Source organism: Janthinobacterium sp. EB271-G4-3-2, from assembly GCF_020858035.1.
Lineage (GTDB): Bacteria > Pseudomonadota > Gammaproteobacteria > Burkholderiales > Burkholderiaceae_D > Janthinobacterium > Janthinobacterium aestuarii.
In genome coordinates this window covers 113,071-169,301 of sequence record NZ_JACYMG010000015.1, presented here as the reverse complement: position 1 = coordinate 169,301, position 56,231 = coordinate 113,071, and the positions used below count along the sequence as shown (strand labels likewise).

At 63.4% G+C, this 56,231-nt stretch carries 55 protein-coding genes and 1 riboswitch (2 of these 56 only partly in view); of the genes, 20 read left to right on the top strand and 35 right to left on the bottom strand.

The window, feature by feature from the left end:
- The 8 genes from IGS55_RS25325 to IGS55_RS25290 form a co-directional block, all read right to left on the bottom strand.
- Positions 1-213, bottom strand: partial view of a hypothetical protein gene (locus IGS55_RS25325; RefSeq protein WP_230518285.1) — the 5' portion only. It extends 534 nt beyond the left edge of the window; 213 of the gene's 747 nt are visible here — the first part of the coding sequence; it begins with the start codon at positions 211-213; the stop codon falls past the left edge of the window.
- 16 nt (positions 214-229) lie between these two features.
- Positions 230-1,432, bottom strand: coding sequence for a hypothetical protein (locus IGS55_RS25320; protein ID WP_230518286.1), 1,203 nt, complete (start codon positions 1,430-1,432; stop codon positions 230-232).
- A gap of 33 nt (positions 1,433-1,465) precedes the next feature.
- The gene (locus tag IGS55_RS25315; RefSeq protein ID WP_230518287.1) at positions 1,466-5,164 is read right to left on the bottom strand and encodes a tubulin-like doman-containing protein; all 3,699 of its coding nucleotides are present in this window, start codon (positions 5,162-5,164) and stop codon (positions 1,466-1,468) included.
- Between the two features lie 34 nt (positions 5,165-5,198).
- Positions 5,199-5,639, bottom strand: coding sequence for a hypothetical protein (locus IGS55_RS25310; RefSeq protein WP_070305732.1), 441 nt, complete (start codon positions 5,637-5,639; stop codon positions 5,199-5,201).
- Between the two features lie 45 nt (positions 5,640-5,684).
- Positions 5,685-7,154, bottom strand: coding sequence for a hypothetical protein (locus IGS55_RS25305; protein WP_230518288.1), 1,470 nt, complete (start codon positions 7,152-7,154; stop codon positions 5,685-5,687).
- The gene (locus IGS55_RS25300; RefSeq protein ID WP_230518289.1) at positions 7,151-8,635 is read right to left on the bottom strand and encodes a hypothetical protein; all 1,485 of its coding nucleotides are present in this window, start codon (positions 8,633-8,635) and stop codon (positions 7,151-7,153) included. The genes IGS55_RS25305 and IGS55_RS25300 overlap by 4 nt, the downstream gene beginning before the upstream one ends.
- 127 nt (positions 8,636-8,762) lie before the next feature.
- Entirely contained in the window at positions 8,763-9,245 is a 483-nt protein-coding gene (rfaE2, locus tag IGS55_RS25295) for a D-glycero-beta-D-manno-heptose 1-phosphate adenylyltransferase (protein WP_230518290.1), read from the bottom strand.
- 78 nt (positions 9,246-9,323) lie between these two features.
- A complete protein-coding gene (locus IGS55_RS25290) occupies positions 9,324-9,563 on the bottom strand; it encodes a DUF3717 domain-containing protein (protein ID WP_230518291.1) in 240 nt (79 codons plus the stop codon).
- A gap of 134 nt (positions 9,564-9,697) precedes the next feature.
- On the opposite strand from IGS55_RS25290, the gene IGS55_RS25285 reads away from it, so the two are divergent.
- The 8 genes from IGS55_RS25285 to IGS55_RS25250 all read left to right on the top strand — a co-directional run bounded on the left by IGS55_RS25285 (position 9,698) and on the right by IGS55_RS25250 (position 14,813).
- Positions 9,698-10,636 carry a hydrogen peroxide-inducible genes activator gene (locus tag IGS55_RS25285; RefSeq protein ID WP_128141311.1) on the top strand — a complete coding sequence of 313 codons (939 nt, stop codon included), beginning with the start codon at positions 9,698-9,700 and terminating at the stop codon, positions 10,634-10,636.
- Positions 10,637-10,695: 59 nt separating this feature from the next.
- Positions 10,696-11,550 carry a 4-hydroxybenzoate octaprenyltransferase gene (ubiA, locus tag IGS55_RS25280; RefSeq protein ID WP_070305742.1) on the top strand — a complete coding sequence of 285 codons (855 nt, stop codon included), beginning with the start codon at positions 10,696-10,698 and terminating at the stop codon, positions 11,548-11,550.
- 108 nt (positions 11,551-11,658) lie between these two features.
- Entirely contained in the window at positions 11,659-12,015 is a 357-nt protein-coding gene (locus IGS55_RS25275) for a DUF883 family protein (RefSeq protein ID WP_072456840.1), read from the top strand.
- Between the two features lie 65 nt (positions 12,016-12,080).
- On the top strand, positions 12,081-12,458 hold the full coding sequence (locus IGS55_RS25270; RefSeq protein WP_081368364.1) for a phage holin family protein: 378 nt from the start codon (positions 12,081-12,083) through the stop codon (positions 12,456-12,458).
- Positions 12,455-12,802 (top strand): hypothetical protein, encoded by a 348-nt coding sequence (locus IGS55_RS25265; RefSeq protein ID WP_230518292.1) that lies wholly within the window; start codon positions 12,455-12,457, stop codon positions 12,800-12,802. The genes IGS55_RS25270 and IGS55_RS25265 overlap by 4 nt, the downstream gene beginning before the upstream one ends.
- A gap of 90 nt (positions 12,803-12,892) precedes the next feature.
- Positions 12,893-13,450 carry a DUF3455 domain-containing protein gene (locus IGS55_RS25260; RefSeq protein WP_230518293.1) on the top strand — a complete coding sequence of 186 codons (558 nt, stop codon included), beginning with the start codon at positions 12,893-12,895 and terminating at the stop codon, positions 13,448-13,450.
- Positions 13,451-13,530: 80 nt separating this feature from the next.
- Positions 13,531-14,100 carry a sigma-70 family RNA polymerase sigma factor gene (locus IGS55_RS25255; RefSeq protein ID WP_374106884.1) on the top strand — a complete coding sequence of 190 codons (570 nt, stop codon included), beginning with the start codon at positions 13,531-13,533 and terminating at the stop codon, positions 14,098-14,100.
- Positions 14,097-14,813, top strand: a complete 717-nt coding sequence (locus IGS55_RS25250) for an anti-sigma factor (RefSeq protein ID WP_230518295.1) — start codon at positions 14,097-14,099, stop codon at positions 14,811-14,813. Before IGS55_RS25255 ends, IGS55_RS25250 begins: the two co-directional genes overlap by 4 nt.
- 3 nt (positions 14,814-14,816) lie before the next feature.
- Here IGS55_RS25250 and proC read toward each other — a convergent pair whose 3' ends face one another.
- Positions 14,817-15,647: a pyrroline-5-carboxylate reductase gene (gene proC / locus IGS55_RS25245; RefSeq protein ID WP_230518296.1), complete on the bottom strand. Its 831-nt coding sequence runs from the start codon at positions 15,645-15,647 to the stop codon at positions 14,817-14,819.
- A gap of 16 nt (positions 15,648-15,663) precedes the next feature.
- A complete protein-coding gene (locus IGS55_RS25240) occupies positions 15,664-16,365 on the bottom strand; it encodes a YggS family pyridoxal phosphate-dependent enzyme (protein WP_230518297.1) in 702 nt (233 codons plus the stop codon).
- Between the two features lie 70 nt (positions 16,366-16,435).
- Between IGS55_RS25240 and IGS55_RS25235 the strand changes: the two genes are divergently transcribed.
- The 4 genes from IGS55_RS25235 to IGS55_RS25220 all read left to right on the top strand — a co-directional run bounded on the left by IGS55_RS25235 (position 16,436) and on the right by IGS55_RS25220 (position 21,402).
- A complete protein-coding gene (locus IGS55_RS25235) occupies positions 16,436-17,479 on the top strand; it encodes a type IV pilus twitching motility protein PilT (protein WP_230518298.1) in 1,044 nt (347 codons plus the stop codon).
- 3 nt (positions 17,480-17,482) lie between these two features.
- Positions 17,483-18,622, top strand: a complete 1,140-nt coding sequence (locus IGS55_RS25230; RefSeq protein ID WP_329958152.1) for a PilT/PilU family type 4a pilus ATPase — start codon at positions 17,483-17,485, stop codon at positions 18,620-18,622.
- A 1-nt stretch (position 18,623) separates the two neighbouring features.
- On the top strand, positions 18,624-19,109 hold the full coding sequence (locus IGS55_RS25225; RefSeq protein WP_230518299.1) for a glutathione peroxidase: 486 nt from the start codon (positions 18,624-18,626) through the stop codon (positions 19,107-19,109).
- Between the two features lie 184 nt (positions 19,110-19,293).
- Positions 19,294-21,402, top strand: coding sequence for a putative bifunctional diguanylate cyclase/phosphodiesterase (locus tag IGS55_RS25220; protein ID WP_230518300.1), 2,109 nt, complete (start codon positions 19,294-19,296; stop codon positions 21,400-21,402).
- Here the strand turns inward: IGS55_RS25220 and glcF are convergent.
- From glcF to IGS55_RS25205, 3 genes are read right to left on the bottom strand one after another with little or no spacing between them, the layout of a single operon-like run.
- Complete coding sequence (glcF, locus tag IGS55_RS25215) at positions 21,395-22,621, bottom strand: glycolate oxidase subunit GlcF (protein ID WP_230518301.1); 1,227 nt, start codon at positions 22,619-22,621, stop codon at positions 21,395-21,397. The genes IGS55_RS25220 and glcF overlap by 8 nt on opposite strands.
- A 6-nt stretch (positions 22,622-22,627) precedes the next feature.
- Positions 22,628-23,698: a glycolate oxidase subunit GlcE gene (gene glcE, locus IGS55_RS25210; RefSeq protein ID WP_230518302.1), complete on the bottom strand. Its 1,071-nt coding sequence runs from the start codon at positions 23,696-23,698 to the stop codon at positions 22,628-22,630.
- A gap of 16 nt (positions 23,699-23,714) precedes the next feature.
- The gene (locus IGS55_RS25205) at positions 23,715-25,205 is read right to left on the bottom strand and encodes an FAD-linked oxidase C-terminal domain-containing protein (protein ID WP_230518391.1); all 1,491 of its coding nucleotides are present in this window, start codon (positions 25,203-25,205) and stop codon (positions 23,715-23,717) included.
- Positions 25,206-25,355: 150 nt separating this feature from the next.
- On the opposite strand from IGS55_RS25205, the gene IGS55_RS25200 reads away from it, so the two are divergent.
- Entirely contained in the window at positions 25,356-25,910 is a 555-nt protein-coding gene (locus IGS55_RS25200; protein ID WP_070222612.1) for a cob(I)yrinic acid a,c-diamide adenosyltransferase, read from the top strand.
- A 64-nt stretch (positions 25,911-25,974) separates the two neighbouring features.
- On the opposite strand, the gene IGS55_RS25195 is transcribed toward IGS55_RS25200, so the two are convergent.
- From IGS55_RS25195 to IGS55_RS25165, 7 genes are all read right to left on the bottom strand, one after another.
- Positions 25,975-26,163 (bottom strand): hypothetical protein, encoded by a 189-nt coding sequence (locus IGS55_RS25195; RefSeq protein ID WP_230518303.1) that lies wholly within the window; start codon positions 26,161-26,163, stop codon positions 25,975-25,977.
- Between the two features lie 86 nt (positions 26,164-26,249).
- Complete coding sequence (locus IGS55_RS25190) at positions 26,250-26,429, bottom strand: hypothetical protein (RefSeq protein ID WP_034749100.1); 180 nt, start codon at positions 26,427-26,429, stop codon at positions 26,250-26,252.
- Positions 26,430-26,460: 31 nt separating this feature from the next.
- Positions 26,461-26,841, bottom strand: a complete 381-nt coding sequence (locus tag IGS55_RS25185; RefSeq protein WP_230518304.1) for a glutaredoxin family protein — start codon at positions 26,839-26,841, stop codon at positions 26,461-26,463.
- Positions 26,842-27,211: 370 nt separating this feature from the next.
- Entirely contained in the window at positions 27,212-29,278 is a 2,067-nt protein-coding gene (locus IGS55_RS25180; protein WP_442908212.1) for an FUSC family protein, read from the bottom strand.
- A gap of 191 nt (positions 29,279-29,469) precedes the next feature.
- Entirely contained in the window at positions 29,470-31,338 is a 1,869-nt protein-coding gene (dxs, locus tag IGS55_RS25175; RefSeq protein WP_230518306.1) for a 1-deoxy-D-xylulose-5-phosphate synthase, read from the bottom strand.
- Complete coding sequence (locus tag IGS55_RS25170; protein WP_230518307.1) at positions 31,339-32,250, bottom strand: polyprenyl synthetase family protein; 912 nt, start codon at positions 32,248-32,250, stop codon at positions 31,339-31,341.
- The gene (locus IGS55_RS25165) at positions 32,247-32,498 is read right to left on the bottom strand and encodes an exodeoxyribonuclease VII small subunit (RefSeq protein WP_034784821.1); all 252 of its coding nucleotides are present in this window, start codon (positions 32,496-32,498) and stop codon (positions 32,247-32,249) included. The genes IGS55_RS25170 and IGS55_RS25165 overlap by 4 nt, the downstream gene beginning before the upstream one ends.
- 405 nt (positions 32,499-32,903) lie before the next feature.
- On the opposite strand from IGS55_RS25165, the gene IGS55_RS25160 reads away from it, so the two are divergent.
- Genes IGS55_RS25160 through IGS55_RS25150 form a run of 3 tightly spaced genes read left to right on the top strand, consistent with a single transcriptional unit; the run spans position 32,904 to position 35,847 of the window.
- Positions 32,904-34,004 carry an aromatic ring-hydroxylating oxygenase subunit alpha gene (locus IGS55_RS25160; protein WP_128141298.1) on the top strand — a complete coding sequence of 367 codons (1,101 nt, stop codon included), beginning with the start codon at positions 32,904-32,906 and terminating at the stop codon, positions 34,002-34,004.
- A gap of 54 nt (positions 34,005-34,058) precedes the next feature.
- A complete protein-coding gene (locus tag IGS55_RS25155; protein ID WP_230518308.1) occupies positions 34,059-34,982 on the top strand; it encodes a DMT family transporter in 924 nt (307 codons plus the stop codon).
- A gap of 13 nt (positions 34,983-34,995) precedes the next feature.
- Positions 34,996-35,847: a sulfurtransferase gene (locus tag IGS55_RS25150; protein ID WP_230518309.1), complete on the top strand. Its 852-nt coding sequence runs from the start codon at positions 34,996-34,998 to the stop codon at positions 35,845-35,847.
- 49 nt (positions 35,848-35,896) lie between these two features.
- On the opposite strand, the gene IGS55_RS25145 is transcribed toward IGS55_RS25150, so the two are convergent.
- From IGS55_RS25145 to polA, 4 genes are all read right to left on the bottom strand, one after another.
- Positions 35,897-37,636: an ABC-F family ATP-binding cassette domain-containing protein gene (locus tag IGS55_RS25145; RefSeq protein WP_230518310.1), complete on the bottom strand. Its 1,740-nt coding sequence runs from the start codon at positions 37,634-37,636 to the stop codon at positions 35,897-35,899.
- Positions 37,637-37,899: 263 nt separating this feature from the next.
- A complete protein-coding gene (locus IGS55_RS25140) occupies positions 37,900-38,658 on the bottom strand; it encodes a ZIP family metal transporter (protein WP_046683425.1) in 759 nt (252 codons plus the stop codon).
- Positions 38,659-38,904: 246 nt separating this feature from the next.
- The gene (locus IGS55_RS25135) at positions 38,905-39,789 is read right to left on the bottom strand and encodes a dienelactone hydrolase family protein (protein WP_230518311.1); all 885 of its coding nucleotides are present in this window, start codon (positions 39,787-39,789) and stop codon (positions 38,905-38,907) included.
- Positions 39,790-39,880: 91 nt separating this feature from the next.
- On the bottom strand, positions 39,881-42,643 hold the full coding sequence (polA, locus tag IGS55_RS25130) for a DNA polymerase I (protein WP_230518312.1): 2,763 nt from the start codon (positions 42,641-42,643) through the stop codon (positions 39,881-39,883).
- 292 nt (positions 42,644-42,935) lie between these two features.
- On the opposite strand from polA, the gene IGS55_RS25125 reads away from it, so the two are divergent.
- The 3 genes from IGS55_RS25125 to IGS55_RS25115 all read left to right on the top strand — a co-directional run bounded on the left by IGS55_RS25125 (position 42,936) and on the right by IGS55_RS25115 (position 45,165).
- A complete protein-coding gene (locus IGS55_RS25125; protein WP_046683428.1) occupies positions 42,936-43,331 on the top strand; it encodes a hypothetical protein in 396 nt (131 codons plus the stop codon).
- Between the two features lie 83 nt (positions 43,332-43,414).
- Positions 43,415-44,371 carry a homoserine kinase gene (locus IGS55_RS25120; protein WP_230518313.1) on the top strand — a complete coding sequence of 319 codons (957 nt, stop codon included), beginning with the start codon at positions 43,415-43,417 and terminating at the stop codon, positions 44,369-44,371.
- Positions 44,372-44,373: 2 nt separating this feature from the next.
- Positions 44,374-45,165, top strand: a complete 792-nt coding sequence (locus IGS55_RS25115; RefSeq protein WP_128141291.1) for a BPSS1780 family membrane protein — start codon at positions 44,374-44,376, stop codon at positions 45,163-45,165.
- Positions 45,166-45,434: 269 nt separating this feature from the next.
- Here IGS55_RS25115 and IGS55_RS25110 read toward each other — a convergent pair whose 3' ends face one another.
- A complete protein-coding gene (locus tag IGS55_RS25110; RefSeq protein WP_230518314.1) occupies positions 45,435-47,738 on the bottom strand; it encodes a UvrD-helicase domain-containing protein in 2,304 nt (767 codons plus the stop codon).
- Between the two features lie 108 nt (positions 47,739-47,846).
- Between IGS55_RS25110 and IGS55_RS25105 the strand changes: the two genes are divergently transcribed.
- Positions 47,847-48,122 (top strand): hypothetical protein, encoded by a 276-nt coding sequence (locus IGS55_RS25105; protein WP_230518315.1) that lies wholly within the window; start codon positions 47,847-47,849, stop codon positions 48,120-48,122.
- On the opposite strand, the gene IGS55_RS25100 is transcribed toward IGS55_RS25105, so the two are convergent.
- The 10 genes from IGS55_RS25100 to IGS55_RS25055 form a co-directional block, all read right to left on the bottom strand.
- A complete protein-coding gene (locus tag IGS55_RS25100; RefSeq protein WP_230518316.1) occupies positions 48,119-48,973 on the bottom strand; it encodes a hypothetical protein in 855 nt (284 codons plus the stop codon). The genes IGS55_RS25105 and IGS55_RS25100 overlap by 4 nt on opposite strands.
- Before the next feature lie 183 nt (positions 48,974-49,156).
- A complete protein-coding gene (locus tag IGS55_RS25095; RefSeq protein WP_230518317.1) occupies positions 49,157-50,263 on the bottom strand; it encodes an S-(hydroxymethyl)glutathione dehydrogenase/class III alcohol dehydrogenase in 1,107 nt (368 codons plus the stop codon).
- Between the two features lie 93 nt (positions 50,264-50,356).
- Entirely contained in the window at positions 50,357-50,989 is a 633-nt protein-coding gene (locus IGS55_RS25090) for an ANTAR domain-containing response regulator (protein WP_034749164.1), read from the bottom strand.
- Between the two features lie 78 nt (positions 50,990-51,067).
- Entirely contained in the window at positions 51,068-51,679 is a 612-nt protein-coding gene (gene thiE, locus IGS55_RS25085; protein WP_230518318.1) for a thiamine phosphate synthase, read from the bottom strand.
- 10 nt (positions 51,680-51,689) lie between these two features.
- Entirely contained in the window at positions 51,690-52,445 is a 756-nt protein-coding gene (locus IGS55_RS25080; RefSeq protein WP_230518319.1) for a hydroxymethylpyrimidine/phosphomethylpyrimidine kinase, read from the bottom strand.
- An 8-nt stretch (positions 52,446-52,453) separates the two neighbouring features.
- On the bottom strand, positions 52,454-53,245 hold the full coding sequence (locus tag IGS55_RS25075) for a thiazole synthase (protein ID WP_230518320.1): 792 nt from the start codon (positions 53,243-53,245) through the stop codon (positions 52,454-52,456).
- Between the two features lie 15 nt (positions 53,246-53,260).
- The gene (gene thiS, locus IGS55_RS25070; RefSeq protein WP_230518321.1) at positions 53,261-53,473 is read right to left on the bottom strand and encodes a sulfur carrier protein ThiS; all 213 of its coding nucleotides are present in this window, start codon (positions 53,471-53,473) and stop codon (positions 53,261-53,263) included.
- Positions 53,474-53,484: 11 nt separating this feature from the next.
- On the bottom strand, positions 53,485-55,398 hold the full coding sequence (thiC, locus tag IGS55_RS25065) for a phosphomethylpyrimidine synthase ThiC (RefSeq protein WP_230518322.1): 1,914 nt from the start codon (positions 55,396-55,398) through the stop codon (positions 53,485-53,487).
- Between the two features lie 79 nt (positions 55,399-55,477).
- A riboswitch (TPP riboswitch) is annotated at positions 55,478-55,593 on the bottom strand.
- Between the two features lie 83 nt (positions 55,594-55,676).
- Positions 55,677-55,931 carry a hypothetical protein gene (locus tag IGS55_RS25060; protein ID WP_034784794.1) on the bottom strand — a complete coding sequence of 85 codons (255 nt, stop codon included), beginning with the start codon at positions 55,929-55,931 and terminating at the stop codon, positions 55,677-55,679.
- A gap of 39 nt (positions 55,932-55,970) precedes the next feature.
- Positions 55,971-56,231, bottom strand: the final stretch of a protein-coding gene (locus tag IGS55_RS25055; protein ID WP_230518323.1) for a response regulator. Its footprint extends 546 nt past the window's final position; only the last 261 of its 807 coding nucleotides appear in the window; the start codon falls outside the window, past its right edge — the gene reads right to left on this strand; its stop codon occupies positions 55,971-55,973.

Below are 56,231 nucleotides of genomic sequence, written 5' to 3'. Positions count from 1 at the left end.
CAATGCCCCCAGCAGCGCGCCCACGGCCGCGCCGGCAGCGGCCGACGTGCCCACGCTGCACGGGTCCTCGTCCGTAGCCGCCTGGACACCGCCTTGCGGATAGGCACCGTCCTGGCGCACGCCGTTCGGGTTCATCGGTGCCGTGGCGCAGCCGGCCAGCATGGCCGCGATGGTCAGCGCGGCGGTGGCGCGCAAGGTGGTGTGATTCAGCATGGTGACTCCCGGATAGCTAATTGATCGTTGTTTCCGTCTGCAGCACTTGCCGTTCGCGCTCGCGGATGCGGCGCGACAGATTGTCGATGCGCGCATTGCCCGGATCGACGCGGCGCGCGCTTTCCAGATACGTCTTGGCCGCATCGAACTTACCTTCCAGCAAAGAACGCTCGGCATCGTGCAGGAACGATTGCGCCATTTCGTTGCGCATGGCCGCGCCGCTATCGACGGGCGACGTTTCCAGCGGACGGCGTTCGGCCACCGCTGAACGTTCGACCACGCGCGCGGGCGCCGGTTCCTGCTGTGCCGGCGCCGGCACAACAGCCGGGGTTGAAACGGGCGCAGGCGCGGGCGCCGCAGTTGCCGACAGCGCCTGCACGTCAGCCTTCAGCTGCGGCAATTCCACCGCTTCGCGGTCGATCGCTTCCAGCCTGGCGATGCTATTGCGTGCCGCCACCGCATCCTTGCCATCGAGCGCCTGGCGCACGCCCACCAGCACGGACGCGGCTGCCGCCTGCTGGCGCGCCAGCTGCTTGCGCAAGGAATCGACACTCGATGCGCCCGCGCAATCGATGTCGAGCGCGGCAATGCCCTTGGCCGCGCTTTGCAATTGATGGCCGTCGATCGCCCGCTCGATGGCGCGCACGCCGCGCTGGCAACCGCTGGATGCGGCACCGGCCTTGCCGATCGCCGCCTGCAAATCATCGGCCTTGGCACTGGACTTGCCCGTGCAAACATTCTTCGCCGTCGCCAGCTTCTGGCGGGCGCCGTCCAGGCTGCCATTCGCCACCAGCTTGAGGCCGCTGTCGATGGCGTCATTGCAGGCCGATTCATTCTTGCCGCCCGGCTTGCCATTCATGTAGACGATCACTGCCGCCAGCACGACGATGCCGCCCAGCCAGCGCAGCCACTTGCGTGGCGGTGATGGCTGCTCGGTTGATGCGGGTGGCGCTGCCGGCGCGGGCTTGGGCGCGGCTTGCGGCTGGACCGGCTTCGGCGGCGCTGGCGGTGGAACAACAGCCGGTTTCGGCACCGCTTTCGGTGCGGGCGCAGGCGCCACCGGCACAGGCGGCGGCTTGGGCGCGACTGGCGGAGACACAGGCAGCGGCGGCGGCACGGCCGCGGCTGGCTTGGCCGCGCCCGCCACCGCATGACCGCAGTACGGGCAATGGCTGACAACGGTCCACAGACCCGTCTTGCATTTGTTACAGATATCCAAAACTAATCCTTCATTCCAACGTCATTCCAGCGTTCACAATGGCGGCGGCATCAACGGTGGCGGCGCGCTGAGGAACAAGGGCGCCAGTTCGGGGAACTGGGCCAGGTCGGCCCAGGCCGGCAAGCCCGCGCGCCACACCTTGGTGGTGCCTGGTGCGACCTGCCCCGCCTGCACGTACTGCACGATCTGCTGGGCCGTGAACGGTCCCTGCTGCTGGCCGTTGATGCCCAGGAAATACTGGTATTCCACCAGCGGCGGCGGCATGCCGCCCAGCGGTGGCGGCGCCATGCCGAACACGGCTGCCGCCGGGGCAGCTGCCGCGCCAGCCGGGCGCAGCAATTGCTCGAGGCGCCCCGCTTCCAGCATTTCCGCCTTGATCGCATATTTCAGGCGCGGCTGGCCGTCCGCTTCCGGCTCGCGCACTTCCCAGTCGTAGGCGTCGCTGTCGGAGTCGCCGATGACGTTCGCCCATTCCTTCAGGCGGCCCAGCAGGGTTTGCACCGTGCGGTCGAGCTCATCGCTGGCCATGCCCTTGCGGCGCGCCGATTCGCGCAGGCGCGCGCCCACTTCGGCGGAAATGGCGCTGCCAAAGCCGACATACGGCAGCTGCGAGCCATCGGCCTGCGCCACCAGCTTGGGCGCATACACGGTGCGTTCATAGTATTTTGCCAGCGCCGCCAGGGCCGCCGTCTGCACGGCGTCAAGCGCCGTCAATTTTTCCTCGATGCGCAGGGCGATATTTTTCTCGTACGAGGCGGGCATGCCGTTCTGGCGGATGGCCCGTTCATTGCCGATGCGGCGCAAGTCGCCCGGCTCGACGGCAAACTGGTACTGGCCCGGCGGCACGACCCGGCCCGTGTGGCGCGTCAGCACGCCCAGCATGATCGCTTGCAGGAATTCGCCGAAGTCTTCCGCCAGGCGCTTCATCTCGTCCGTGTTCGGCGCGATCGGGTGCGTGAATTGCGTCGGATCGATGTGCGTGTGGGTCGGCGCCTTGTCGTTGTCGCCTTCCTTGCGGTAACTGGTGCGCCAGCCTTCCAGGCCCCGCAGCACCGTCATCGGCACGCCGGCCAGCTCGCAATAGCAGACGGCTCGGCCGCGGATGCCCGTCTCGACGATTTCAAGCTGGCTCACCGTGATGCCCACCTGGGTCGGCACGCATGACTCGAGCTCGGCGCCGAATTTGGCCTTGAAGGCGGCCGCGTTGGCCACGCCGATCACGCATTTGAACTGGTCCGACACAACCGTGAAGTCGCCCGCCATGTTGGCGTCGATCCACGGCATCGAGCAGGCCAGCAGCTTGCGGAAGCGGTCCAGGCGTTCGGACACATCCATCTGTTCCAGCGCTTCGAACAGCGGGTCGGGCGTGCTTGTCGCCCCTTCCACGAGGCCCGTCGTGGCGATCATGTTCTCGGCCATGCGCGTGACTTTGGCCAGGATCAAGCCCCGTTGCGCCGGTTCGCCCAGCATGGGGAACAGCGCTTTCGAACCGCCCATGTCCTTGAACGCTTCATCGGCCCACTGGCGCAAGGTGGCCGCCGATGGCAGCGCGATGTCTTTTTCCGTGACGGGAATGACGATCAGGGTCGCGTGTTCCTTGTCCAGGTCCTTCTGCAAAATCGTATTGGCCGTTTTGAGTTCCGCCAGCATGGCCAGCACGCCTTCGCGGCCCGTTTGCAGCTCGCCCACCAGGCCATTCCACTGCGCGCGGCCTTGCGCGTCGACGCCGACCCGGTTGCCCAGCCAGCGCGACAGTTCGCCCAGCAGGATGACGGACTCGTCCGCCGCCTTGGCGCGCAGATGGAATTTCAGGGCATTCGCCATTTCCGTGCGCAAGTGATCCATCACCACGCCGGCCTGCTTTTCGCCGTTGCTGAGGAAGCCGAAGGTGCCGCGCGTCTGCTCCAGGTTGTTCAGCAGGCGCTCGTATTCGCGCGAACGCACGGCTTCCTTGATTTCGCGGTAGCGCTCGGCATTGTTGCCGATCTGCGCCGTCAAGCCGCTGCCCGGCGCCTCGATGCGGTCCTTGATCTGTTCCACCAGCGACAGCACGTACTCGAGGCCGCCGAATTCCTTGTTGTCGAGGTAGCCATACAGCTGGTCGCGCACGACTTTCTTGACGTCTTCCAGCACTTCGCGGCGGCGCTTGCTGATGCGGTCTTCCGTCGTGTCGGCCGTGGAATCCTGATCGCGCACGGCGTCGCGTTCCAGATGTTTCATGGCGTCGCGCACTTGCGCCGGCCATTCGCTGCGGTCAAAGCCCGTGCGGATATCGTTGATGCGCGTATTGACGCGGTTTTCCACGCCGGCCAGCAAGTGGCCATGGCGGTCTTCCAGCAATTCGTCGACGACGCGGAAATCGATGAAGTCGCCGCTCGAACGCTTCAGTTCGATGCTCTTGTCGGAAAATTCGGGGAAGTCGCTGAACGGCGTGCCCTTCAGGAACATATTGGCGGCGAGGAAATTATCGCGCTGCGTATCCGTGGCCCGGTTGGCACCCGCATCCGTGCCGCCCACGCCGAAGAACGCTTGCAGCATGGCGCCGGCCCAGCGGTGGGCCCGCTCGTCGCGCGCCGCTTCCTGGCGCGTGTCGAGCACGGCCATGCCGAACGAGGAAAAGCGCTTCGAGAAATACAGGCGCATGTCGCCGAAGCGGTCTTGCGGCACGGGCGCGTTGTACAGCGAATTCTTGTGCTGCGCCTGGTTGACGGCGATCGAACGCTTGGCGCGCGCGAAGTCGGCCGAGGCGAAATCCTCGAACAGCGAGTCAGCCACCATGTGGTAGACGTCGCTGACATCCTTGGTGTGCTGCTGGGCAAGGTTGCCCGAATCGATCAGGTAGACCTCGCTGTACGGCTCGCGCGTCAGTTCCGGACGGTCATACGCATCCCAGCGGCCCACGTAGCCCTTGTTGCCCATCATGGCCGATTCCAGCTCCATCAGCGCCGCATAGCCGTTGGCCTCGACCCGGTCCTTGTTGGCCTTGGTGTAGCCGGTCGGCAAGAACAGCATCAGCTCCACGTCGGCCGCGCCCACTTCGCTGCGCGCCAGCCAGCGCGCCAGCAAGCCCATGTCGAGGAAGGAACCGGAACCCGTGCCGCCCGCCACGGAGCCGACGATGACGATGCGGAAACGGTTCGTTTCCATGCGCAAGCCCAGCTCGGCCAGCTGGCGCTCGTGCGACAGGCCCGCCTTCAGCGCTTTCAACTTCAAGCGGATCTTGTCGCGGATCTTCGCGTACTTGTCGAAGAAATACAGGCGCGAGACGGCGCGGATCTGGCCGGCACCGCTGCTCATATCGAAACGCAATTCGCGGATGCGCTGCGGCGTCAGGGGCAGCCATTCCTTGATGTGCGGATATTTCTCCAGGGAATCTTCATCGCGGCTGTACTTGTCCATGTCGAACGATTCGACCACCTTGTCGTCATCCGTGAACTTCACCTGGTCGAACTGCAAGTCCTTCGCCTGCGACTCGCCGCTTTCGATCACGGCGCCATTGTCAAGGTCGAAATGGATGAATTGCGCGATGGGAAAGTCGGCCAAGCCCTCGATGCGCGTGCGGTTGCCCGCGCCGCCCCACAGGGTGTTGAGGACGCGCCGGCGCACGCGCATCAGCACCTGCATGCCCGTGCCGCCGATACCGATGAACAGGGTCGGCCGCAGTTCGATGATCTTGTCCTGCTTGCGCTCGCTGGCGCCGCCGGTAATGGTTTGGTTCAGGTTCTCTGCCATGGTGATTCCTTGGATAAAGCGTGTTACGGCGTGCTTAACGGCGGCTCGAGGTAAATGTCAGCAACAGGGCGACCAGGCCCACCAGCACCAGCGGTCCCATGAACAGTGGCGCGAGGAATTTATGCGCGTTCACGGCGGCCAGCACAACGCCGGTCGCCAGGCTGGCCAGGAAGATGAACAGCCACCAGCCCGAGGCATTGGCCTTGTTCGGCGGCACGCGCTTGGCGACCAGGCCATTCGCATAGGCGTTCTTGGCAAAGAAAAAGGCGATGAACAGCAGCAACAGCACGACGCCGCCGATCAGGGTATCGCGCGACGAGGTGTCGGTCGTGCTGGCAGGATCGAGCGCGGGCGCCGGCTCGATGGTGGCCGTGGTGGCGGCAGCGCCGGCAGCCGGTGCGTCGGCGGCAGGCGGCGCGGACGCCGGAACTGGCAAAGTAAAACCTGCGTTGTCTTTGGGAGTGTCTTGCGCCATGGTATGCCTCTGGTGGATTTGACTAGTTTAAAAAGGAATCTGTGTTCAGGCCAGGCTCAGGGTATGGCCTTCGGCCACGCGCACGATGGCCGGCTTGCCCAGGCCCCGCTTGAGTTCGCCAATGTCGCGGCCGTCATCATCGCGGATCTGCACGCTCTTGAACGGTTTCAACAGCACCTGCCGCTGCACGCCGTCAGCCAGCACCTTGTAGCGCGTGGCGCGCGTGCCAAGCAAACCCAGCGCCAGCAAGCCCAGCACGAGCGCGAGGACGCCGCCCAGTATCACCAGCACGGGCAGCAGCGGATACTGGATGCGCACCAGCAGCGGTATCGTTGCCTGCGAGGCGCGCACGCTGTCGGGCGGCGTAAACATGCTTGAGATCGGATCGCCAGGGAACAGTTCCTGCAAATCCTTGCCAAAACTGGACGCCAGCGCCAGCCGCTGTTCCGACAGGCCCACTTGCGCCTGCATGGGCAGCATCACCTGCTTGCCCATGGCGGCGATCGCCTGCGCCGACCACGGCGACGGGATCTGCGCCATCGGCAGCGCGAACTGCACTTGCACGGACTGGCTGGCGCCCGGCTGCAGCTGGCGGATTTGATCCGGCGCAACGTGCAGCGGCGCGTTCTGGCCGGCCAGGCTGGCGTGCACCTTGGCGCTGTCGATCACGTACGGGAAGAACATGTTTTGCAGGGTCGCCTGCAGCACCACCTGCGGCAGCAGCTTCGCCGCATCGACGTCGAGCACGATGGTGCGCCCGTCGCGGCCCAGGCTGGCGTGCACATTGGCGCTGTTCTTGACGGACTGGGGCACGATGCGCACGGCATCCTGGTCCACCGGTTTCAGGCGCGCGGGCGGGCGCGTCAGCACTTGCGACAGCCGCCCTTCGGCCAGGATGCGGGTCAAAGCCTCCGACGCGGGCTGGCCGTACGCGAGCGCATACACCATCAAGCCCTTGGCGCTGTACAGCTTGCCCTGCACGGGCATGCGCAGCGGAAACACCACCGTCTTGGTGATCGACGGTTCCAAGTGCAGCAGCCGGTAAAAGTCGCGGTTGCGCTCGGCCGTCTGGCTGTCGTTGTTCGGGCTGTTCTTATTATTGGTAAAGATCCACACGATGCCGGAGGCGGACTGGAACGGGCCCGTGATGGTCTTGGTGACGGCTTCCTGGAAATCCGTGTCGGCCAGCGCGCCGCCGGCGCTCTTGCGCGCCAGGCCGAGATTGGCCAGCTGGCCCGCCACGCCGGCGCCGCCCTGCCCTTGCCCGATCAGCGCGGGCGACACATTGCTGCCGCTGCTCTGGCTGAAGGCCAGGGTATAGACCTTGTCGGACGGGCTCGTGGCGGCCTGCGCCACGGCGCCCACGAGGGCTTTCAGCTGCGACTGTTCATCCGTATAAAACGGCTCCATCCAGCCCGAGTTTTGTACGAGAAACGCTTGCTGGATGCCGGCCGCCTGCACGCCGGCTGCACTGAGCAAAGCGGCGCAGGCCGCGATCAGGACGCGCGCGTTCATGCCTGCAAGGCCCAGCCATCGATGCGCGACAGCAAGGGGTGGTACGCCCACAGCATGCCTTCATGAACAAACAGGCGCAACCTCCACGGCTCGCTGACGGCGAACGTGTGAAACACGGTTTCGCGCAACTCGTCGTCCTGCACCAGCTGGGCCGCCAGACGCTCGTTCGAGCGCAGCACGCTCGACAGGCCGGCGCTGGTGGCGAACTTGACGCCGAAGACGCTGTTGCCAACGCTTGACTCCAGCAGCGGCATGACGGCCTGGTTCTTGCCGCCATCGTCGCCGTGTTCCGGCTCTTCCCATGGCGCCGTTTTCAGCTTGGTGGCGAAGCGGTAATTGAAGCTGCCCGAACACAGGCGCGGCGCCAGCGCGTCGGCCCGTTCGGCCTGCGCGCCCAGTTTCACGTAGACATAGGTGCCGCGGCTGCGCTCGAAGCACAGCTGCCACAGGCCGCCGTCGCGCGATACGTAGGGGCTGCCGAATTCGAAGTGCGGCACCAGCCCTTCGGGCCACGGGGTGAACGAGGCGGCCACGTTGCCGTCCGGCTGCAGCTGCAAGCGCAGCTGGCCGTTGGCGCACGGCCACACGGCCATGCGGTTGTAGGCGACGGGCGCGCCGACGGCGCCCAGATCCATCATGCCGTCGAGCAGCACGTCGCTGCCCGGCTTTTGCGCGGCGTCAAGGTTGACGAAGCGGATGCGGCCATCGTCGTCACGCAGCGGTGCCCACAGCCGGTTCTGGAACCAGACGGGGCTGGCGATGCACGGCGCGCCGCCCACATGCTCGACCACGTAGGTCAGCGATGGCACGTCGGGACGGATGCAAGCGAGGCCGTGGCTGGTCGGCAAGACCAGCACGCTATTGAACTCCGGCACCAGCTCGGCGCGCCAGGCGCCGTGGGCCAGATCCGATTCAGCCAGCAGGCTGCCATAGTCGGGGTCCAGCGCCAGCCAGCGTTTCGAGGCGGGCAGCCACGCGTGCAGGACGGCCTTGCGCGGGTCGAGCGCCAGCAGCGCGGGCGCGCTGGTGCCGAACTGGGCGGCAAAGAATTCGTATTCGCCGGGCGGCGGCATGGGCAGCGAGGCATCGGCTTGTACATGCTCTTCGCGGGCCCGCTGGTCGGCCAGTTTCAGGGGCACGCTGGCCTGGCGCAAGCCGGCCGGGCCAGCCGGCGGCACGTCGCTGACGGGGTGTGCACCATAGGGCGGCACCCACGGCGGGGGAATTGCGGTGTCGGGCGGCACTTGCAAGGCCGCGCCCGAAACGGGGTCGAACGAGAATTCGGGCGGAAACTGCCGCACGGGCGCGTCGGCGGCCGCGGGCAGGCGCCGCGCCAGCATCAGCTTGCCGATATCGGCCTGGCTCACCAAGGGCGAGACGTTCTGGCCGTCCGCGCTGCGCTGCATGCTCCACGCGCCGTCGTCATCGACGTACCAGGCGCCGGAGGGCAGTGGCCAATCCCCAGAAGTTTTATGATCCATTTATTTTCTATGACAAGCAATGCATATCAGACGGTGTAACGTGCTGGGGCGGTCGAAACGAAGTCGCAGCCCTGGCAGTTCTCATAGTAACGTCTTTTTATCTGTATGGAAACATTGACGAGCTTCCTCAGCCCTGCTGCGTCCGCACTTTCGTCAACAGCTTGGTGGTCGAGCGGTCATGCTCGAAATCGATGGCCACGGCCTGGCCGCCATACGCCAGCACGGCCTTGCCTTCGGGGATGGCCGCCATGTCGTAGTCGCCGCCCTTGGCATAGATGTCCGGTTCGATCTCCTGCACCACTTCCAGGGCACTGTCTTCCGAGAACGGCACGACCAGGCTCACCGCTTCCAGCGCGGCCAGCACGGCCATGCGGTCTTCGCAGCTGTTCAGGGGACGGTCGTCGCCCTTGCCCAGACGTTTCACTGAAGCATCAGTATTCACGGCAACGATCAGCGAAGCGCCCAGTGCGCGCGCCTGCGCCAGATACGTCACGTGGCCGCGGTGCAAAATGTCGAACACGCCGTTCGTCACCACCACCGGTTTCGGCAGGGCCGCGGCGCGGGCGCGCAGTTCGTCACGGCCGCACAGTTTGTTTTCAAAGTCAGGCATGGATATCTCTTGTTGGGTTATCAATAGGGTCGCAATAAAAGGGGCGCAATAAAAGGGTCGCAATAAATAGGGCCGCAATCAGGCGTGGCTATCGCCTTGGATGCCGCCGGCATCGCGGCGCCAGGCATCGATCAAGGCCAGGACGACCGGGTCCAGGCCCTCTTCGGCGATGCGATCTTGCCGGTGGTAAATCATCAGCGCATACACGCCGGCCAGGCGGCTGACGGGCGGCGACAGCGCATATTCATTGCCGCGCGCCGGTTGCCTGGCACGCCAGTAATTGATCGCCGCTTCCAGCGTCTGCATCCGCAGTTCCATCGCCCTCTCCCTCCGCCGCCCGGTCCCGCATTATAGGGGGCGATCCGCTACAATACGCCATCGGCGCCACAGTTTCACGTTTGCGCCACCTTTCATTCATTGCAAGTAAGTACTTCCTGTGTTTCAATCAACCTATGACACTGACTGAACTGAAATATATCGTTGCAGTCGCGCGAGCGAAGCACTTCGGCCATGCCGCCGAAGCTTGCTTCGTTGCCCAGCCCACCCTGTCAGTGGCCATCAAGAAACTCGAAGACGAATTGGGCGTGGTCCTGTTCGAACGGGGCGGCGCGGAAATCTCCGTCACGCCCCTGGGCGCGCAGATCATCGCGCAAGCCGAGCGCGTGCTGGAACAGACGGCCGCCATCAAGGAACTCGCCAAGCAAAACAAGGACCCGCTGGCCGGCCCCCTGCGCCTGGGCGTGATCTACACGATCGGCCCCTATCTGCTGCCACCCCTGGTCAAGGCCATGATAGACCAGGTACCGCAAATGCCCTTGATCTTGCAGGAAAACTTCACGGTTCGCCTGCTCGAATTGCTGCGCCAGGGCGAACTGGACGTGGCCATCATGGCCCTGCCCCTGCCCGACCACGGCATGGCGATGCAGGAACTGTATGACGAGCCGTTCGTCGTCGCCATGCCGCGCCAGCATCCGTGGACGGCGCGCGACAAAATCGCCGCGCAGGATTTGAAATCGGAAACCATGCTGCTGCTGGGCAATGGCCACTGCTTCCGCGACCAGGTGCTGGAAGTGTGCCCCGAAATGGCGCGTTTTTCCTCGCCCGGCAACGGCATGCAGCGCACGTTTGAAGGTTCCTCACTGGAAACCATCCGCCACATGGTGGCCAGCGGCATCGGCCTGACGGTCTTGCCGCGCGCCTCCGTCGCCAATATGCACGCCACCGACGGCATGCTCGAATACCGGCCATTCGCCGCCCCCGTGCCATCGCGCCGGGTGGTCATGCTGTGGCGCAAGAGTTTTACGCGCAAAGCCGCCATCGACGCCTTGTGCGCGGCCATCGCCAGCTGCAACTTGCCTGGCATCACCCCCTTGTGCGAAGACGACGAATAGTACATTTACATACTATTTGCGATAATCGACCTTTCTCTTCAACAAAGATCGAGTCTTCCATGAACAAGCTGGCGCTGTATTTCCGCCTGATACGGCTGGACAAGCCTATCGGTACCGTATTGCTGCTGTGGCCTACCCTGTGCGCGCTGTGGCTGGCGCAGCAGGGCGTGCCGGACTGGCGGCTGCTGCTCATCTTCACTCTCGGCACTTTCCTGATGCGTTCGGCAGGCTGCGCCATCAACGACTACGCCGACCAGGATATCGACAAATTCGTCAAGCGTACGGCCGAGCGCCCCATCACCAGCGGACGCATCAGCGGCAAGGAAGCGCTGGCCGTGGCCGGCGTACTGACCGTGCTGGCCTTTTGCCTGATCCTGCCCTTGAATGCGCTGACCAAGCAACTGTCCGTGGCCGCCGTCATCATCGCCGGCACCTATCCCTACTTCAAGCGCTTCTTTGCCATTCCGCAAGCGTATCTCGGTATCGCCTTCGGCTTCGGCATTCCCATGGGCTTTGCCGCCATCACGGATTCCGTGCCCGTCGTTGCCTGGCTGCTGCTGTTGGGCAATGTCTTCTGGGCCGTGGCCTACGATACGGAATATGCGATGGTCGACCGCGACGACGATTTAAAAATCGGCATCAAGACGTCGGCCATCACCTTCGGCCGTTACGACGTGGCCATCGTCATGTTTTGCTATGCCGTTTTCCTGCTGCTGTGGCTGGGCTGCGGCTGGTACCTGGGCTTGCGTTATTGGTTCGTCGCCGGCCTAGTAGTTGCGGCCGGATGCGCCGTTTACCACTACACCCTGATCCGCGCACGCGAGCGTATGCCGTGTTTTGCGGCATTCCGGCATAATAACTGGCTAGGAGCAGCGGTGTTTGCGGGCGTGGTACTGGACTTTGCTTTCCGTTAAGCAATAACTCTGGCGCCGCGGCAGCCCTTGAGGCGGCGCAAGACAAGCCTGGCCGCAGCTGCCTACACTGGTATTTCACTGTGCAGTTTCACTTCCATGAGGTAATACATGAGCTCGATACATACCGGAAAATCCAGCAGCGACAGCATCCTCGCCGACGCCGACAAGGCACGCGACAAACTGGCGGGCGACTTGAAAACCGTCATCAATGAAGCGGAAGGCTGGCTCGACGGCGCCAAGGATCAGACGGGCGAGAATGTGAAAGCCGTCAAGGACAAGTTCATCGCCACCCTGGAAACGGCCAAGAAAGACTTGATCAAGCTGGAAGAGGACTTGCTCGAACGAACCAAGAAGGCGGCCAAGGTCACCGACGAGTACGTGCAGGACAATCCATGGAAAGCCGTGGGCGCGGGCGCCGTCGTGGGCGTACTGTTCGGCCTGCTGCTTTCCTCGTCACGCCGCTAGTTAGTACCGACGCAGCACCGACGGCATAGGCCGTCTCCTGACGCGAAAGGCAGCATATGGCTATCATGCACCATGTCGCCCAAGTCGCAGCGACCCTCGCCGCCATCGTCCAGACCCGTCTGGCCCTGGCCGCAGTGGAAATGGAAGAAGAGTCGCTGCGCTTCCTGTCCTATCTGGCCCTGGCCATGCTGGCACTGCTGTGCCTGTTCGTTGGCCTGGTATTGATCGTGTTCCTCGTCATCGTATTATTTTGGGACACGCACCGCATCGCCGCCATCGCCATCACGGCCGCCGTCTTCATCGTTGCCGCCATCGCCACCCTGCTCGGCGTGCGCGCCAGTTTCCGCAGCAAGCCGAAACTGCTGTCCTTCACACTTTCCGAACTGAACAAAGACCTGGACGAGCTGCAACTGCTGGCACGCCGGGGATCGGAGCGGCCATGACCACGCATCCCACCAAGTTGTCGCACGTCCACACGGCCGCCGGCCTGGCGCAGCGGCGCGATGCGCTGCTGGCCGAATGCGCGCTGCAGCGCCTGGCTCTGAGCGTGCAAACGCGGCAATTGCTGGAACCTTTGACGGGCGGCAATCTGCGCCACACCCTGGCCACGCGCTTCAAAATTCCCCTGATGGTGGGCGGCGCCGTGCTGGGCCTGCTGCTCGTGCGACCGCGCCGTTTCCTGCCGCTGCTGCGGGCCAGCGGCGCGCTGCTCAAGCACGCCACGGCCGCCATGCCCGTCGTGCTGGCGCTGGCCCAGCGTTTCAGCAAGAAAGAAACGCCGGAATAAATTATTTTTTTCCTGGCTGCATCCAAATGGCAGGCCCCCGCGTAGTAATGGTATCAACCAGCCGGTTGAGCCAACTACCAGGAGTTTGCCATGCTTGCCACCATCGCCCCACGCCATACCGCCCCTTCCCTCACCGTGCTGTGCGCCGCCCTGCTGATGGCCGCCTGCGCCCCCATGAGCGCGCGCTATTCGCAGGAACAATTGCCAAACGCCGTGAAAGTGCCCGATGGCCATCAAGTTGCCATGCAGACGGTGGGCGTAGGCAAGATCGCCTACGAATGCAAGGCCAAGAAAGACATGACGGGCCATGAATGGGTCTTCGTGGGCCCGGACGCAGCCTTGAACGACCGCAGCGGCATGAAAGTGGGCACGTATGTCGGTCCTCCTGCCACCTGGGCCAACCTGGATGGCTCGAAAGTGACGGCGACGCAAGTGGCCGTGGCGCCGGCCGGCGCGGGCAACATCCCGTATCAACTGGTAAAAGCCAACCCGGCCACGGGCAGCGGCGCCATGCAGGGCGTCAGCTACATCCAGCGCGTGGCCACCAGCGGCGGCGTGGCGCCAAGCAGCCCCTGCGGCATGGAGTCCATCGGCGCCAAGCAATGGGTGCCCTATCAGGCCGATTACATCTTCTGGAAAGCCGCATAAATACCTGCCGTTGACGGTTGGCAAGCTGGTTTCTGGCCTATACTCGGCATTGAAAACTTGCTAACCGTTAAACCTTGACGATTGCCCCAACCTTGCCAGCCCACGCCGCCCCTTACGATTACGATGCCGCCCTGCGCGCCTGCGCCAGGGGCGAGCAGCAGGCATTGCATGGCCTGTACCAGCAGGAAAGCCGCTATCTTCTGGGCGTGGCCCTGCGTATCGTGCGCCAGCGGGCCTTGGCCGAAGACGTGCTGCACGACGCCTTCCTGAATATCTGGCGCCGCGCCGGCAGTTTCGACGCCACGCGCGGCAGCGGCAAGGGCTGGATCTATGTGGTGGTGCGGCACCAGGCGCTGGACGTGGCGCGTGCCCGCGCCCATGAACTGTCAGCCGACGAGGATACCGTGGAAACCCTGCTGCACGAACGCCAAAGCCATGATACGGGCGAGGCCTATGCCGACCAGGCGGACTTGGGCAAGCTGCACGATTGCCTCGGCCACCTGGACGAGCCCAAACGCAATAGCATCCTGTACGCCTACGTCGATGGATGTTCCCATAGCGAAATCGCGCAACGCCTGCAAGCACCGCTGGGAACCGTCAAGGCCTGGGTCAAGCGGGGCCTGGCCGCCTTGCGGGAGTGCATGCAATGATCAACAGCGACGAAGAACTGCACAGGCTGGCCGGCGAATACGTGCTGGGAACATTGGCGCTGGCCGAACGCGCGGCAGTGGAACAGCGTCTGCCGCGTGAACCAGCCCTGCGCGACGCCGTCGACGCCTGGGAACAGCGTCTGCTGCCGTTGACGACCCTGGCGCCGCCCGAAACGCCTTCGGCCCCGCTGTGGCCGCGCATCAGCGCCAGCCTGTTCACGCCGAAAGCCGTGCGGCAGGCGGGCGGCTGGCAGGCGTGGTGGAATAGCCTGGCCTTCTGGCGGGTGCTCGCCGGCGGCGGCCTGGCGGCCACGGCCGCGCTGGCCGTGCTGGTCACTACGCAATTGCAAGCGCCCAGCGGCCCCGGCTATCTGGTGGTGCTGGTGGCGCCGCAGGATAAATCGCCGGGCTGGATCGTGCAGGCGGGCGGACGCGGCGGCAAGAACCGCGACCTGAGCCTGATTCCGCTGGGCCCGACTGCCGTGCCGCAGCAAAAAGCCCTGCAATTCTGGACCAAGGGCAAGGATTGGGGCGCGCCCGTCTCGCTGGGCCTGGTCAAGCCGGGGCAAAGCCTCAAGTTGACCCTGGATAAGCTGCCACCGCTGCAGCCGGAGCAACTGTTTGAAATCACGCTGGAGCCGGAAACGGGCTCGCCGACAGGCAGGCCGACTGGGCCGATCCTGTATATCGGCCGCGCCGTCAAGGTGATGTAGCGTTTATTTGCCCAGCTCGTCCCCCATCTCGCGCCCGCGCTGCGCGGCCGCCTTGATGCCCTTGACGATGGCCGCCTTCACGCCGCTCTCTTCCATGCTGGTCAGGGCCGCGTAGGTCGTGCCGCCCTTCGACGTGACGCGCTCGCGCAGCAAGGACACCGGTTCGCTGGAGTTCGCCGCCAGTTGCGCCGCCCCCGTAAACGTGGCAATCGCCAGCTGCGTGCCCTGCTCGGGCGTCAAGCCCAGTTCGGACGCCGCCTGCTGCATCGCTTCGATAAAGTAAAACACGTAGGCGGGACCGCTGCCGGACACGGCCGTGACAGGGTCGATCTTCGCTTCGTCGTCGAGCCAGACCGTCTGGCCGACGGCGCGCAGGATGGCGTCCGCCGTTTTCTTTTGCTCGTCGCTGACGCCGCTGCTGGCCACCATGCCCGTGATGCCCATGCCGATCAGGGCAGGCGTGTTCGGCATGCAGCGCACGATGGCGGGATAATCGCCGAGCCAGCGCGACAGGTCTTGCGCGCGGATGCCGGCCGCGATCGACAGGATCAATGGCGCACGCTCCCCGTCGAGGAAGGGCAGCAACTGCGCCGCTACTTCGCGCATGCTTTGCGGTTTCACCGCCAGCACGATCACATCCACGCCGCGCAGCGCCTCACCAGCGGCAGTGGCCGTCGTGACGCCGAATTGCGTTTGCAGTTTTTCCAGCGCCGGCGCATGCGGGTCGATCACGTGGATGTTGCCGCCCAGGGTCAATTTACCCGCCAGGCCGGCGATCAGGGCCGCGGCCATGTTGCCGCCGCCTACGAATGCGATATTCAGTTCTGTCGTCATGCTTGTTCTCTCTTTATCAGGAATAGTTGCGGGAACCGAAAATGGCGCTGCCCACGCGCACGATGGTGGCGCCCTCGAGCACGGCGGCGCGCAAGTCGGCCGACATGCCCATCGACAAGGTGTCGAGCGCCAGCCCTTCGACCTTCAATTGTTCGTACAGCGCGCGCAGTTGCGCAAAGGCAGCGCGCTGAAGCGTGAGCTCCGTTTCCGGCTCGGGGATGGCCATCAGGCCGCGCAAACGCAAACGGGGCAATTGCGCCACGGCATGCGCCAGTGCAGGCAGTTCGGCTGGCGTCACGCCGCTCTTGCTGGCCTCGCCGCTGATATTGACTTGCAGACAGATATTCAGGTCCGGCAAGCCGGCCGGGCGCTGCTCGGACAGGCGCGCGGCGATCTTTTCCCGTTCCACCGTATGCACCCAGTCGAAGTGTTCGGCGATGGGGCGCGTCTTGTTGCTCTGGATGGGACCGATGAAATGCCATGCGGGAGCATGCTGCGGCGCGGCCGCTTTCACAAAGGCAATCTTGTCGAGCGCTTCCTGCAGATAATTTTCGCCAAACGCCGCCTGGCCCGCGCGCATGGCGTCCAGCACGGCATCCGCGCCGAAAGTTTTCGAGACGGCCAGCAGGGTCACGTCGCCAGGGGCGCGCTGCGCGTCAGCGGCGGCCTGCGCAATACTCTCGCGCACGGCTTGCAAGTTCTGTTCGATTGTGGACATAATCATTTTCTAGTGTATAGGGGCGGCGGCACAGTGCGCCAGCCCATCAATGCAGGCACAGGGATTATAAATGGACATCTCCGAACTACTCGCTTTCTCCGTCAGCAACAAGGCTTCCGACCTGCACCTGTCTTCCGGCCTGCCGCCGATGATACGGGTCAACGGCGACGTGCGCCGCCTGAACGTGCCCCCGCTCGAGCACAAGGAAGTGCACAGCATGATCTACGACATCATGAACGACAGCCAGCGCAAGGCGTATGAAGAAGCGCTGGAATGCGATTTCTCGTTCGAGATTCCCGGCCTGGCCCGCTTCCGCGTCAACGCCTACAACCAGGAAAGGGGCGCCTCGGCCGTGCTGCGCACGATTCCGTCAAAGGTGCTGACCCTGGAAGACCTGAACGCGCCGCGCATCTTCGGCGAGCTGGCCATGCGCCCACGCGGCCTCGTGCTGGTGACAGGGCCGACCGGTTCCGGCAAGTCGACCACCCTGGCGGCGATGGTGAACCACGTCAACGAGCGGCTGAACCACCATATTTTGACCATCGAAGACCCGATCGAATTCGTGCATGAACCGAAGAAATGCCTGATCAACCAGCGCGAAGTGGGTTCGCACACGCATTCGTTCAGCAACGCGCTGCGCTCGGCCCTGCGCGAAGACCCGGACGTGATTTTAGTGGGCGAATTGCGCGACCTGGAAACCATCCGCCTGGCGCTGACGGCGGCCGAGACGGGCCACCTCGTGTTCGGCACCCTGCACACCTCGTCGGCCGCGAAATCGATCGACCGCATCATCGACGTCTTCCCCGCCGAGGAAAAGGAAATGGTGCGCGCCATGCTGTCCGAATCCTTGCAAGCCGTCATTTCGCAGAACCTGCTCAAAACCAAGGACGGCGCGGGCCGCGTGGCCGCGCATGAAATCATGCTGGCCACGCCGGCCGTGCGCAACCTGATCCGCGAAGCAAAAGTGGCGCAAATGTATTCGGCCATCCAGACGGGCAGCAACGTGGGCATGCAGACCCTGGACCAGTGCCTGTCCGACCTGGTACGGCGCGGCACGATCTCGGCCGAGACGGCCCGCTCAGCCGCCAAGGCCCCTGAAAACTTCCCCGGATAAGCGATGCAGACGACACACGAACACTATGGCGCCATGCACGCGCTGCTGGCGCAGATGCGCGCACGGGGCGGCTCCGACCTGTTCATCACGGCCGGCTTTCCGCCCGCCATCAAGCTCGACGGCAAGCTGACGCCGCTGGCGGGCGGCGTGCTCGACGCGCAGCAGGCGGCCGGCTACGTGCGCGCCGTCATGAACGAACGCCAGGCGGCCGAGTTCGCGTCCAGCCGCGAAGCCAATTTCGCCATCAGCCCGGACGGACTCGGGCGCTTCCGCGTGTCCGCCTTCGTGCAGATGGGCCAGGCAGGCATGGTCTTGCGCTTGATTAATACCGCCATCCCCACCCTCGATGGGCTCGGTTTGCCCGCCATCCTGCAAGATATCGTCATGAGCAAGCGGGGCCTCGTCATCATGGTGGGCGCCACGGGCTGCGGCAAGTCGACCACCCTGGCTGCCATGGTGGGCCACCGCAACGCGCACAGCCACGGCCACATCATCACCATCGAAGACCCCGTGGAATTCATCCATCCGCACGGCAACTGCATCGTCACCCAGCGCGAAGTGGGCGTCGATACGGACGACTGGGCCACGGCCCTGAAAAACACCCTGCGCCAGGCGCCAGACGTGATCCAGATTGGCGAGATCCGCGACCGCGACACCATGGACCACGCCATCGCATTCGCCGAGACGGGCCATCTGTGCCTGGCGACCTTGCACGCGAACAACGCCAACCAGGCGCTGGACCGCATCATCAATTTCTTCCCCGAAGAGCGGCGCCAGCAGTTGCTGATGGACTTGTCGCTGAATTTGAAGGGCATGATTTCGCAGCGCCTGATTCCCAACAAGGACGGCGGCGGGCGCAAGGCGGCGCTGGAAATCCTGCTCAACTCGCCGCTGATGAGCGACCTGATCTTCAAGGGCCAGGTGCACGAGATCAAGGAATTGATGAAAAAATCGCGCGAACACGGCATGCAGACGTTCGACCAGGCCCTGTTCGACCTGCACGAAGCGGGCGCCATCAGCCATGAAGACGCGCTGCGCAATGCGGACTCCGTCAACGACCTGCGCCTGGCGATCAAGCTCAAGGGCGCAACGGCGCCGGAAACGGCGCCGCCCTCAACCGCCACCAAACTGGGACTCCTCTGACATGACCAGCATCCACGATTTCCAGGCCGAGGCGCTGGACGGCACGCCGGTCGATCTGGCGCAATACAAAGGCAAGGTACTGCTGATCGTCAACACGGCCAGCGCCTGCGGTTTCACGCCGCAATACGAGGGGCTCGAAGCGCTGTACCGCGCATTTCACGAGCAGGGCCTGGTCGTGCTGGGCTTTCCCTGCAATCAATTCCGCCAGCAGGAGCCGGGCTCGAATGGGGAAATCAAAGCCTTTTGCGAGAAAAACTTCGGCGTCACCTTTCCCCTGTTTGCCAAGGTCGACGTGAATGGCCCGCATACCCATCCCGTATTTGCGCAATTAAAACTGGCCGCGCCCGGCATATTGGGCACGCAGTCGATCAAATGGAATTTCACCAAGTTTTTGGTGCGCAAGGATGGCAGCGTATTTCGCCGTTACGCGACGGCCAGCAAACCGGCCAGCCTGGCGGACGACATTCGGCAATTGCTACAGGAATAGCAATTTGACGGTTTGATTAAAAACAATAATTGCTGAAATCAATCAATCCGCACTTATTTCATGCTTGATATCAATATTGTGTTTCCAATAGCAAATTTCGGTGATAATGTTTGCATAATTATTCGCAGATATCGATCAAAAAACGATGCCAGTCTTTGGGAAAATATTATCTTCATGGATGCGGATGGGAATTTATTCCCGCCTCTTTCTTCCTATTTTCTTCCTGATACTCGCCGTTTCCGCCGTTCGTTATCACGCCCTGCTCGATACGGAAACGGCGCTGGCCAATGCGCGCTACCAGAGCGATGCGCGGCAACTCGACCTGTTCCTCGCCAATAGCGTGCTGCCGCTGGCCGTGCACGCGGACAGTCACGCGATGCACGACAGCGTGCGCCAGGTGCTGCGCAGCGCCCTGCCGCTGAACCGCAGCCTCGTTTCCGCGCGCTGGGACACGGCTGGCGGGCATGTCGAAGTACTGGCCGACAGCAAGCTGGCCGGCACACTGGCCACGGTGCCTACATGGTTCGCGCGCCTGGCCGGCATCACGGCCATCCGCAGCCGCCTGACGGTGGCGCTGCCGGACGGCGGCGACGGCATCCTCGACCTGCACTACACGCCCGGCCTGCCACTGGCGCAGGTGTGGCTCAGGGTGCGCGAGCAGGCCGTCCTCAGCGGTATCAATATCGTGCTCGTCTTCGTGCTGCTGGGCTTGATCCTGGCCACGCACCGCAAGCTGCTGGCGCGCTTCGTGCAAGCGACCGACCGCTTCCGCGACGGCAACTTCGCCGTGCGCCTGGCGGCTGGCGCCACGCCCGAGGCGCAAGCCGTGTCGCAGTCGTTCAATGGCATGGCCGGCGATATCGAAGAACTGCTGACCTCGCTGAAAACCAGCCAGCGCCAGCTGGGCGAGCAACTGAACGAAACCGTGCACATGCAGCAGGCGCTGCAAAAGCTGTCCTGGCAAAACTACAATGATGTGCTGACGGGCCTGCCCAACCGTGCCGCGCTGGCCGCCCGCTTCGAACAGGAACTGTTCCTCGCGCGCGAACGCCAGCGCCTGCTGGCCGTCTGCCTGTTCGACCTCGACCATTTCCAGGCCATCAACGACCGCTACGGCGCCGAGGCCGGCGATGAAATCCTCAAGCAGGTGGCCGGCCGCCTGCACGGCTTTACGGGCCAGGTCCACTACGCGGCGCGCCTGGGCGGCGATGAATTCGTCATGCTGCTGTGCGGCCAGGCCAGCATCGCCAGCATCGAACAAAACGTGACGCAGCTGATGGCGGAACTGGGCCGCCCCTACCAGTGCGACCAGCAGGCGCTGCACATGACGGCCAGCGCCGGCATCGCCGTCTACGCGGGCAAGGACTTGAATACGGAAAGCCTGCTGCGCCACGCCGACCACGCCGTCTATCAGGCCAAGCTGACGGGGCGTAACCAGTATCATTTCTTCGACACCAATCTCGATGAAGAAGTGCGCACCCACCACAACCAGCGCACGGAAGTGCGCCACGCCCTGATCAATGGCGAACTGCGGCTGTACTATCAGCCCAAGGTGAACATGCGCGCCGGCACGGTGGTGGGCATGGAAGCGCTGCTGCGCTGGCAGCATCCGCGCCGCGGCATACTGGCGCCCGCGCAATTCCTGCCGCTGGTGGAACAGACGGATTTGATCATCGACATCGGCGAGTGGGTGCTGCGCCAGGCCCTGTGGCAGATGCAGCGCTGGGTCGCCGGTGGCAAGCACTGGGTGGTCAGCGTGAATATCGCGGCGCGCCATTTCCAGCAACCGGACTTCGTCTCGCGCCTGGAAACCATCCTCGGCGAATTTCCCGGCGTGCGCGCCAGCATGCTGGAACTGGAAATCCTCGAATCGTCGGCCCTGCACGACATCGAAGACGTGCGCCGCATCATCCGCGCCTGCCAGGCGCTGGGCATCACGTTTGCCCTCGACGATTTCGGCACCGGCTACTCGTCGATGTCATACCTGAAACGCCTGCCGGCCAATATCGTCAAGATCGACCAGAGCTTCGTGCGCAATATGCTCAACGACCGCGACGACTTGCATCTGGTGCGTGCCGTCATCGGCCTGGCCCGCTCCTTCAGCCTGACGGTGATCGCCGAAGGCGTGGAAAGCGTCGAACATGGCGCGCGCCTGATCCAGCTGGGCTGCGACCTGGCACAAGGCTACGGCATCGCCCGCCCCATGCCGGCCGACGCCGTGCTGGAGTGGGCCGGCAACTTCGTGCCGGCGCCCCAATGGCGCATCGCGCAGTACAGCGAAGTGCCTATGTAGGCGTCAAGGCCGAGTCGATCAGCTCGATCCAGTGCCGCACGGGTGTCTCCGTACCCGACTGCAAATGGCTCAGGCAGCCGATATTGGCCGACACGATCATCTCCGGCTCGCACGCTTCCAGGTTCGCCACCTTGTTGTCGCGCAGCTGCTGCGACAATGCCGGCTGCAGGATCGAATACGTGCCCGCCGAACCGCAGCACAAATGGCTGTCCGCGCACAGGCGCACGTCGACGCCGACGGCGCGCAAGACCTGCTCCACCTTGCCGCGCACCTGCTGGCCGTGCTGCAGGGTGCATGGCGGGTGATACGCCACCCTTTTCCCGATGCGCCCTTGCAGCAGCGCCGCCAGTTCCGCTTCAAACGCCGGCATGATCTCGGACAGATCGCGCGTCAGCGCCGCGATGCGCCGCGCCTTCTCCGCATACTGCGCATCGTGCGCCAGCAAATGGCCATATTCCTTCACCGTGGCGCCGCAGCCGGACGCCGTCATGACGATGGCTTCCGCACTTTCCACATACGGCCACCAGGCGTCGATATTGCGGCGCATGTCGTCCAGCGCGGCGTCCTGGTCGTTCAGGTGATGGCGCAGCGCGCCGCAGCAGCCCGCCTTGGGCGCGACGATCAGTTGCACGCCCAAGGCATCGAGCACGCGCGCCGTGGCCGCGTTGATATTCGGCGACATGGCCGGCTGCACGCAGCCGTCGAGCAGCAGCATGCTGCGTGCGTGCTGGCGCGTGGGCCATGCACCGGCGGCGGCGCCCGGACGCAATTTGTCCTGCAAGCTTTTCGAGAGCAGCGGCCGCAGCGCCTGCCCCGCCTTGTACACGGGTGTAAACAGCCAGCGGCGCGGCAAGGCTTCCTTCAGGGCGAAGCGCAGCGCGCGTTCGCGCAAGGGGCGCTGCACGCGCTGCTCGACGACGTTGCGGCCGATGTCGACCAGGCGCCCGTACTGCACGCCCGAGGGACAGGTCGACTCGCAGTTGCGGCAGGTCAGGCAGCGATCCAGGTGCGTCTGCGTCTTGGCCGTGACGGGCGCGCCTTCGAGCACTTGTTTGATCAAATAGATGCGTCCGCGCGGGCCGTCGAGTTCATCGCCCAGCAGCTGGTAGGTGGGACAGGTGGCCGTGCAAAAGCCGCAATGCACGCAGGCGCGCAAGATGGCTTCGGCTTCGTCGCCTGCCGGCGTATTCTTGATGAAATCGGCGAGATTGGTTTGCATGCGCGCTCAATACATTCTGTGCGGGTTGAAGATGCCGGCCGGATCGAAAGCCTGCCGCAGACGCTGGTGGATGGTGGCCACGGCCGGTGCCAGCGGATGGAATACGCCCACGGCCTTGTCGCCGCCGCGGAACAGCGTCGCATGGCCGCCGGCGGCCGCCACGGCCATGCGAATCTGCACGCTGCTGGCCGCATCGGCGTCGCCATCGAGCTTGAGCCAGCGCTGCGCCCCGCCCCACTCGGTCAGCTGGCGTCCTTTCAGGATCATGGCGCTGGCGTGCGGCGGCAGCGACAAGCGCCACAGGCTGCCCGCGCCCGCAAAGAATGCGTGCGTTTGCTCGCGCACGGATAGCCAGAAGGCGGATGCTTCTTCTGCTGCCAGCACTTCGCCTTTCAATGATTGCAGGGCCGCCGACACGGCCGCCTCGGCGCCGGACAGGCGCACCGTCAACACACCGTCATGCCAGCAGCTGGCCGATATCGGCAGCGGCTTGCCCGCCCATTCATTGAGCATGCGCAAGGCGGCGATTTCCGCGCAGGCCACGCGAAACGTCGCTTCGCGCAGCGGCAAGGGCAGCACCTTCAGCGACACTTCCAGGATCATGCCCAAAGTGCCCAAGGACCCCGCCAGCAGGCGCGAGACATCGTAGCCGGCCACGTTCTTCATCACTTGTCCGCCGAAGGCCAGGCGTTCGCCGTGGCCATCCATCAGCACGGCGCCGAGCACGAAATCACGCAAGGCGCCCGCGCTGGCCCGGCGCGGGCCGGACAAGGCACTGGCGACGACGCCGCCCACCGTGGCGCCGGGGCCGAAGTGGGGCGGCTCGAACGCCAGCATCTGGTTGCGCGCGGCCAGCGCCGCCTCGATCTCGGCCAGCGGCGTGCCGCAGCGGGCCGTGATCACCAGCTCCGTCGGTTCATAATCGACGATGCCCGCATACGCGCGCGTGTCGAGCACCTCGCCTTCGAACTGCTGGCCATACCAGTCTTTCGTGCCGCCGCCGCGCAGGCGCAAGGGCTTACCCGCCGCGCTGGCCGCCAGGATCCGCTGCCTGAATTGTTCCGCTATCGCTTGCAAAGGGGTCTCCGGAAAATTAAAAACGGGGCAAGTTGGCGAACGGCAGGCGCCCCGCCGTCACATGCATCTTGCCGAATTCGGCGCAGCGGTTCAAGGTGGGAATCGCCTTGTCCGGGTTCAGCAAGGCATGGGGATCGAAGGCGCGCTTGACGGCAAAGAAGGCATCGAGTTCGGCGCGCGTAAATTGCACGCACATGGAATTGATCTTTTCCATGCCCACGCCATGCTCGCCCGTGATGGTGCCGCCCACGGCCACGCACAGGGCCAGGATGTCGGCGCCGAACGCTTCGGCGCGCTCGAATTCGCCGGGCATGTTGGCGTCGAACAGGATCAATGGATGCAGATTGCCGTCGCCCGCGTGGAACACGTTCGCGCAGCGCAAGCCATGCGTCGTTTCCATGGCGGCGATACCCGTCAGCACTTCCGCCAGGCGCTTGCGCGGGATGGTGCCGTCCATGCAGTAGTAGTCGGGCGAGATGCGCCCGGCGGCGGGAAAGGCGTTCTTGCGGCCGGACCAGAATTTCATGCGCTCCGCTTCCGACTGCGAGACGGCAATCGCGCTGGCGCCCGCCCCTTCCAGCACGGCCGTCATGCGGGCGATTTCCTCTTCCACCTCTTCGTGCGTGCCGTCCGCCTCGCACAGCAAAATGGCGGCCGCGTCGGTGTCGTAGCCGGCCTTGACGAACGGTTCGACCATGCGCGAGGACGTCTGGTCCATCATTTCCAGGCCGGCCGGGATGATGCCGGCGGCAATCACGTTGGCCACGGCATTGCCGCCCGTGACGACGTCGCCGAACGACGCCATGATGACCCGCGCCGTGGCCGGCTTCGGTATCAGTTTCACGGTCACTTCCGTGACGATGCCCAGCATGCCTTCGGAGCCGATGAAGACGGCCAGCAGGTCGAGACCGGGAGAGTCCAGGCATTCGCCGCCCAGTTCCAGCACATCGCCGTCGATGGTGACGACGCGCACGCGCAGCACATTGTGCACGGTCAGCCCGTATTTGAGGCAATGCACGCCGCCCGAGTTTTCCGCCACGTTGCCGCCGATGCTGCAGGCGATCTGCGAGGACGGGTCGGGCGCGTAGTACAGCGCGTGGGGCGCCGCCGCTTCGGAAATGGCCAGGTTGCGCACGCCCGGCTGCACCACGGCCGTGCGCGCGTAGGCGTCGAGGCGCACGACGCGGTTCAGGCGCGCCGTCGACAGCACCACGCCGTCGGCGATGGGCAAGGCGCCGCCCGACAGGCCCGTGCCGGCGCCGCGCGGCACGATCGGCACGCCAAGTTCGCGGCAGACGCCGAGGATGGCGATGACCTGCTCCTCCGTGTCGGGCAGGGTGACCACCATCGGCAGCTGGCGGTAGGCGGCCAGGCCGTCGCATTCGTACGGGCGCGTATCCTCCGCGTCGGACAGCACGCAGCGGGCCGGCAGCACGGCCAGCAGGGCCGCGACGACGGTTTGCTGGCGCGCGGCGGTCAATCCGGATTCAGGGGCGGCATTGAGCATAAGATGGATGGCAAGAGGCATGGACGTGCAACGATTGTAAGCACAAAAGTGGCGCGCACCGCATTTTTTGTCCGATTTGCCCGCAAATCCGGCGCCGGGCGGCGCACAGTGTCGTATGCTGCCCCCATTCTTCTTTACAGGATCAGCATCATGGGCAACCGACTTTCGAAAATCGCCACGCGCACGGGCGACAATGGCAGCACAGGCCTGGGCGACGGCAGCCGCACCAGCAAGGACAGCGCCCGCATCCACGCCATGGGCGACGTGGACGAACTCAATTCCAATATCGGCTTGCTGCTGTGCGAAGCCATGCCCGACGCCTTGCGCGACGAGCTGGTGGCCATCCAGCACGACCTGTTCGACCTGGGCGGAGAAATCTGCATCCCCGGCTACCAGCTGATCAAGGAAGAGCACGTGCTGCGCCTCGATGACCTGCTGGCGAAATACAATGCGGACTTGCCGGCGCTCTCCGAATTCATCCTGCCGGCCGGCTCGCGCGCCGCCTCGCTCGCGCATGTGTGCCGCACCGTGTGCCGCCGCGCCGAGCGCAGCATCGTTGCGCTGGCCAATGCGGAACCACTCCACGAGCATCCGCGCCAGTACGTGAACCGCCTGTCGGACCTGCTGTTCGTGCTGTCGCGCGTGCTCAACCGTTTTGCCGGCGGCAGCGACGTGCTGTGGCGGCATGACCGCACGCGGGGATGAGATGAAAAAAGGCGATGCCTGTCAAACAGCATTGCCCTGCGCTATCCGGCTGACAGGCTGTTACTTAGCCGCAGGCCTGAAGGCAGGTTTTATTGGCACGGACGCATGAAGGAACACTGAATTCCATGACGCAGGCATCGAGCGCCATATAGCACTCGGATTGGCATTCCGAAATGTCGGCGGTACTGCTGGCCATGGCATACGAGGCGCTGACGCCCATGGCAAACAAAAAGAAACCCAGTTTTTTGAACATAAGCACTCCTGTTGAATTGACAGACGATCACTGACATCCATGGCGCGCCGTCTCTTACGCGCCATCCACACTGCGTCAGCGCGTTCCTAGCGCAGGCACTGGTTCAGGCATTCCTTGTACTGCTGCATGCAAGCTGGCTGGTCGAACTCCACGCAATCGAGCATGTTGCGTTCGCAGACAAAGGTGCAATCGGGGCTGCCCGCGTGCACACTGAAGGACAGGGCCGTGCCGGCGGCAAACAGGAAAGCGGCAATCTTTTTGAACATGGTCAGCCTTTCAAGTTAACAAGTGGGAACGTCAGATTTTCTTCAGCGCCGCTTCCAGCGCGCCCGCATTGAAACCCTGGATCTTGCGGTTGCCGATCAACACCACCGGCACGCCGCCGCCGCCGAGTGCTTCATGGGCTTTTCTTGCTTCCGGGGATTTCTCGATATCGAGATCGACGAATTCGATCTTGTTTTCCTTGAAGTAGGCGCGCGTCTTGGCGCAATAGCCGCACCAGTCCGTGCCGTACAGCACCACCTTCGTCTGGGCATCCGGGAAATACGCGGCGTAATTGCCCTCGGTGTAATTCGACTTGAGCAAGCCGGGCAACAAGGACAGGCCATAACCGCTGCCCAGGCCGGCGGCCAGGATCAAGCCATACATGGCAATGGTTTTAATTTTCTTTTGCATCATGAAGCCACCTCGACGTCGTTCCCCCCAAACCGGGGCAATTCTCCCCCCGGTCCACCCGGTTTTCTTAATTCACGCTGCATTCGACCTTGCATGCTGGAATGGCCAGAAGATCGACGTAAAAAAAGAAATGCCACCTGCAGTACGATGCTTATTACTTTATCGAATTTACATCCTGCAAAATCGAATATAGACCCCACTTATTTTAGAGTCAACGTTTCCTTTCGATAAATTTCCAGTTTGGAAAATATATCGGCAAAGCCCATGCAATGTGGAATTTGGAGAGATTGGCAGGCGCCAAACGTCTATACAATATTGGCGCCGCAAGCAGGAAAAGGCCGGTTGCGGGCGCAGCCGGCCGAGCGGCTACGCTTCAGTGCGAGGATGCCACTGCGCTATCGGCCGCCTGCACATGCTCGCGCAGCAAGCCGCGCAGCAACTGCACCTGCGCCACCGCATCGGCTTGCAGGGCAGTCAAGCCCTCGGCCGCGCACGGGCCGGGCGCGCCGGCCTCGGCGTCACCGCGCAGCAGCGCATCGATTTCCCCGCTGACGGCGGCAATCCACCGTTGCAATTCGGGCGGCGCCGGCTCGGCCTGGGGACTCAAACTGATACGCGCCGTACTGCCCGCCACGCGGCGCAGCAGCGGCAAGGTGCGCAGCGCCGCCAGGCCCACGCCGCTGCTGCGGTCCAGGCGGCGCTCGATGCGCAAGCGCTGCAGCACTTGCTCCGCGTTATTGCTGGCCAGCCCCGCCTCACGGCGCAGGCGCGCAATCGCGCTGTCCCAGCGTCCACCCGCCGCCAGCACGGCCAGCAGGTATTTCAGGTTGGCCGACACGGCTTTCGCCAGGCGCTGATCGAGGTCGTCCGCCTCGCGGTCCGGCCACAGGAAAAACGTGGCCAGCAGGGCCAGCACGCAACCGAGCACATTGTTGCCCAGGCGGCTCATCGCATACACCATCTCGCTGGCCGGCGCCGCATAGTCGGCCACCAGCACGAAGGCGGGCGTCATGAACAGCACGTGCAGGCTGTAGCTGACACGGCGCAAGGCCATGGTGGCGACGATCAGGGGAAACACCACCAGCGAAATACCGAGCGGCGTGTAAATGAACAGGCCGATCAGCACGGCCAGCACGGCGCCCAGCACGCTGCCCGCGACCCGCTCGATGCCGCGCGGCCAGGTGGTCGACACGGATGGCTGCAAGATCAATAAAGTCGCCATGGTGGCCCAGTAGCCGAACGGAATCTGCAAGGCTTCGACCAGCAGGAAGCCGGCCGTCGTCGCCAGCGACACGCGCGCCGCATGGCGCCAGCTCAGCGACTGCGGCGTGGCGTTGACTTTCGCCGTTTGCCACGCGTGCCCCAGCGCCAGGAAGGCCGCCTCGCGCCACGGCAGCTGTGTCGCGCGCGGCAAGCCCAGTTCCATGAAGTCCACGTTCAGGCGCAGCGGCAGCAAGGCGCCCAGCGCCGCTTCCAGGCGCCGTCCGCAGCCCGCCAGGCGGCGCTGCAATGCCAGGGGCGGCGTTTCCGGCTGGCGCTGCACGGCTTGTCCCAGGCGGCGCAGCAGCACGGCCATCACTTCCAGGCTGCGCCGCGCGCGCGGGTCCTGCCGCAGGCGCTGCTGCTCGCGCTCGCAAGTATGCGTGACGGCGATCAGATAGGCGAAGATGCGCTCGGCGTCGCTGAGCGCCAGCAGCAGGTTGTCGTACAGGGCGCTGCGTCCCGCGCGCGCGGGCGGCACGGCGGCCAGCGCCACGCGCGCCGCTTCCAGCGCGGCGCGCGCTTGCGAGCGGTAGCTGGCGCCATGCGCGGTGGCGTCCGGCAGCGCCGGGCCCTGTTCCAGGAAGCGCGCATTGTCGCGCGCGATGCCGGCCAGGCGCGAATACGCGGCGCGGATGGCGCGCCTGGCCGGGCTGAACGGGTGGATGCGCCAGACCGTAAAACTGAGCACGGTGGCAAACAGGCAGCCGAACATGTACAGGCCCAGGAAAGGCGCCGTCTGCGTCATCGATTCCAATGGATGCGTGACCATCACCACGCAAGCCGTGGCCGCCAGGATGGCCACTTGCGCCGTGGCCGCACCCCAGATGCGCGCCAGCGCGCCGGCCCAGGAAAACAGCAGCACGGCGATGGCCGCCGCCGCCACGCCATGGCCGGCCGCCAGCGCCGTCAGGCCGCCAGCGACCGTCGACAGCAAGCCGAAGCCCACCATCGAGACGAAGCGCATGCGCCGCGTGCCGGCCGCGTCGGCCAGGCAGGTCCAGAAGGCGCCGATGGCGGCCCAGGAAAAATCGGGGTGGTCGAACAGCAGGCCCAGCAGCAGCATGGCGCTCGAGGCGCACGCGGCCCGCAGGCCCTCGGACAGATTCGTTTCATCGATGGCCAGGCTGACCATCCACAGAGGACGGCGCTGCGCCAGCTTGTCGGTATAGGCGTGCATGCCCGTCAGCCAGCGGCCGGCCAGCGCGCGCGAACGGCGGTGAAGTTTCCTGAAATGCAAGTTGGACTTTGAAAGGGTATCAAAGCGTCATCGTAGCATTCCCCGGCGAAAAATGTTGCAGTGCAGCGTAAAATCCCTGCGGACGAAAAAAAAGCGGCACCGCAGCGCCGCTTTCCTGTCTACAGACAAACTTAGCTGACGACAGCCAGGCGCGGCTGCGTGCCGCCAAAGCGCTGCTCGATCGACGCGGCAATGCCGGCGGCGTCCAGGCCCACGCTTTTCAGCAACTGCACGGGGTCGCCATGGTCGATGAAAGTGTCGGGCAAGCCCAGCATCAGGATCGGCTTGACGATGCCTTCGGCCGCCAGCGCTTCGGCCACGGCCGAGCCGGCGCCGCCCATGATGCAGCCCTCTTCCACCGTCACCAGGTAATCGTGTTCCGCGGCCAACTGTTTCACCAGCGCCACGTCGAGCGGCTTGACGAAGCGCATGTTGGCTACCGTCGCGTCGAGCTTGTCGCCCGCCGCCACGCTCGGCGCCACCATCGAGCCGAAGGCCAGGATGGCGATGCGCTTGCCGTGGCGCTTGAGCTCGCCCTTGCCGATGTCAATGCCGGTCAGTTCCGGCACGATGGCCACGCCAGCGCCCGCGCCGCGCGGATAGCGGATGGCGGCCGGGCCAGGATAATGGTAACCGGTGGTGAGCATTTGACGGCATTCGTTTTCGTCGGACGCGGCCATGACGACCATGTTCGGGATACAGCGCAGGAACGCCATGTCGTAGTTGCCCGCGTGCGTGGCGCCATCGGCGCCCACGAGGCCGGCACGGTCCAGCGCGAACGTCACGTCCAGGTTTTGCAGGGCCACGTCGTGGATCAGCTGGTCGTAGGCGCGCTGCAAAAAGGTCGAATAGATGGCCACGACGGGTTTCAAGCCTTCGCAAGCCAGGCCCGCACCGAAGGTCACGGAATGCTGCTCGGCGATGCCGACGTCGAAATAGCGGTTCGGGAATTGCTGTTCAAATTTCACCATGCCCGAGCCTTCGCGCATGGCCGGCGTGATGCCCACCAGGCGCTTGTCGTGCGCGGCCATGTCGCACAGCCAGTTGCCGAACACTTCCGTGTACGTCATCTTGCCCGGCGCCGTGGCCGGCTTGATGCCTTCGGCCGGATTGAACTTCGGCGTGCCGTGGTACAGGATCGGTTCCGCCTCGGCCAGCTTGTAGCCCTGGCCCTTCTTGGTCACCACGTGCAGGAATTGCGGGCCCTTCAATTGCTTGATGTTTTGCAAGGTCGGGATCAGCGAATCGAGGTCGTGGCCGTCGATGGGGCCGATGTAATTGAAACCGAATTCCTCGAACATGGTGGCGGGCACGACCATGCCTTTAGCGTGCTCTTCAAAGCGCTTTGCCAGTTCCAGCACGGGGCCGGGCAACACCGATTTGCCGACATTTTTCGCCGCCGCATAGAACTGGCCCGACATCAAGCGCGCCAGGTGGCGGTTCAGCGCGCCCACGGGCGGCGAGATCGACATGTCGTTGTCGTTCAAAATCACCAGCAGGTTGACGTCTTCCTGCACGCCCGCGTTGTTCATCGCCTCGAAGGCCATGCCGGCCGTCATCGAACCGTCACCGATCACGGCGATCGCGTGCAGCGGGTCGCCCTTGATCTTGGCCGCCTGCGCCATGCCCAGCGCGGCCGAGATCGACGTCGACGAGTGCGCCGTGCCGAAGGTATCGTATTCGCTTTCGTCGCGCTTCGGGAAGCCGGAAATGCCGTCTTTCTGGCGCAAGGTATGCATGCGCTCGCGGCGGCCCGTGAGGATCTTGTGCGAATAGGTCTGGTGGCCCACGTCCCACACGATGCGGTCGTGCGGCGTGTTGAACACGTAGTGCAGCGCGACGGTCAGCTCGACCGTGCCCAGGTTGGACGACAGGTGGCCGCCCGTCTTGGAAACGGAGTCGAGCAGGAAGCTGCGCAGTTCCTGGGCCAGCGGCACCAGTTGCGAGCGGGCCAGCTTGCGCACTTGCGCTGGTTCATTGATGGTTTCTAACAGTTTCATTTATGCCTTCCGCTGCACGACCAGGTCCGCCAGCTCGCGCAAACGGCGTGCCTTGTCCCCGAATGGCGCCAGCGCCGCATGGGCGTCGCACCGCAATTGTTCTGCCAGGGCCCGCGATGGTTCCAGCCCCAGTATCGATACGTAAGTCGGCTTGTTGGCGGCCGCATCCTTGCCTGCCGTCTTGCCCAGGGTGGCCGAATCGGCCGTGGCGTCGAGCACGTCGTCGACCACCTGGAACGCCAGTCCGACGGCGCGCGCATACGCGTTCAGCGCCGTCATCTCGTCTGGCGTCAAGTCCTTGCCGGCCAGCGCGCCGAGGATCACGGCCGCGCGCAGCAAGGCGCCCGTTTTCAACTGATGCATCTGTTCCAGCTGCGGCAGGGTCAAAGCCAGGCCGACGCTGTCGAGGTCGATCGCCTGCCCGCCGCACATGCCTGCCGAACCGGACGCGTGCGCCAGCAGCTTGAGCATGGCCATTTGCCGCGCCGGTGGAATGGCCGCGCCGTCGGCCAGCAGCATGAAGGCCTGCGATTGCAGCGCGTCGCCGACCAGCAGGGCCGTCGCTTCATCGTAGGCGATGTGCACGGTGGGCTTGCCACGGCGCAAGGCATCGTCATCCATGCACGGCATGTCGTCATGCACGAGCGAATACACGTGAATCATTTCCAGCGCGCAAGCTGCGCGCGCAAGGGTATCTTGATCGGCATCAAACAGTTCGCCTGCCGCCATCACCAGCAGCGGGCGCACGCGCTTGCCGCCACCCAACAGCGCATAGCGCATGGCCGCGTGCAGCTTGTGCGGCACCGCGTCCGCCGCCGGCAGGAACTGGTCGAGCCGGCTTTCCACGCCGGACTGGGTGCTTTGCATCCAGTCGCCGAAGGTCACGCCATCTTGTTGCACGCTGGCCATCATTGGGCGGCCTCGCCCGCATCCACGAACGGTTTCAGCATGTCGCCTTCCAATACTTTCACCTGCGCTTCGACACTGTCGAGCTGGCTTGCGCAATACTTGACCAGTTCCGAGCCGCGCTGGTACGCCGCGACCGATGCTTCCAGCGGCAACTGGCCCGCTTCCATTTGCGTTACCAGCTGCGCCAGTTCCGCCATCGCCTCTTCAAACGAGGCCGGCGCTGCGGCAGCGGCAGTTAATTTCTTCGACATAGACTCAAATCTCTTCGTGGCACGAGGGGCTTGTAGGGAGACGCCGGGGACTCCCGGCCAGCATAGAAGCGTTATTTTAGAACAAACCACACTATTAAGTGAAAACTAAAGCGCAATCAGCGCGCTCAAAGTCAATAGCGTTGCCAGCTTGGCAGTGAATTTTAGCGCAATAGCCCCTCGCTACCGGTTATTGCGCGCCAAATGACAATGTTTCTCATTAAAAGACTATTTACCGGGGGGTTTTGGCAATGCCGAGGCCGATACGCGCTATAATCGCCGGTTCTGTCCGAAATACCGTTTCAACAAATTTGAATTCAGGTCTTTGCGGATTCTTTCTCTCTGTAGCGGTTGTCCAGGCAAGGGCTTGGGGCACTGCTGACCGTTGTACATTTATGGGGGGTTGGGATGTCCGATCTGGCTACTCACGCCAAGCTGGCGCGCTCAAACGCGCAACTTCCGGTCCACGTCTATTTTGACGAAACGCTGTTGCAGCGTGAAATGCAGCAATTGTTCCAAGCCGGCCCGCGCTACGTCGGGCATGCGCTGATGGTGCCGGAAACCGGCGATTTTGCGACCCTGGCGTCTGAGAACGAGGGGCGCATGCTCGTGCGCAACGCCAACGGCATCGAAGTGCTGTCCAACGTGTGCCGCCACCGGCAGGCGCTGATGTACAACGGCCGCGGCAACGCGAACCATATCGTCTGCCCGCTGCACCGCTGGACCTACGACCTCAAGGGCGAATTGATCGGCGCGCCGCATTTCCCCGAGACGCCGTGCCTGAACCTGTCGAAAACGCCGCTGCAAAGCTGGAATGGCTTGCTGTTCGAGCAAAACGGCTACAACGTGATGGAAAAATTGAAAGATTTGTCCGTCTCGAAAGACCTCGATTTCTCCGGCTATATGTTCGACCACGTGGAAATCCACGAGTGCGACTACAACTGGAAGACTTTCATCGAAGTCTATCTGGAAGACTATCACGTCGAACCGTTCCACCCGGGCCTGGGCAGCTTCGTCAGCTGCGACGACCTGCGCTGGGAGTTCGGCAAGGATTACAGCGTGCAAACGGTGGGCGTGCACCGCGGCTTGCAGCAGGCCGGTTCGCCTGCCTACAAGAAATGGCAGGAGCAGGTGCTGCAATTCCGTGGCGGTGAAGCGCCGCCGTATGGCGCCATCTGGCTGACCCTGTATCCGAACATCATGGTCGAATGGTATCCGCACGTGCTGGTCGTCTCGACCCTGTGGCCCGATGGCCCGCAAAAGACGCGCAACGTGGTGGAGTTCTATTACCCGGAAGAAATCGTGCTGTTCGAGCGCGACTTCGTCGAAGCGGAACGGGCGGCCTACATGGAAACCTGCGTCGAGGACGATGAAATCGCCCAGCGCATGGATGCCGGCCGCAAGGCCCTGATGGCGCGCGGCGTGAGCGAAGTGGGTCCTTACCAGTCACCGATGGAAGACGGCATGCAGCATTTCCACGAGTGGTACCGCAATAATATCGAACTGTAATTCCCTCCAGGGCCGCATTGCGCGGCCTTTTCTTTTTCATCGTCAGGATTTCTCATGCAATCGCTTTGGATGCTATTTGCCAGTTTCATGTTCGCCATCATGGGCGTGTGCGTCAAGCTGGCGTCGGATATGTATTCGACGTCCGAAATCGTCATGTACCGCGGCATCATCGGCATGATCGTCATGAGCTGCACCATCCTCTACCAGGGTGGCAGCTTCAAAACCACAATGCCGGGCCAGCATCTGTGGCGCGGCGTGGTGGGCGTGATCGCCCTGTGGCTGTGGTTTTATGCGATCGCCATCCTGCCGCTGGCCACGGCCATGACCTTGAACTACATGGCGCCCATCTGGATCGCCGTGATCCTGCTGGCCGGCGGCTTCTGGAAAGGCATGCAACAGGTCGAGTGGCCGCTGGTGGCGGCCATTGCCATGAGCTTTGTCGGCGTGACCCTGCTGCTGCAGCCCGTGTTCGAAACGGACCAGCTGGCCGGCGCCATTACGGCCTTGATTTCCGGCATGCTGTCGGCCCTCGCCTATTTGCAGGTGCGTAAATTGGGCTTGCTGGGCGAACCCGAATACCGGGTCGTGTTTTATTTCTCGGTCGTCAATTTCCTCGCTGGCGTGATCGGCCACGTGGCCAGCGCCGGCGGCGGCCCCGTCGTCTGGCATGCGCACACGAGCGCCTACGGCATCGGCTTGCTGGCCGCCATCGGCCTGTGTGCCACCATGGCGCAGATGGCCATGACGCGCGCCTATCGTCTGGGCAAGACCCTCGTGGTTGCAAATCTGCAATACACGGGCATCGTCTTTTCCAGCTTCTGGGGCGTGGTGATCTTCGGCGACCTGTTCGACTGGCACGGCTGGACCGGCATCGGCATCATTCTCGCTTCGGGCATCGCGGCAACCTATTACAATACCCGCAACACGGCCCGTGGCGCGGCGATAGCGCGCACGGATCCGATTGCCAGCGAAGTGTAAAGGAGCGTTTCCGATGTACACCACCTTGATCCAGGCCAGCGAACTGGCCAGCCACCTGAACGACAGCAACTGGGTGATCCTCGATTGCCGCCACGACTTGCTCAACCCCACAGCGGGCAGCGACGCGTTTACCGCCGGGCACATCCAGAACGCGCAGTTCGCCGATATCGATACGGCCCTGTCCGGCCCCAAGACGGCGCGCGGCGCGGAATTTACCGGCCGCCATCCTTTGCCCGACCGCAACGCCCTGCTGGCCACCTTGCGCGGCTGGGGCATCAATGACGACACGCAAGTGGTCGCCTATGATGGCCAGGGCGGCATGTTCGCCGCCCGCCTGTGGTGGCTGCTGCGCTGGCTCGGCCATCCTGCCGTGGCCGTGCTTGACGGCGGCCTGGCCGCCTGGCAGGCGCAAGGTTTACCATTGGTCACGCCGGTGGCGCCCCGCCCGGTCGGTAACATCACGGAAAAAGCCAGCCTGACGCGCACGGTCAGCGTGCAGGACGTCGTTGCCAACCTGGAAACGCAAGCCTTGACCGTCATCGATGCGCGCGCCCCCGACCGCTACCGGGGCGAAAACGAAACCATCGACCCCGTGGGCGGCCATATCCCCGGCGCGAAAAACCGTTTCTTCAAGGATAACCTGCAGACGGACGGCCGCTTTAAAAACGCCGAGGAACTGCGGCGCGATTTCAGCGCCCTGTTTGACGCACCGCAAGCGGCCATCCTGCAATGCGGCTCCGGCGTGACGGCGTGCCACAACCTGCTGGCCCTGGAAGTGGCGGGTTTACCTGGCGCAGCCCTGTATCCGGGTTCATGGAGCGAATGGTGCGCGAATCCGGCGCGGCCGGTGGCGACGGGTAACTGAAAAAATGGCGGACCAAGTGGTCCGCCATTTTTTTACCTGTGGATAACGATTAAATTATCCCCAGTGCCTGATTCAACTGCGTCAGTTCCGCCAGCCACGCCTGCTGGCTGGCCGGCTTCTGGTGCCGCGGTTTTCTCGCCAGATCCTCGGCCAGCAATTGCTCCAGTTCGCACAAGCGCTCCAGCTGAACATCAACGTCGCTTTGCGTGGGTACACGCGCAGCCGCTTCCACGCGCAGCGCCGGCAGCGGCGCCTGTCCATCTTCCGCGCTCAGCCGTGCATACGCGCTGGCCGCATCGGGCCACTCTTCCAGCCGGCCATCGGCCACCACCCAAAAACGGTTGCACGCCGTCTCGATCAGGTCGCGGTCGTGCGACACCAGCAAACAGCCCCCTTCAAAACCCTGCAAGGCCTGCCCCAGTTCCGCCTTGCCCTGCATGTCCAGGTGGTTGCTCGGTTCATCGAGCAACAATAAATGGTAGCTGGCCAGCGACAAGCCCAGGAACAGCAGCCGCGCCCGCTCACCGCCGCTCAGGGTCGCCACCGTCTGGCCATGGCGTGCATACGGGAAACCGGCCGCAATCAAGGCCTGCCTGCGCGCCACCTGGCTGCGCGCAGCCTCGTTTTGCACGGCAAACGGGTACAGGGCGTCGGACAAATCGGCCGTATCGGCCAGTTGCCTGAGCGACTGGTCGTAATAGCCGATGTTGGCCGCGTGGTGGTAGCGCAAGTCGCTGCGTTCCTGCTGCGCCTGGATCGCCTGCCAGCACAGGCGCAGCAGGGACGACTTGCCGCTGCCGTTGGCGCCCAGCAAGGCGACCCTGTCGCCCGGTTTCAGCCACAGCTGGCCGACCTGGAACAGCACGGGAGAAGCGGGCACGGCGCGCACGTCCAGTCCGTCGAGCGCCAGCAGCTGGTCGGCCGCCAGCGCCTTGCCGCGCAAACTCAGGCGCCAAGGTGCGCCATCGCTGACGAACGATTGCGCATCCTTCAATTTATCGATGCGCCGCTGCATGGTCTTGGCCTTGCGTGCCAGGTCTTCATTGTCATAGGTGCGCCCCCACAGCGCCAGGCGGGCGCTGCTGGCCGACAGGCGGTCGATTTCCTTCTGTTCGGCCGCATGCCGGGCGGCAGCGGCAAGATCGGCTTCGGCCAGCGCCGCCAGCGCGGGGCCGCACGGCAAGTCGAAGTCGTAGAGGCGGCTATCGCGCAAGATCCAGCTGCGCGTGGCAACGTTGTCGAGCAGGCGCTGGTCGTGCGAGACGAGGATGAAGGCGCCGCGCCAGGCCAGCAGGAATTGCTCGAGCCACAGCAAGGACGGCAAGTCCAGGTGATTGCTCGGTTCATCGAGCAGCAGCACGTTCGGCTCCTGCAGCAGGGCGCGCCCCAGCAGCAATCGCGTGTGCTGGCCGCCGGACAGAGAGTGCACGGGCACTTGCGCCGTTTCCTGGTCGAAGCCCAGTTCGGCCAGCAGGCTGTCGACCCGCCAATGCAATTCCGGCTGGTCCAGCACGGGCGCCAGCAAGGCGTCGTACAGGCTCAGGCTGGCAAGTTCGGCCGGCAAATGCTGCTCCACATGCTGCAAGCGGCAGGCACGGGCATAATGAATGGTGCCGGACGAGGCTTCCCGCGTGCCGCTGAGCAAACCCAGCAAGGTGGATTTGCCGCAGCCATTGTGGCCGATCAGGCCGATGCGGTCGCCCTGGCGCAAGGTAAAGGCGAGTTCGTTGAACAGGAAACCGTCGTGGGTATCCAGCTGTAAAGCTTGTGTCGAGATAAGGGTAGTCATGGCTCTTGTCTTTGTTCGGGATGCAAGCATCCGCGTTAACAGGAGCGCTAACGACAACGGAGTACCAGGAAAGGACTCGTCTAGGAGGGTAGCTTTGCTCTGGCCAGGTTATCGCAGCGCGATAGAACGTGGGCAAGAGCGAACGAATGCGCTTAAAGAGCGTGCGCGCCACAAGGCGAGCAACAAGTTTTCTTCCATTATATTTTCCTCCTTTCTGTGCAAGTTAGTCAGAAAGGCAATACTACACCCACACAGTCAGTACATCAACCACCGTGGCGCTTGTGCGTCAGGAACAGCACGATGCACACGCCCAGCGCGATCAGGAGCACTTGCGGAATGGTTTCGCGCAAGGTGGCGCGGCGCTGCATCTGCGGCATCAGGTCGCTCAAGGCGATGTAGATGAAGCCGGACGAGGCGAACACGAGCACATAAGGAATCAGATTGCTGGCGCGGTCCAGGGTGAAATAGCCGAGCAGGCCACCGGCCACCGCCATCAGGCTGCACAGCAGGTTGAAGATGTAGGCGCGCAAGCGCGAGAAGCCGGCATTGAGCAGCACGATGAAGTCGCCGATTTCCTGCGGGATTTCATGCGCGATGATGGCCAGGCCCGTCACCAGGCCCAGCTTCGGGTCGGCCAGGAAGGCGGCCGCGATCAGGATGCCGTCCGTAAAATTGTGCATGCCGTCGCCGACGAGGATCATCCAGCCGGCCTTGCCCGCCTCGTGCTTGTCATGGCCGTGCGCATGATGGTGGCCATCGCCTTCGTGGTGGTGCGAATGGCGCAGGATGGCGAATTTTTCCAGCATGAAAAAGGCCAGCAAGCCCGCCAGCAGGGTGGCGAACAGGGTGCGCGGATCCGCCTGCGATTCGAACGCTTCAGGCAAGGCGTGCAGCAGAGACGTCGACAACATGATGCCGACGGACAAGCTGACCATGCGCTCGACCACTTTGGACAGGAATGCAAACGAAAAGATCGCCGCCGCGGTAATGCTCAACACGCCCGCGATCGTGGTCGCGAGCAAAATGGATATAAGGACGGGATCGATGATTTTCTTACCTCAAAATGGCGCCGGGTCACTGGCGCCCGCGATGCTGGCGTCTGGCCTGATGAATGCGTTGTTATCTATTGTTTAATTTTTTGCGCGTTTGGCGGCAGCGTCGCGCGATGAAGATGCAATTGTACTGCATTGGCGCGCAGCGGGCATTTTACAGCCCGGTGCGCCTTTCGCGTTAACTTCTAGGAAATGCGGTGTTTTTCTGTTGCGTCGTCACGCCACGCCGTGTGTCTTGAACCAGGCTAAACAACGCGCATAGCCGTCCTTCGCATCGGCCGCCACATAGCTGGGGCGGTAATCGGCATTGAAGGCGTGGCCCGCATCGGGATACACGACAAACTCCGATTTGTTGCCGCCCTTGGCCAGCGCGTCCTTCATCTTCGCGATCGATTCCTGGCTGATGCCCGTGTCCTTGCCGCCATACAAGCCCAGCACGGGGACCTTCAAGGTGGCGGCAATATCGATGGGGTTGCTCGGCTGCAAGGGAGTGGGCTCGCCCACCAGGCGGCCATACCAGGCCACACCCGCCTTGACTGCCGGATTGTGCGCCGCATACAGCCACGTGATGCGCCCGCCCCAGCAGAAACCCGTAATGCCCAGTCGGCTCGTGTCGCCGCCATTCTGTTTCGCCCACGCCACCACCGCATCGAGGTCCGCCATCACCTGCGCGTCCGGCGTCTTGGCGATAATGCCTTTCATCAACTCCGGGATGCTGCCCACCTTGGTGGGATCGCCCTGGCGCACGAACAAATCGGGCGCCAGCGCCAGGTAGCCCTGCTTGGCGAAACGGCGCGCCATGTCGGCGATATGTTCATGCACGCCAAAGATTTCCGAAATGACCAGTACCACGGGCAAACCCGTTTTACCCTCCGGCTGGGCCGCGTACACGGGCACGGCCTGGCCGTCGACCATCACCGACATGCTGCCCGTGACGAGCCCGGCGGAATCCGTCTTGATGACGTTTTGCGCCGCCACGGGCAGCACGGCCACGGCAAAGCCCGTGCCCAGCGCCACCTTCAGGAAACCACGGCGGCCGTCCGGCCCGGACAAGCTGCTCTGGCCCAGCAAACTTTCACAATCGGTGATCATGTCGCTCATGCGTTTCTCCTGAAAGATGTGTTGACAAAAAATGTCGGCTTACGCGCTGCGCGCTAAGCCGACCTACGGTCATTGCTGCTATGTCACATTGTTAATGCGCTTCGTCCCAATTTTTACCGACGCCCACTTCCGCCGTCAGCGGCACCTTCAGCGCGGCCACGCTGGCCATCAGTTCCGGCAGCTTGCGCTTGACCAGCTCGAGCTCGGCGTCCGGCACTTCCAGCACCAGTTCATCGTGCACCTGCATGATCATCTTCGTCTGCAAGTTGTCCGTTTCCAGCCAGCCTTGCACGGCGATCATGGCCAGCTTGATCAGGTCGGCGGCCGTGCCCTGCATCGGCGCGTTGATCGCCGCCCGTTCGGCGCCCTGGCGGCGCGGGCCGTTAGGCGAGTTGATTTCCGGCAGCCATAAACGGCGGCCGAACACGGTTTCCACGTAGCCGCGCGCCTTCGCTTGCTGGCGCGTGTCTTCCATGTACTGTTTCACGCCGGAAAAACGGGCGAAGTAGCGGTCGATATAGCTTTGTGCGGCCGTGCGGTCCACGCCCAGGTTACCGGCCAGGCCGAACGCGCTCATGCCGTAGATCAGGCCGAAGTTGATGACCTTGGCGTAGCGGCGCTGCTCGCTTTGCACTTCCGCGGCAGGCACGCCAAAGATCTCGGCAGCCGTGGCGCGGTGAATGTCGATGCCGTCGGCAAACGCGCGCAACATGGCTTCGTCGCCAGAGATATGCGCCATGATGCGCAATTCGATCTGCGAATAGTCGGCCGAGACGATGTGGCTGCCGGGCGGCGCAATGAAGGCTTCGCGGATGCGGCGCCCTTCCGCGCTGCGGATGGGAATATTCTGCAGGTTCGGGTCGTTCGACGCCAATCGCCCCGTCACGGCCACGGCTTGCGCATAGTTCGTATGCACCCTGCCCGTGGTGACGTTGATCATCTTCGGCAATTTATCCGTGTAGGTCGACTTCAGCTTGGCCATGCCGCGGTATTCGAGCAGCACTTTGGGCAAGGGATAATCCTCGGCCAGCTTTTGCAGCACTTCCTCGTCCGTCGACGGCGCGCCCGTCGGGGTTTTCTTCACGACCGGCAGCTTCAGCTTTTCAAAGAAGATTTCGCCGATCTGCTTGGGCGAACCGAGGTTGAACGGCTGCTCGGCCAGTTCATACGCCTTCTTTTCCAGCTCGAGGATTTTCACGGCCAGCTCGGCCGACTGGATGTTGAGCAGTTCGTCATCGATCAGCACGCCGTTGCGCTCGATCTTTTGCAAGACCACGGCCGTCGGCATCTCGATCTTTTCATAGATGAAGGTCAGCTTGTCATCACCCGCCACGTTGCCCCACATGGCATTGTGCAAACGCAAGGTGACGTCGGCATCTTCGGCCGCGTATTTCGCCGCCTGCTCCACTTCCACCTGGTTGAAGGTGATCTGCTTGGCGCCCTTGCCGCACACGTCCTCGAACGGGATCGTCGTGTAGTTCAGGTGGCGCAGGGCCAGGCTGTCCATGTCGTGCTTCTTGTGCGATTCGAACACATACGATTCGAGCAAAGTATCGTGGGCGATGCCGCGCAAGGTCACGCCGTGGTTGGCGAAGATGTGGCTGTCATACTTGAGGTTCTGGCCCAGCTTGGGCTTGTTTGCATCTTCCAGCCACGGGCGCAATTTCGCCAGCACGTGCTCGCGCGTCAACTGTTCCGGCGCGCCTGCATAGTCGTGGGCCAGCGGGATGTAACAGGCGGCGTGCTCCGCCACCGACAGGGAAATACCGACCATCTGCGCCGTCATCGGTTCCAGCGACGTGGTTTCCGTGTCGACAGCCGTCAAGGGCGCCGCATCGATCAGCGCGATCCATTTGTCGAGCTGCTCATCCGTCAGCACGGTTTCATACACGGCCTCGACTGCTGGCGCGGCATCGGCGAACATGTCGCCCGTCGTATTCGCGATGGTGGCACCGGCAACTGTCGGTGCGCCAACGGGAGACATCGGCGGCGGCGTGGCGCCCAGTTCACGCAGCAGCGCCTTGAAACCGTAGCGGTTGAAAAAGGCCAGCAGCGCTTCCTTGTCTTCGTGTTTCGCCACCAGCGAGTCGGCGATCGTCGTCATGTGCCCGGACAAATCGCAATCGGTCTTGACGGTGATCAAGGCGCGCGCCTGCGGCAGCCATGGCAGGGCCGTGCGCAGGTTTTCGCCCACGGCGCCGCCCACACTGGCCGCGTTTTCCATCACGCCTTCCAGGCTGTCGTACAAGGTCAGCCATTTGACGGCCGTCTTCGGGCCGCATTTCGATACGCCGGGCACGTTGTCGACCGTATCGCCGATCAGCGACAGATAATCGATGATGCGGTTGGGCGGCACGCCGAATTTGACCAGCACGGCCGCTTCGTCGAGCTTTTCATTACTCATGGTATTGATCAGGGTCACCTGGCTGTTGACCAGCTGCGCCAGATCCTTGTCGCCAGTCGACACCACCACGTTCATGCCGGCGGCTGCCGCCTGCACGGCCAGGGTACCGATCACGTCGTCCGCTTCCACGCCGTCGACCATCAAAATCGGCCAGCCCATGGCGCGCACGGCTTCGTGGATCGGTTCGATCTGCAAGCGCAGGTCGTCCGGCATCGAAGCGCGCGTGGCCTTGTACTCGGGATACATGTCGTCGCGGAAAGTTTTCCCTTTAGCATCGAACACGCAGGCGATGTAGGCGGCCGGGTAGTCGGCGCGCAAACGGCGCAGCATGTTGACCATGCCGTGCATGGCGCCCGTGGGATAGCCGTCCGGGCTGCGCAGGTCGGGCAGCGCATGGAAGGCACGATAAAGGTAACTGGATCCGTCGACTAACAGCAGGGTGTTTTGCATAATGCCAATAAAATAAGGTGAACCGCGCCAGCCGGGAAGAAACAGCGGCGGACGGGCGGAATATCGCACAATTATCGCAGAGTTTAAGGCCGCGCCACCGGCCGCAACGCGTGCCGTTCCTGGCGTTTTTAGCAAGCTGGCGGCCCCGTGCGGGCGCGCGGGCTGCCGTCGCCAGCCATTTCGGCACATTTAAACAGCATTACCTACCAGTTTGTTACAATGCCTTATAGATAAATTGACGGCATTACACCACTGCACGCGCTGCAGCCCCACACATGGAAGCGAACCCATCATGATGCGTACATCGACACTCTGGACATTCCTCGCCCTGCCCCTGCTGGCATGTTCAGCCATTGCCAGCGCCCAGACGCCGGCCAAACCGAGCGACGCGCCACCCCAGCTCGAACGTATCGAGGAAATGGGCGAAGCACCGATCACCGTGGCGCCAGCGGCCGCCAAGCAGCAAATTACCGAAAAACGCGAAGCGGGCGTCACCAGCGAAGTGAAAGTCACGAGCGGCGGCAGCACCTATTACATGAAGCCGGCCGCCGGCGGCGACCAGGCCCACAACGGCGCCCTGCGCGGCCCGCAATGGAAAGTGCTGGAATTCGACCTGGGCAAGAAGAAACAGAAACAACGCGACGAAGAGGCAGCGGACGCGCCAGCACCGCCCGCACCAGCGAAGTAAGCAGCCACTCTCTTCTGCCCTGCCCCGGCCATCTGCGGGGCAGCCGGCTTTTTTTGACCTTTTAGACCATTCCCCTCTTTCCCATGGCAGTTTTTACCGCGCTACACCTGGACGATATCGACCAGTGGATCACGCAGTTTCCACTCGGCAAACCTCTGGCGCTCAAGGGCATCGCATCCGGCATCGAAAACAGCAATTTCTTCCTGAGCACGGAGCGCGGCGAGTACGTGCTGACGATCTTTGAAAACCTCAGCTTCGAGCAATTGCCGTTCTATCTGCAACTGATGCGCCATTTGGCGGACCGGGGCGTGCTGGTGCCGGCGCCGATCGCCAATGCGGACGGCGAACTGGTGACGGCCCTGCAAGGCAAGCCGGCCGCCATCGTCAGCAAACTCGACGGCAGCTCGCAGATGGCGCCGCAGGCCGTGCATTGCGCGGCCGTGGGCGCCATGCTGGCCAAGATGCACCTGGCGGCGCAGGATTTCCCCCTGCAACAGCCGAATTTGCGGGGACTGGACTGGTGGAACGTCACCACGCCGCTGGTCTTGCACCACCTCGACGATGCCAAAGCGCACTTGCTGCGCGCGGAAATCCATTTCCAGGATGCCTTTGCCGCCTGCGATACCTATAAAGCCATCCCGCGCGGCCCCGTGCATGCCGACTTGTTCCGCAACAACGTCATGTTTGACGGCGAACAACTGACAGGCTTTTTTGACTTTTACTTTGCCGGCTGCGACACGTGGCTGTTCGACGTGGCCGTCACCGTCAACGACTGGTGCGTGGACCTGGCCACGGGCGTGCTCGATACCGAAAGAGTGCGCGCCCTGCTCGACGCCTACCAGGCCGTGCGCCCGTTTACGCACGAAGAACAAACGGCATGGCAACCGATGCTGCGCGCCGCCGCGCTGCGCTTCTGGCTGTCGCGCCTGTACGATTATTACCAGCCGCGCGAAGCGGAAATGCTGACCCCGCACGATCCCACGCATTTCGAACGCATTCTGCGCGAACGTATCGCCACACCTGCTCCGGAACTGTTTTAAATATGGAAAAATTACCTGCAAGTACAGGTTGGCAATGGGTGAAACAAGGCTTTGGCCTGTTTCGCAAGCAACCTGGCGGCATGTCGATGTTGTTTCTCGGCTATATGTTCTGCATGCTGGCCGTCAGCATCGTGCCCGTGCTCGGCCAATTGCTGCCCGTCATCCTGGTCCCCGTGTTTTCCGTCGCCTTCGTGCAAGGCTGCCTGAATATCGACCAGGGCAAGCGCGTCCTGCCCAGCCTGCTGATCTCGGGCTTCCGCAAACCTGCTTTTCCTTCCCTGTTCGGCCTGGGCGTGCTGTACATCCTGATGGCCATCGTTGCCATCGGCGCCTCGACCCTGGTGGACGATGGCTTGCTGTGGAAACTGGTCACCGGGCAACTGACGGAAGAAGCGGCGCGCGCCGCCATCCCCGAATCGCGCCTGGGCCTCGGCATCCTGCTGGCCATCGTGCTGTACGTGCCGGCCGCCATGGCCTTCTGCTTTGCCGCACCGTTGATCTACTGGAAACAGGTCAGCCTGGGCAAGGCGCTGTTCTTCAGCTTTTTCGCCGTCTGGCGTTCGCTGTCGGCCTTCATCGTCTTCGCCGCCACCTGGTTTGCCATCAGCATCGTCACCAGCCAGTTACTGGCCGTCATCTTTGGCCGCACGCAGCTGATGATGCAACTGATGATGCCGCTGTCGATGATACTCACCATCATCATGCATTGCTCGTTCTACGCCGCCTACCGCCAGATCTTCGGCCTGCCCGTCGATGACAGCAAGACGGTGTCGCTGGACAAGACCGGCGAGTGATCGCGGGCCAGATGTAAAAAGGGGCAGCCTGCGCAGGCTGCCCTTTTTTTATTTTCCGAATGCCTCGCAATGCCACAGCGTAGGTCGGATTAGCGGCGGCACGCCGCGTAATCCGACGCGGCGAGGCCAACAATGGTGTCGGATTACGCTTCGCTAATCCGACCTACGCGACCGGTCAGAGTATCTTCCTGGTAGGTCGGATTAGCGGGGCCGAAGGCCACGCGTAATCGGACAACATTGTTAGCCCCCGCAGTGGTGCCGGATGACCTTCACAGCCGCTCCAGCTTCGCAATCCCCAAATCCAGCACCTTCATGCCGTGCTGTCCAAAGTTGATTTGCGCGCGCGCATTGCCGCCGCCGCCTTCGATATTGACGATCACGCCTTCGCCGAACTTGGCGTGCGCCACGGATTCGCCGATGCGCCAGCCGCCGCCCGCGGCTTTTTGCGCGATCTTTTGTGCAATCGCATTATCCGAACCGAGGCTGACCACGCGCGGTGCCTCATCCCAGGCCGACTTGCGGTTGCCGAACCAGTTCGCCTGCACTTTCGGCGACAGCCATTTCAGCGATTCTTCCGGCAATTCGTCGAAGAAGCGCGACTTCATGTTGTAGCGCGTCTGGCCGTGCAGCATGCGCGTCTGCGAAAAGCTCATGTACAGCCGCTTGCGCGCGCGCGTGATGGCCACGTACATCAGCCGGCGTTCCTCTTCCACGCCATTGTCTTCCTTCGAGCTGCTTTCGTGCGGGAACAAGCCCTCTTCCAGGCCGGTAATGAACACATTGTCGAATTCCAGGCCCTTGGCCGAATGCACCGTCATCATCTGCAGCGCATCCTGGCCCGCCTGCGCCTGGTTATCGCCCGCTTCCAGCGACGCGTGCGACAGGAAGGCGGACAGCGGCGACATCACGGCCGGCAGCGGCGCGTCCGCGTCGAGGATTTCGATGCCATCCTGGTTCACGACGGGCGCGCCCGACTGCGCCTGGGCGGCAGGGCCCAGATGGGCCGGTGCGCCCTGGCCGAAACCTTCCTCGGAAATGAACTGGCTGGCCGCGCTGACCATCTGCTCCAGATTCTCGATGCGGTCGGCGCCTTCCTTTTCATTCTGGTAATGCTGGAGCAAGGTACTCGCCTCGAGCACCACTCTGACCATTTCCGGCAGAGATAACTGCTGCGTTTCGAAACGCACGCCTTCGATCAGCTTGACGAAGCCGGCCAGCACGCTGCCCGCCTTGCCAGCCACGTATGGCACGGACGCATACAGCGAAATGCCGTACTGTTCCGAGGCGGCCTGCAATTGCTCGATCGAGCGCATGCCGATGCCGCGCGTGGGGAAATTGACCACGCGCAAGAAGGCCGAATCGTTGTGCGGATTGTCCATCAATTGCAAATAGGCAATCGCGTGCTTGACCTCGGCGCGCTGGAAGTAGCGCTGGCCGCCATACACGTGATACGGAATCGCGGCCGAAAACAGCGCATGTTCGATCACGCGCGACTGCGCGTTCGAACGGTACAAAATCGCGATTTCGCTGCGCGAAGCGCCATCGGCGATCAGGCTTTTTGCCTCTTCGATGATCCACTGCGCTTCCTGCAAGTCGGAACTGGCTTCATACACGCGCACCTGCTCGCCGTGGCCCGCGTCCGTGCGCAGATTCTTGCCCAGGCGCTTGCTGTTGTTCGCGATCAGCACGTTGGCACTGTCGAGGATGTGGCCGTGCGAGCGGTAGTTCTGCTCAAGCTTGATCAAGTTCTTCACCTGGAACTCGTGCTCGAAGGCGCTCATATTACCCACGTTGGCGCCGCGGAACGCGTAGATGCTCTGGTCATCGTCGCCGACGGCAAACAGGGCGCCGCCATCGCGGCTGCCGTGGCCGGCCAGCAATTTGAGCCAGTTGTATTGCAGGTTATTCGTATCCTGGAACTCGTCCACCAGAATATGGCGGAAACGGGCCTGGTAATGTTCGCGCAACGGTTGGTTGCGGCTCAGCAATTCATACGTGCGCAGCAGCAATTCGGCAAAATCGACGACGCCTTCGCGCTGGCACTGGTCGTCGTACAGCTGATACAGCTCGACCATCTTGCGCTCGTGCGCGTCGTACGCTTCCACGTCCGTGGCGCGCAAGCCCTGGTCTTTGGCGTTGTTGATGAAATACATCACCGTCTTCGGCGGGAATTTCTCATCATCGATGTTGTTTGCCTTCAACAAGCGCTTGATCACCGACAATTGATCCTGAGAATCGAGGATCTGGAAGGTTTGCGGCAAGGCCGCGTCGCGGTAATGCGTGCGCAGCAGGCGGTTGCACAGACCGTGGAAGGTGCCGATCCACATGCCGCGCGTATTGATCGGCAGCATGGCCGACAGGCGCGTGAGCATTTCCTTGGCGGCTTTATTGGTAAACGTCACGGCCAGGATGCCGGGTGGCGATACCTGCTGGGTCTGGATCAGCCACGCGATGCGGGTGGTCAGCACGCGGGTCTTGCCCGAACCGGCGCCGGCCAGGATCAGCGCATGTTGCGCCGGCAAGGTGACGGCAGCCAATTGTTCGGGATTGAGGTTGTGAAGAAGATTTTGCATCCCGTGATTATACCGGCATGGCTAAAAATACTGTGCATTTGTCCAGCGGTCGCGGCATTTTACCCACGCGCGCTACAATCGCCATCCCGACACCTCAGCCTGCATCCCATGACACCACCGACCCACCTCGACGGCGCCCGCGTACTGGCCTGGGCCTGGTCCGGCCTGCCCTTCGGCCACGTCACCAATGAGCAGGGCGGCGCCCCCATCGCCATCCACGGCCTGGCCGTGTGCCGCTACGCAGACGAAGCGCGCGTCTACCGTTTCAGCTGCGACGCGCAGTGGGAAACGGTGCAGGATGACGTGTATGCCAGCGAGAATGAGGCCAGGGAGCAGCTGCCGGCGCAATACCGCGCCGTGGCCGCCACCTGGCATAGAGGCTAACGCACCAGCTTCGCCTTGCCTTCGCTGAGCGCCTGGGCGATCACCTGGCGCGTGGTCTTGTCGGCGATCTTGACGACTTTTTCCTGCTGGCGGCCCAGGTCACCCATTTGCTTGCCCAGCGCTTCCATCGGCTTGCTGCGCTGCTCCATCTGGCGCGACATCTGCTCCACTTTCTCGGCCTCGCGCTCGTGCACGTCGGCGATGCGGTCGTTGATCTCTTCCATCTCTTCCTGCGCATCTTCCATCTGCTGCTGCAGGCGTTCCACGTCGCGCTCGGCCGCGCGGCGCGCCGTATCGCTCGCCGCCAGCGCCTGGCGGCGCGAGGCGTCACCAAGCTTGCGGCCCAGATCCTGCTGCTGGCGGCCCAGCGCGCGCAGCTGTTCCGACTCGCGCGCGCTGCCTTTTTCCAGACTGCGGGCACCCATCTTGCGGCCCATTTCGCCCATGGCCTTGCCATGCGCGCCCATTTGATCGCCGAGCGCGCTCATCTCCTTGCCGATCTGTTTCGAAGGCTGCCATGCCGCGCGCACCTTGCCCAGCAAGGCCGCATCCTGCAGCACGTAGGCCTGCCCCTGGTCGCGGAACCACAGGAACGGCCCCTTGATCGAGCGCTTGAGCTTTTCCACCTGCTGCGAGTGAATATCGCTGTCGACGACGATGACGCCCTCGCTATCCGTGGCGCCATCGACGAGCGCATAGCTTTCGTCCTTGTCAAGCGAACGGCTGACCTGCACGCTGGGTGCGGCCGGCGGGGCAGGCGGCGCGGGCGGCTGCGGCGGCTGCACGGCCAGCGCACTGCCGCCAAGCAGGATACCGGCCAGGCTGAGGATCAAACGGTGGGAAGTGGACATGGCTGCCTCGTCGCAAAAGTAGTGGAGCATTGACTTTAGCGGCGGATGGAGCACGGCTCCAGCGCGGTGCGACAGGCTGCAAAAAGACCGGCCTGGATGGCAGACACGGACGATGGATGGAACGCCGGGCAAAAAAACGGAGGCCGCAGCCTCCGCAAAAACGCCGTGGTACGGCGTAATGTATTAGTACAGCACGACGGAGCGGATCGATTCACCGCTCTTCATCAGGTCGAAGCCCTGGTTGATGTCCTCGAGCTTCAGGCGGTGCGTGATCAAATCGTCGATGTTGAGCTTGCCTTCCATATACCAGTCGACGATCTTCGGCACGTCCGTGCGTCCCCGTGCGCCACCGAAGGCGGAACCTTTCCACACGCGTCCCGTCACCAGCTGGAATGGACGGGTGGAAATTTCCTGGCCGGCCGCCGCCACGCCGATGATGATGGACTGGCCCCAGCCCTTGTGGCAGCACTCGAGCGACTGGCGCATGGTGGTGGTGTTGCCGATGCATTCAAACGAATAGTCGGCGCCGCCGTCCGTCAGCTGCACGATGGTGTCGACCACGTTTTCCACCTCGTTGGCGTTGACGAAATGCGTCATGCCGAACTTGCGCGCGATTTCCTGGCGCGCCGGGTTGATGTCCACGCCGATGATCTTGTCGGCACCGACCATCTTGGCTGCCTGGATCACGTTCAGGCCGATGCCGCCCAGGCCGAACACCACCACATTGGCGCCCGCCTCGACCTTGGCCGTGAACAGCACGGCGCCCACGCCCGTCGTCACGCCGCAGCCGATGTAGCAGACCTTGTCGAACGGCGCGTCTTCGCGGATCTTCGCCAGGGCGATTTCCGGCACGACGATGTAATTCGAGAAGGTGGACGTGCCCATGTAATGGAAGATGGGCTTGCCGTCGATGGAAAAGCGCGAGGTGGCATCCGGCATCAGGCCGCGGCCCTGGGTCGAGCGGATCGACTGACACAAGTTGGTTTTTTGCGACAGGCAGAATTTACACTGGCGGCATTCCGGCGTGTACAGGGGAATGACGTGGTCATCCTTTTTCAGGCTTTTCACGCCCGGGCCCACGTCGACGACGATGCCGGCGCCTTCATGGCCGAGGATGGACGGGAAGATGCCTTCCGGATCGGCGCCCGACAAGGTGTAGTAATCGGTATGGCAAATGCCCGTGGCCTTGATCTCGACCAGTACTTCGCCCTCGCGCGGGCCGGCCAGGTCGACTTCCTCGATGGTCAAAGGCGCGCCCGCCTTCCATGCAATCGCTGCTTTGGTTTTCATGTGTGTCCTGTGGTGTGTGCTGTGTATGGTTGAACCGGGCGCGCCAGCGCGCCGTATCGCCACATCATAGCAAAGCAGGCGCCAGGAAAACGCTTACTTGGTTTTCGCGCGGTTCAAAAAGGCGCCGTGCAAGCCGTTCAGGGTTTCCTCGGCCAGCAGCAGCTGGCTGGCGATTTCATTGATCTTGCGGCGGCTGGAGCGGGCGTGGTCGCGCAGCACTTCGAAAGCCGTGTTGCGGTCCGTCTGGAACTTGCCCATCAGCAAACCCACGGCCAGGCTCGTTTCGCGGCCGGCGGCCAGCGCCGCGTTCAGGTTCAGCTCGGTGCGGCGCAGCTGGCGGATTTCATCGGCACGCGCCAGGCCCGCTTCAAACGCGGGCATCAAGCGGCCTTCATCGACGGGTTTCACCACGTAACCGACGGCGCCGTAGGCGGCCGCCTGCTTGCCCGATTCGCTGTCGCCGCTGCCGGACAGGAACATGAACGGCACGGCCGTTTCGCCATGCAGGCGCTTGGCCAGTTCCAGGCCTGACATGCCCGGCATGTGGATGTCGAGCAAGGCCAGGTCCGGCTCGCGCTGGGCGATCAGCTGCAGCGCCACTTCGGCCGAATGGGCCAGGGCTGTTTCGTAGCCGGCATGGCGCAGGACTTCGCCGAGGAATTCCAACAGGAGCTGGTCATCGTCAACGATCAGGATAAGGCGTTTCGCGGCGGCTGGCTGGCTCATGGGTGGGGGACCTCGGTAATGAATGATGTTCTTATTATATGCCGATTATTGCCCCAAACCAGCCCTGCACGTCGATGCTCACGCCGCAAACAAGTGATTGAATTGCTGCACCGCAATATCCACATCGTCCGCCTGGTAGACGCTAGTGATGGCCGCCACCATGTCGGCACCTCGCGCGGCCAGCGGCGCGGCGTTCTCCGGCGTCATGCCGCCGATCACCACGCAAGGCAAGGCAATCTCGCGTTTCGCCTGCAGCACGATGTCGAGCGGCGTCGTCACCGGGTACTTTTTCACCAGCGATGGGTAAAAGCCGCCGAAAGCCACGTAGCTGGCGCCACCCGCCTCAGCCGTCCGTGCCAAGGCCATGTCGCCATAGCACGAGGCACCGACGATCTTGTCCTTGCCCAGGCGCGCACGTACCTGCGCGACGGACGCATCCGTGCCGCCCACGTGCACGCCATCCGCGTCGAGCTCTTCGCACAGTTCGATAAAATCGTTGATGATGAAAGACACGCCATACTTGCGGGCCAGGGCCAGCAAGGCGCCCGCCTGCTCACGCCGCTGATCCGCTTCCGCGCTCTTGTGGCGGTATTGCAGCAAGGCCACGCCCTCCTGCAAGGCTTGCTCGCTCACGTCGAGCAGGCGGTCGGTGTCGTCCCAGTTCGGGGTGACCAGATACAGTCCACGCATGATATTTTCCTTATTGAATGAATCGTTGCGGCATCAGTTGGCCTGGCGCAATCGCATAGGCGCCGGCCAGGGCCGCATGGCAATAGCGTTGCGCGCCATCGAGCGCCTCTTGCATCGGCATGCCTTGCGCCAGGCGCGCCGCGATGGCCGAGGCCAGGGTGCAGCCGCTGCCGTGAAATTCTCCGGGCAAGCGCGGCCAGCGCCACGCGTGCTCCCTGCCATCGGCGTCAAACCAGCGGTTGACGATCACCTCGCCTTCGCCATGGCCGCCCGTCACCAGCACGTTCCGGCAGCCTTGCGCAAGTAAATTGTCTGCGCCACCGAGGGCCAGCGCTTCCGGCCCGTTCGGTACGATCACGGTCGTCACCGGCAGCAAGGGCGCCAGCGCCAGCACGGCATCGTCCCGGCTGAGCACGTCGCCATGGCCGCTGGCCAGCACGGGATCGAGCACGACAGGCAAGTCCGGCCGAATCAGCCGCAATTGCGCGATCAGTTGCGCGATGACGGCCGCATTCGCGGCGCTGCCGGGAATGCCGATCTTCACGGCATGAATCGCCATCTTGTCGATCAGCGCCTGTGCCTGCCGGCGCAGCAATTCCGGCGCCACCGGCTCGACACCGAAGACCCTGTCGTTGTCCTGCACCGTCAGCGCCGTGATGGCGGGCAAGGCATGCGCGCCCTGCGCCGCAATCGCCACGATATCGGCGGCGATGCCGGCGCCGCCCGACGGATCGGCGCCGGCGAACACGAGCACAGTGTGGCGCATCGGCACCGTCACGCCAGGCGGCCCGCCATCGGCGACGACGGCGACGCGGCAAATTTACGCGGCATGCGTCCCGCCAGGAACGCTTCGCGCCCGGCCCGCACGGCCAGCTTCATCGCGTGGGCCATGCGCACGGGGTCGCGCGCACCGGCAATGGCCGTATTCATCAGCACGCCATCGCAACCGAGTTCCATGGCGATGGCCGCATCCGATGCCGTGCCCACGCCGGCATCGACGAGCACGGGCACTTTCGCCTGCTCGATGATCAGCGACAAGTTCCACGGATTCAAGATGCCCATGCCCGAGCCGATCAGGGACGCGAGCGGCATGACGGCCACGCAGCCGATATCTTCCAGAATCTTCGCCTGGATCGGGTCGTCGCTACAGTAGACCATCACGTCAAAACCATCCTTGACCAGCGCTTCGGCCGCGATCAACGTTTCCGGCATGTGCGGGAACAGGGTCTTTTCGTCACCGAGCACTTCGAGTTTCACCAGATTGCGCCCGCCCAAGAGTTCCCGCGCCAGTTGCAGGGTGTAGACGGCGTCCTTGGCGTTGTAGCAGCCGGCCGTGTTCGGCAAAATCGTGTACTGGTCCGGCGGCACGAAGTCGAGCAGGCTGGGCGCGTTCGGATCCTGCCCGATATTCACGCGCCGGATGGCCACCGTGATGATCTGCGCCTCGGCCGCATCCGTCGCTTCGCGCGTCTGCGGCAAATCCTTGTACTTGCCGCTACCGACCAGCAAGCGCGATGGATACTGTTTTCCTGCGATGCTCAGCAGGTCGTTGTTATTACTGTTCATTGCTTTTTCCTTAGTTCAGCCGCCGCCGATGGCGCGTACAATTTCCACTTGATCCTGGGTTTGCAAAACCTGTCCCGGCCACGCCTTGCGCGGCACGACATTGCGGTTGACGGCCAGCGCCAGCGCCTGGTTTTCCAGCGACAGCGCGGCGATCAATTGGTCCAGGGTTTGCCCCGGCGGCACCTGGTGCGGCGCGCCGTTGAGCATGATGTTGATGAATGCAGGCATCACGCTCTCCCTCAGACCTTGCGGTACAGCTCGGCGCCGTTCTTGATGAATTCGATGGCCTTGATTTCCATGCCTTGCTTGAGCGCCTTGTCTTCCGCGATGCCCATGCCGGCCGCGTATTCGCGCACTTCCTGCGTGATCTTCATCGAACAGAAATGCGGGCCGCACATGGAGCAGAAATGCGCCACCTTGGCCGAATCCTTGGGCAAGGTTTCATCGTGGAATTCGCGCGCCTTGTCCGGGTCCAGGCCAATGTTGAACTGGTCGTCCCAGCGGAATTCGAAGCGGGCTTTCGACAGCGCGTTGTCGCGGATCTGCGCGCCCGGATGGCCCTTGGCCAGGTCGGCCGCGTGCGCCGCAATCTTGTAGGTAATAATGCCATCCTTGACGTCCGCCTTGTTGGGCAGGCCCAGATGTTCCTTCGGTGTCACGTAGCACAGCATGGCCGTGCCATACCAGCCGATCATGGCCGCGCCGATGCCGGACGTGATGTGGTCGTAGCCTGGCGCGATGTCCGTCGTCAGCGGCCCCAGCGTATAGAACGGCGCTTCGCCGCACTGCTCCAGCTGCAAGTCCATGTTTTCCTTGATCAGCTGCATCGGCACGTGGCCCGGGCCTTCGATCATCACTTGCACGTCGTGCTTCCACGCGACTTGCGTCAGCTCGCCCAGGGTTTTCAGTTCGCCCAGCTGCGCCTCGTCGTTGGCGTCGTAGATGGAGCCCGGGCGCAAGCCGTCGCCCAGCGAGAACGACACGTCGTACGCCTTCATGATTTCGCAAATCTCTTCGAAATGCGTGTACAGGAACGATTCCTGGTGGTGCGCCAGGCACCATTTCGCCATGATGGAGCCGCCGCGCGAGACGATGCCCGTCAAGCGCTTGGCCGTCATCGGCACATAGCGCAGCAGCACGCCCGCGTGGATGGTGAAGTAGTCGACGCCCTGCTCCGCCTGTTCAATGAGGGTGTCGCGGAAGATCTCCCACGTCAGATCCTCGGCCTTGCCGTTGACCTTTTCCAGCGCCTGGTAGATGGGCACGGTGCCGATCGGCACGGGGCTGTTGCGCACGATCCATTCGCGTGTCTCGTGGATATGCTTGCCGGTGGATAAGTCCATCACGTTGTCGCCGCCCCAGCGGATGGCCCAGGTCATCTTTTCCACTTCCTCGCCGATCGACGAAGTGACGGCCGAATTGCCGATATTCGCGTTGATTTTCACGAGGAAATTGCGGCCGATGATCATCGGTTCGACTTCCGGGTGGTTGATGTTGGCGGGAATGATGGCGCGGCCGCGGGCGATTTCCTCGCGCACGAATTCCGGCGTAATTTCGGCGGGAATGCTGGCGCCGAAGGACTGGCCCGGGTGCTGGCGGCCCATCAGGTCGGCCAGGCGTTCGCCCATGGGGCCGGAAGCTTTCAGTTCACGCAGATATTCCTGGCGGCGCATGTTTTCGCGGATGGCGACGAATTCCATTTCCGGCGTGATGATGCCCTGGCGCGCATAGTGCATTTGCGTAACGTTCTTGCCGGCGATGGCGCGGCGCGGCTTGCGGTGCAGATTGAAACGCAGCTCGGCCAGCTTCGGGTCCGCCAGGCGGGCGATGCCGTAGTCGGAGGTGGGGCCGGGCAATTCTTCCGTGTCGGCACGTTCCATGATCCACGGCAGGCGCGGCGTGTCGAGGCCCGAGCGGATGTCGATCTGCACGTCCGGGTCCGTGTACGGGCCGGAGGTGTCATAGACGTAGATCGGCGGATTCTTTTCGCCGCCGAACGACGCTTCCGTGTCGGACTGGCTGATTTCGCGCATGGGCACGCGGATGTCGGGGCGGCTGCCTTCAACATAGATCTTGCGCGAATTGGGCAGCGGCGCGATGGCGGCTTCGTCGACCGTGGCGGTGGCGGAGAGGAATTTCGGGTTGGCGTTCATTTTGGCTCCTTGGCTAGACTATTTTTAAGCCTGGAGCCAGCTAAGGAGGTTCGGCTGCGCGCACGCGGAAAGGCGGGGTGCGTTCATCCTAAAGCTTCCCTTCGCTGGCATTATCCAGATCAGGTTCGGAGGGTATTTCTCACCCGCGCTTGCACTGTGTTTCCACAGCGAAAGGCAGGACCCCTAGCGTTTGCCGCCTTGCGGCAGCGAGCCAATTATACGCGGTTCACGCCGCGCGGCCAGATGATTTCTTGCAGGTGTCGTCTTTGTACATCGCTCTACTTCTTCTTGCCCCAGCGCCAGCTGGTCGGTTCGCCCTTCAGCTGGCAGATGAAAATGAGCACGGCAACGATGGCCACTTCATAGACGATGTAGCCGACGAGCATGGTTTGCGGCGGGAACAGGAAGGCGCCGCAGGCGAACAGCGCCAGCGCGGCCAGGAACACCAGCCAGCCCTGCCACGTGATGGGCAAGCCCCAGCCCCAGCCATAGGTCTTGGCGGGGAACCAGTAGGAGGGAGATTTGTCAGCCATGATGCTTTCCTTGTCGATGTGGATGGCAGCAAGTATAAATCACGCTCCCCGCAAGCGCTCCGTGACATCGAGGCCGATGCCCCGGTAGCCGATGAAGCGGCTGCCATTGTCGAACATCGGTTCGCCGCTGACCTGCAGGTACTGCGTGCTGCCGTCGAGGTTGGCGCGGCTGTAGATGAAATCGAGAAACGGTTCGCGCGCGGCAATTTTTGCGTCGAGCAAGGCGCGCTCGGCGGCGTTCCAGCGCTGCGGCTCTTGCTCGCTGCCGATGCCCAGCATCTCGGCCACGGGGCCGGAAAA

Coding starts and splice junctions, on each gene's coding strand:
- IGS55_RS25315 (WP_230518287.1), bottom strand. CDS start 5,164: ATGGCAGAGAACCTGAACCAAACCATTACCGGCGGCGCCAGCGAGCGC.
- IGS55_RS25310 (WP_070305732.1), bottom strand. CDS start 5,639: ATGGCGCAAGACACTCCCAAAGACAACGCAGGTTTTACTTTGCCAGTT.
- IGS55_RS25305 (WP_230518288.1), bottom strand. CDS start 7,154: ATGAACGCGCGCGTCCTGATCGCGGCCTGCGCCGCTTTGCTCAGTGCA.
- IGS55_RS25300 (WP_230518289.1), bottom strand. CDS start 8,635: ATGGATCATAAAACTTCTGGGGATTGGCCACTGCCCTCCGGCGCCTGG.
- rfaE2 (WP_230518290.1), bottom strand. CDS start 9,245: ATGCCTGACTTTGAAAACAAACTGTGCGGCCGTGACGAACTGCGCGCC.
- IGS55_RS25290 (WP_230518291.1), bottom strand. CDS start 9,563: ATGGAACTGCGGATGCAGACGCTGGAAGCGGCGATCAATTACTGGCGT.
- IGS55_RS25285 (WP_128141311.1), top strand. CDS start 9,698: ATGACACTGACTGAACTGAAATATATCGTTGCAGTCGCGCGAGCGAAG.
- ubiA (WP_070305742.1), top strand. CDS start 10,696: ATGAACAAGCTGGCGCTGTATTTCCGCCTGATACGGCTGGACAAGCCT.
- IGS55_RS25275 (WP_072456840.1), top strand. CDS start 11,659: ATGAGCTCGATACATACCGGAAAATCCAGCAGCGACAGCATCCTCGCC.
- IGS55_RS25270 (WP_081368364.1), top strand. CDS start 12,081: ATGCACCATGTCGCCCAAGTCGCAGCGACCCTCGCCGCCATCGTCCAG.
- IGS55_RS25265 (WP_230518292.1), top strand. CDS start 12,455: ATGACCACGCATCCCACCAAGTTGTCGCACGTCCACACGGCCGCCGGC.
- IGS55_RS25260 (WP_230518293.1), top strand. CDS start 12,893: ATGCTTGCCACCATCGCCCCACGCCATACCGCCCCTTCCCTCACCGTG.
- IGS55_RS25250 (WP_230518295.1), top strand. CDS start 14,097: ATGATCAACAGCGACGAAGAACTGCACAGGCTGGCCGGCGAATACGTG.
- proC (WP_230518296.1), bottom strand. CDS start 15,647: ATGACGACAGAACTGAATATCGCATTCGTAGGCGGCGGCAACATGGCC.
- IGS55_RS25240 (WP_230518297.1), bottom strand. CDS start 16,365: ATGTCCACAATCGAACAGAACTTGCAAGCCGTGCGCGAGAGTATTGCG.
- IGS55_RS25235 (WP_230518298.1), top strand. CDS start 16,436: ATGGACATCTCCGAACTACTCGCTTTCTCCGTCAGCAACAAGGCTTCC.
- IGS55_RS25230 (WP_329958152.1), top strand. CDS start 17,483: ATGCAGACGACACACGAACACTATGGCGCCATGCACGCGCTGCTGGCG.
- IGS55_RS25225 (WP_230518299.1), top strand. CDS start 18,624: ATGACCAGCATCCACGATTTCCAGGCCGAGGCGCTGGACGGCACGCCG.
- IGS55_RS25220 (WP_230518300.1), top strand. CDS start 19,294: ATGGGAATTTATTCCCGCCTCTTTCTTCCTATTTTCTTCCTGATACTC.
- glcF (WP_230518301.1), bottom strand. CDS start 22,621: ATGCAAACCAATCTCGCCGATTTCATCAAGAATACGCCGGCAGGCGAC.
- IGS55_RS25205 (WP_230518391.1), bottom strand. CDS start 25,205: ATGCTCAATGCCGCCCCTGAATCCGGATTGACCGCCGCGCGCCAGCAA.
- IGS55_RS25200 (WP_070222612.1), top strand. CDS start 25,356: ATGGGCAACCGACTTTCGAAAATCGCCACGCGCACGGGCGACAATGGC.
- IGS55_RS25195 (WP_230518303.1), bottom strand. CDS start 26,163: ATGTTCAAAAAACTGGGTTTCTTTTTGTTTGCCATGGGCGTCAGCGCC.
- IGS55_RS25190 (WP_034749100.1), bottom strand. CDS start 26,429: ATGTTCAAAAAGATTGCCGCTTTCCTGTTTGCCGCCGGCACGGCCCTG.
- IGS55_RS25185 (WP_230518304.1), bottom strand. CDS start 26,841: ATGATGCAAAAGAAAATTAAAACCATTGCCATGTATGGCTTGATCCTG.
- IGS55_RS25180 (WP_442908212.1), bottom strand. CDS start 29,278: ATGCACGCCTATACCGACAAGCTGGCGCAGCGCCGTCCTCTGTGGATG.
- dxs (WP_230518306.1), bottom strand. CDS start 31,338: ATGAAACTGTTAGAAACCATCAATGAACCAGCGCAAGTGCGCAAGCTG.
- IGS55_RS25170 (WP_230518307.1), bottom strand. CDS start 32,250: ATGATGGCCAGCGTGCAACAAGATGGCGTGACCTTCGGCGACTGGATG.
- IGS55_RS25165 (WP_034784821.1), bottom strand. CDS start 32,498: ATGTCGAAGAAATTAACTGCCGCTGCCGCAGCGCCGGCCTCGTTTGAA.
- IGS55_RS25160 (WP_128141298.1), top strand. CDS start 32,904: ATGTCCGATCTGGCTACTCACGCCAAGCTGGCGCGCTCAAACGCGCAA.
- IGS55_RS25155 (WP_230518308.1), top strand. CDS start 34,059: ATGCAATCGCTTTGGATGCTATTTGCCAGTTTCATGTTCGCCATCATG.
- IGS55_RS25150 (WP_230518309.1), top strand. CDS start 34,996: ATGTACACCACCTTGATCCAGGCCAGCGAACTGGCCAGCCACCTGAAC.
- IGS55_RS25145 (WP_230518310.1), bottom strand. CDS start 37,636: ATGACTACCCTTATCTCGACACAAGCTTTACAGCTGGATACCCACGAC.
- IGS55_RS25135 (WP_230518311.1), bottom strand. CDS start 39,789: ATGAGCGACATGATCACCGATTGTGAAAGTTTGCTGGGCCAGAGCAGC.
- polA (WP_230518312.1), bottom strand. CDS start 42,643: ATGCAAAACACCCTGCTGTTAGTCGACGGATCCAGTTACCTTTATCGT.
- IGS55_RS25125 (WP_046683428.1), top strand. CDS start 42,936: ATGATGCGTACATCGACACTCTGGACATTCCTCGCCCTGCCCCTGCTG.
- IGS55_RS25120 (WP_230518313.1), top strand. CDS start 43,415: ATGGCAGTTTTTACCGCGCTACACCTGGACGATATCGACCAGTGGATC.
- IGS55_RS25115 (WP_128141291.1), top strand. CDS start 44,374: ATGGAAAAATTACCTGCAAGTACAGGTTGGCAATGGGTGAAACAAGGC.
- IGS55_RS25110 (WP_230518314.1), bottom strand. CDS start 47,738: ATGCAAAATCTTCTTCACAACCTCAATCCCGAACAATTGGCTGCCGTC.
- IGS55_RS25105 (WP_230518315.1), top strand. CDS start 47,847: ATGACACCACCGACCCACCTCGACGGCGCCCGCGTACTGGCCTGGGCC.
- IGS55_RS25100 (WP_230518316.1), bottom strand. CDS start 48,973: ATGTCCACTTCCCACCGTTTGATCCTCAGCCTGGCCGGTATCCTGCTT.
- IGS55_RS25095 (WP_230518317.1), bottom strand. CDS start 50,263: ATGAAAACCAAAGCAGCGATTGCATGGAAGGCGGGCGCGCCTTTGACC.
- IGS55_RS25090 (WP_034749164.1), bottom strand. CDS start 50,989: ATGAGCCAGCCAGCCGCCGCGAAACGCCTTATCCTGATCGTTGACGAT.
- thiE (WP_230518318.1), bottom strand. CDS start 51,679: ATGCGTGGACTGTATCTGGTCACCCCGAACTGGGACGACACCGACCGC.
- IGS55_RS25080 (WP_230518319.1), bottom strand. CDS start 52,445: ATGCGCCACACTGTGCTCGTGTTCGCCGGCGCCGATCCGTCGGGCGGC.
- IGS55_RS25075 (WP_230518320.1), bottom strand. CDS start 53,245: ATGAACAGTAATAACAACGACCTGCTGAGCATCGCAGGAAAACAGTAT.
- thiS (WP_230518321.1), bottom strand. CDS start 53,473: ATGCCTGCATTCATCAACATCATGCTCAACGGCGCGCCGCACCAGGTG.
- thiC (WP_230518322.1), bottom strand. CDS start 55,398: ATGAACGCCAACCCGAAATTCCTCTCCGCCACCGCCACGGTCGACGAA.
- IGS55_RS25060 (WP_034784794.1), bottom strand. CDS start 55,931: ATGGCTGACAAATCTCCCTCCTACTGGTTCCCCGCCAAGACCTATGGC.